Consider the following 56,928-nt stretch of genomic DNA (forward strand, 5'->3'; position numbering starts at 1 on the left):
GCTGATTGCGCCGGGGCAGACGGTGGGCGTCCTGCTGCCGGCGGTGGCCGAGCGCACCGGCCTGCCCGCCGGCACTCCCGTGGTGGCGGTGGGTTCGCACGACACTGCCTCGGCAGTGGCGGCGGTGCCCGCGCTGCAGCCCGGATTCGCGTACATCTCCTCGGGAACCTGGTCACTGGCCGGGATCGAACTGGCGCAGCCGGTCCTCACTGAAGCCAGCCGCAGCGCCAACTTCACCAATGAACGCGGTGTTGATGCCACCATCCGCTATCTGCGCAACGTCGGCGGCCTGTGGCTGCTGAGCGAATCAATGCGCACCTGGGCCGAAGCCGGCGTCGATCCGGAGCTGCCTGACCTGCTGGCCGCTGCCGCCCAGCTGCCGCCCGGCGGGCCGCTGATTGACGTGGACGCCGACGAGTTCATTGCGCCAGGGCAGATGCCCGGCCGGATCCGCGCCGCGGTGACGGCCTCCGGCGGGGTGCTGCCGGAGGATCCGGCGGCGGTGACCCGCTGCATCCTGGATTCCCTGGCGGCCGCCTACGCCCGCACCCTCTCCCGGGCGGCCGAACTGTCCGGCCAGGACATCGACGTCGTGCACATTGTCGGGGGCGGCTCGCAGAACTCGCTGCTGTGCCAGCTGACGGCCGACGCCACCGGGCTGCCGGTGATTGCCGGTCCGGTGGAAGCAACAGCGCTGGGCAACGTGCTGGTGCAGGCGCGGGCCGCCGGAGCCGTGTCAGGCTCCCTGGCCGATCTGCGCCGGCTCGTCGCGGAGAGTTCGCCGACGGTTACCTATCGGCCTGCAGCCCGACCATTGCGGCGCTTTGGTTCCAGAGCCGGGTAGCGAGCGCGGCGTCGTACGCGTCCTTGTTGGCAGTGGAGATCTTGCGCTTGTAGTAGTACTTGCCGGACTGCCAGTCCTCTCCGGGCACCGAGGTGGCCAGCCACACCAGTGTCTGGGCGCCCTGGTCCGGCGAGATCAGGAACCGGTTCAGCGCGGTCCGGTACATCACGCGCATGGTGCTGGTGGATCCTGCGGCGAAGGACGACGCCACGCCGCCCGGATGGAAGGCCGCAGCTGAAATGCCCTGCCCGCGGTATCTGGCGTCCAGCTCTCGGGTGAAGAGGATGTTCGCCAGCTTGGCATTGCCGTAGGCGCGGTTCGGGCTGTACTTGCGGCGGGCTTCCAGATCGTCGACGTCGAAGTGCGCGAAGAGGCTGTTGGCCACGCTCGAGGTGTTGATGACGCTGGCGCCGGATTTCGTCAGGCGGTCCAGCAGCAGGTTGGTGAGCAGGAACGGTGCGAGGTGGTTCACCTGCAGCGTCTTCTCATGGCCGTCGACTGTCTCTTCGCGCTTGCCCATGATGCCTCCGGCGTTGTTCGCCAGGACGTCGATCCGCGGATACCGCTCGAGCAGGGTTTCAGCGAGGGCGCGGACGTCGTCGAGCCGGGCAAAATCCGCCAGCAGGTAATCGCTGTCCAGCTCTCGGGCCACCGCTGCGGTTTTTTCCGGCGACCGGCCGACGACGACGACGCGGTTGCCGAGGCTGCGCAGGCTTCGGGCCGCGGCGGCACCGATGCCGTCACTGGCGCCGGTGATGACAATGGTTCGCTCTGACACGGAGGGCCTTTCGGGCGGTGCGGGACGGGGATGGGGGACCGGAGATGGGGGACGGGGGTGGGGGACGGGGATGGGGGACGGGGAAGCGGGAGGAACCCCGGCTTCCAGTATTGCCCCGCGTGCGCGATTGGCCAACGAAAGGGATGCTCCGGATGCTGGGCGGAGAATTTCCGCCTGCCGGGGCCAATGGCCGGCGTTTCAGCGCCGCGGGCCTTGGCCGCCGTGGAAATCGGCCGGTCCCCAAGGCGGCATAATCAAGGGGTGGCGCGGAGAACAGACGTGAGGGACCGGCTTGAAGCAGCTATCGATGAATCTGCCGCATTGGCGGGATTCACGTTGGACAGTGCACAGACGGTGGTCCGGGACCGGCTCCTGGCCCTCGGCGTCGAGCTGTTTGCACCCCGAATAAGACGTTCCAAGACACGGGGCGATAGTGCCGCGCGCCTGGATGTCCAGGGCCTCTACGTCTGGGGCGAGGCAGGCCGCGGCAAGTCCTGGTTGCTGAACGCCTATTTCCGGGCCCTTCCCACCGAGGCGAAACTCCGTGTCCACTTCCATGGATTCCTGGACCAGCTTCACCGCCGGATCCATGAGCTCAGGGGAGAGCCGAACGCCGTCGAGCGTGCCGTCCGGGAGCTCACCGCCGGACTGAAGCTCCTGTACTTCGATGAGTTCCATGTGCATGACCCGGCCGACGCCACCCTGCTGACGAAACTCCTGCGTGCGCTTTTCGACGCCGGCATCGTCCTGCTGGCCAGTTCCAATTACGCACCCCGGTCGCTGCTGCCGGATCCGCAATGGCATCACATGTTCGAACCGGGCATTGACCTGATTCTGGCCAACATGGAAGTCCTGAGGCTCGAGGGAACGGAAGACTACCGGGAACGGCCACGGAAATCCGTTTCAGGATTCCGGTCCGGACACTGGATTAGCCTGAAGTCGGACCTCCGACAGGACCCCCGGCCGGGCGCCGCCGGTCTTCAATTGCCGCAAGCTTCGGAAGCTTCGGAACTTACGGTCGGCAGCAGGCAGTTTCCGGTTGCTGCCCGGCGCGGCAACGAACTGTGGATCACCTTCGACCAGCTGTGCGGGACCCCAACCTCAACGATCGAGTACCTGAAATGGTCTCGGGAGTTCGACTCCTGGGTGGTTCTGGATCTTCCATCCTTTGCCGACACCGATGCGCAGGCTCAACAGCGGCTGATCAACGTTGTTGATGTCCTCTGCGATGCCGATGTCCGGATGACCATCACCTCGCCGCTGTCGATCGACGACTTCCGCTTGACCGTGGACAGGCGGCCGGACGCCTTCCGGATGGTGAGCCGCCTGCAGCTGCTGCAAAAGCCCTGACCGCGGGGGCCGATGCGCTCCGTTCAGGAAAGGGCTCGGCCGGTTGCCTTTTATCCGGCGTGCGGTTTCGGTTTCAGGATCCTGCAGGCAGCCGCAACGGCTGCGTCGCGCCGGCGCGGGGAGCCGGAAGCCTCCTCCGGCTCGCCGGTGAACAATGACTGGGGTGACTGCGCCCAGGCTGTCGCGAGCGACAGGAGCAGGACGACCAGGTCATCCGGATCCCAGCCCGGGTCGATGATTCCCTGCTCCTGGGCACTGACGATGTCCTCAGTGGTCGGTCCGGGACGGCCGCAGGGGGTTTGGGGAGCCAGCCCGGGTTCGTTTTCCAATCGCGCCCAGTCAAGCATGCGCAGGTGGTCGGGGTTCTCCGTCGCGTGGTCAAACATGGCGCTGACAAAGCCGGGCAGGTCGTGGGCGTCACGGGGAATCCGTTCCGTCGTCTCCTGCATGTTGACCTCCAGCACCGCGGTGAAGAGTGAGCGCTTGTCACCGAAATAGGCGTAGAGGCGCTCCTTGCTCGCCCGGGCCTCAGCGGCAATCCGGTCCACGCGGGCACCGGCCAATCCGTAGCGGGCAAACTCTGTTCGTGCTGCCGCAAGGATTCGGGCCCGGGTAGCTTCGCCGTCGGTTCTCATACCTGTAGTCTAGCTAAGCCAACCAACTAGTTCGTTTGATTGAGGATTTCCCCTACATGGACCGCACGACCACCGCCGGACTGCCTCCGGCCGTTGACCACTCCGCCCATCCGCACCGATGGATGCTTCTTGCCGTCCTGGCGCTGGCCCAGTTGATGGTGGTCCTGGACGGGACCATCGTCAACATCGCCCTGCCGGATGCCCAGCGCGAGCTTGGCATGTCCGACGGTGACCGCACCTGGGTGGTCACCATTTACGCCCTGGCCTTCGGTTCGCTTCTGCTGCTTGGTGGCCGCATCGCCGACTACTGGGGCCGCAAGCGCACCTTCATGGTGGGCATGCTCGGCTTTGCCGTCGCCTCCGCGTTGGGTGGCTTTGCTGAAAGCACCGAAGTCCTCCTGGCCGCCCGCGGCCTGCAGGGCGCCTTCGCTGCGCTTCTGGCTCCGGCCTCCCTGGCCATCCTCACCATCACCTTCCCCTCGGGCAAGGACCGCATCAAGGCGTTTGCCGTCTACGGTGCGATCGGCGGCGGTGGCGCCGCAATCGGCCTGCTGCTCGGCGGCGTCCTGACGCAGTACGCGTCCTGGAACTGGTGCCTGCTCGTGAACGTGCCGATCGCCGTCGTCGCCATTGCCGCCGGCCTGCCGCTGATCCGCGAGAGCAAGGCCCACGGCAATACGCGCTACGACCTGCCCGGTGCCATTCTCGTGGTCGCCGGCCTGGCTTCGCTTGTGTACGGATTCGCCCAGGCTGAAGAAGGCTGGGCCCGCCTGGAGACCATCGGTTTCCTCGTCGCCGGCGTCGTCATCCTCGCCCTCTTTGTGTTCGTGGAATCCAAGGTGGCCAATCCGCTGCTGCCCCTGCGCGTCCTCACCAACCGGGTCCGCGGCGGAGCGTTCCTGGTCTCGACCCTGACCGGCGCCGCGCTGCTGGGCGGCATCCTGTTCCTGGTCTTCTACTTCCAGATTGTCCTGGGCTACTCGCCGCTGAAGTCCGGCCTGGCATCGCTGCCCATGACGCTGGCCATCACGGCCGGCGCCGGCGTGCTGTCCAAGTTCCTGCCCCGCACCGGCGTTCGCCTGCCCATGACGCTGGGTCCGGTGGTCGGCGCCGTCGGCCTCTTCTGGCTGTCCTTCATTACGGTTGAAGGCAACTACGCCCTGGAGGTCCTGCCGGGACTGGTTCTCCTGGGCTTCGGACTCGCGATGATCTTTGTTCCGCTGCAGAACGTTGCGCTGGCGGGCATTGACGAGCACGACGCCGGCGTTGCCAGTGCCGCTGTCTCCGCCACTCAGCAGATCGGCGGTTCCATTGGTACCGCGCTCTTCACTGCGATCTACACCGCTGCTGTTTCGGACTACCTCAGCAACAGCGCCGAACGCCTGCCCGTCACACAGCTGGAAGCCCTGGTCAGCGGCTACTCGTCGGCCTTCATCTGGGCCGGTGCAGCCATCCTTCTGGCCGCTCCGATCAGCTACTTCATGATCCGGCTGTCCAAGAAGGACCTCATGGACGTTCCGGCCGTTCCGCACGTCGGCTAGTCCTGCAACAACTCATGTCCCGGCGTTTGGTCGCGGGCGTGGACCGGCTTCCGCTTTTGCGGGGGAGCCGGTCCACTGCTGGTTAAGTCGCGGGTTGGGGTGGGTTGGCGCGCCGGGCGGCTCGGCTGGCGTCGTCGGCTGTGCCCGTCGTCGGAGGTCGGCCGGCCGTTGTGGGAGGTCAGCCCGGTGCCTGGGCCAGCCAATCGTCGTTGTGGGCCAGCCAGGCGCGTGGGCCAGCCCCCGTCGTCGTCGGCCGTCCCCCGTCGTGGGCCGTCCCCCGTCGCGGGCCAGCCTCCGTCGTCGTCGGCCGTGCCCGCCGCTTAGTCGAGGTGGAAAACCTCGGGGATGGCGACCATTGCCTCATCGGGACGCCGGCCGTCCAGGGGTGCAAACAGGTCTCCCATGGAGGCCTGCCAAGTTGCGTTGATCTCGCGCTTGTCCATGGCGGCTTGGGCGGCGGCAAAGTCCTCGGTTTCCAAGTAGCCGATCAGCATGCCGTCCGGCTTCAGGAAGAGGCTGTAGTTGTGCCAGCCGGTTTCCCGCAGTGCCTGTTGCATCTCGGGCCAGACCTCGGAGTGCCGCTTCCGGTACTCGTCCATGCATTCGGGACGGACCTGAAGTGTAAAGCAAACCCGCTGCATGGGAACCTCCAAAATCATGACGGACGCTGTTTTAGCTTCCGCCGGGGGTGTGGTAATGCGTGTCGAGTCTAACATTGAATCGTTTTTATGAAACGTTCCAAAGACTTCGCCCGGGTCGGAAATACCGGGGGACCGCAAAGATCAGGCGACACAACGGCGTGCGTATAGGCAGCAAGGAAACCAAAGGTTGGAAGGCCACCATTCTCGGTGGCGATGTCCAACTACATCGAAGCGGGATCGATCATTGCGATGCTTCGAGCCTGTCCCTTTGGCAGGAATACCTCGGCATCGACAACTACCTTTGCCCGGAGGCCTTTGTGGTCTCGGAACCCGGCCGTCAGGTCGGGTTCCACTTTCGTTGAGGAGAGTGGCACTTCGGCTTCATCGTGACGTCTGAAGTCGCCTCTCGGCCACGCCGCCACGGTGCTTGACTGCCGGAGCACTCTGCCCGCGGGCACGGGACCTGCCGTTCGCCCTATCCCGCCCTACCGCTGCCCACGAACGGTCGGCTTCCAGATCGATAGACGTGCGCCCCTGTGCAATTTATGCACGAGGCGGCGCTGGCAGTTGACTGGCTGGTGCGGACCAGATCCGCTGGCTAGGTAGTCCGTCGAAAAAGCTGGCTAGGTAGTCCGTCGAAAAAGACGGGTATTTGTGGGCCCCCAAATCGGTCTGTTTGGGGTTGTTTTGGGCCTTTTCCGAGACGGAAATGTCAGTGCCGGGTGAAAGGCTTTAGTCATGGATCAGAACGGATCTTCGACCGGGACTCCCGGCACCGGCGATGAGGCTGCAGCTTGCAGCCGGTTCGTCTTTGTCGCCGAGCCTGGGGTGGCCGGAGGTGAGCCGGGTGATGGGTTTACCGGATCCCTGGTCCTGCAGGGGGTGGAGTCGTTGACTGAGGAGCAAACCGGGACGGTGTTGGCCCGGCTCAATCATTTGTCGCGGTGGGTGCAGGCGCAGCAGGCTCGGGTCCTGTCCCGGCTGCAGACCGTCTACGAGGACGAGACCCTATCCGTTACCGGGTTGCGGGACGCGGAGATGGCGTTCAGTCTCGCCGCGGAGGAAGCCGCGACCATTCTGGGAGTGCCCACCGGTACGGGAAGGCGTTGATGAGTCAGGCCGGTGATCTCTGCACCAGGAACACGGCCACACTGCAGGCGTTGGAGTCCGGGCACATCAGTTACGGGCACGCGGAGACCTTGGTGGAGCAGTGTGCGGGCGTGGTACCGGCGGAGCTGCCCGGGTTCGAAGCCGAGCTGCTGGGGATGGCTGCGGGCCAGACCAGAACCCAGTTCCGGGTGAAGGCGCAGCGGCTGCGGGAGCAGTACTATCCGGAAACCATCGTTCAGCGGCAGTTGACGGCGTTTGAGCAGCGGACGGTGTGGGTGCGTCCGGAGCCGGACGGGATGTCCTGGCTCTCTGCGTTACTGCCGGCCGAGAAAGCCCAAGCGATTTTTACTCAGCTTAGTGTTGCGGCCCGGGGTGAGCAGGCCGCCGGGGATCCCCGGTCGGTGGATCAGTTGCGCACGGACATTCTCACGGACTTACTCGGCGGCCACGACCATGAATGCGGGAACGACTGCAACAGTGGTGGCGGCCGTGGCAAAGGCAGCAAAGGCGGCCGTGGCCGGAAGGGCGGAGACAGCGGCGGCACTGGCGCAGGCGCGGGAGCAAAGAGGGGCAAGGGCCGTCGCAAGGGTTCCGGCTCCGGCAACAAGGCCAGCAGCCAAGGTGAGGGTTCCGGCTCTGACACCGGATCCGATACCGATACCGGGGCCGGATCCGGGAAGGGGTCCGGGTCCTGCCGTATTGGCCATGGTCCCCGGGCTCGGACGGAGATTCTGGTGCTGATCAACGCCGAAACCCTCTTCGGAGCCGATGACCAGCCGGCGGAACTGAACGGATACGGACCGATCAGTCCCGTAACGGCCCGGGGGATGGCTCGGGAAGCGGCGAAATGGACACCGGTGGAACGCGACCCGGACACCGAAGAGATCCTGCGGGTCGGAAAACGACGGAAGGTCCCCGACGGATTGAAGCGGGTTCTGCGGGTGCGGGACGGAACGTGCCGCTTCCCGGGGTGCCGGACCAATGCGGTGATTTCCGAGATCGACCACACCAAACCGTGGGCGCAGGGCGGGCCGACGGATCATGACAATCTGGAGCATTTGTGCCGGCGGCATCACATGTTCAAAACCGAAGGGTTCTGGAAAGCCCGGCAACCCAGCCCCGGGGTGATTGAGTGGACCTCACCCGGTGGCCGAAGGTACCGGACCGAACCGGACCTCACCCTGGCATCGACAACTACAGGCGACGACAGCTTGCGGCCTCAGGACGAGCAGATCAACAGTACGGTGAATCCGGACGACAAAGCTCCGTCCATCCCAGACGATCCGGATGACTACGGAGACAACCCGCCACCCTTCTAGCTGTAAGTCTCGCCGCCCCGCCGCCGTTGCGATCGGTGGAATCTCCTGCCCGCCTCAGGCAGCCCGCCTCAGTCAGCCAGCCGGCTCAGCGGAACCCGCCATCGGTGCTCAGCACCTGTCCGATCATCCAGCGGCCCTCGTCGCTGACGAGCCAGGCGATCAGGCGGGCAGGATCATCGGGCTCTCCGAATCGGCCGCCCGGAAAGCGGGAAAGCACCTCTTGTAGAACTTCAGGCGGACGGTCGGCAGTATCAATGTCCAGATAGCCGGTATTCACCGGACCCGGGTTCACGGTATTCAGGATGATGCCGCGGCGGACAAGATCCGCTGCCACTGACGGCGTGATCCCGGCAAGGGCGGCCTTCGACGTGGCATAGGCAATTTCGTTTTCCATCACCCCGCCGTTGACCTGCCCGGAGGTCATCCAGATGACTCGGCCGCCGATCCGTCCGTCGTGCTGCTCGGCGAAAGCGCGCGTGGCCAGGAGCGTTGAGCGGGCATTGACCTGCCAATGGCCATCCAGCTTCTCCGCGGTCATTTCCTCCAGCGGTCCATCGCTGCCGCTGCGGGCATGGTTGCAGATCAGAATGTCCAGATGCCCCAGCTCGGACACAGCCTTTTCGATCAGCTGCCCGGCGCCGTCGGCCTCCGCCAAATCGATGCTCTCGTGAGCCAGCCGCGCACCGTCCGTCAGCTGGGACCGCAGGGCGCCGACGACGTCGGCAATCGGGTCGGCACCCCAGGGCTGCTCAACATCGTGCGGGGAATAGTGTGCCAGGAACAGGTTTGCACCCATCTGTGCCAGTCGGGAGGCGACGGCAAAGCCGATGCCCTGCCGGCGGCTAACGCCCGTGATGACGGCGGTCCGTCCGGCCAACGGAAACGCGATGTTCATGAGATCCTCAGGGCTGGAACGGAACGGAAAAGTGAAAACGGCGGACCTGCATAGCCGGCGGTTTCTAGAGTTTGACGCACACCGCATCCAGCCATGCTTCAGCGATGGCCGCATGGCCCTGTGCCGTGGGATGGACGCCGTCGTCGGCCAGGGATTCGGGTGCGGCACCCGCTGCAACAAGCGAGTTCAGGACCTCGTCCGTCCGGACGAGGACGGCCCCGAACTCCTTGGCCAGACGCCGGACGGCCGCGATCTTGGGATCCAGATCCTGCCGCCAGGTCTGCTGCTCAGCAGTCACCGGCAGCAGGAACGGCTCCATGAGGACGACGACGGCGTCAGGCGCCAGCCGCTCCAGCAAAGCCCGGTACCTGGCCAGGAAAGTCGCCTCATCTGTCTTCTGGCCGGCATCGTAGCGGCGCCAGGTGTCGTTAATGCCGATCATGACCGACACCACCTGCGGAGTTTCAGCCAGTACCTCGGCATCCCAGCGCCGGGCGAGATCCTCGATGCGGTCTCCTCCGACACCCCGGTTGACGACGGCGGCTCCGGCCAGGGAGGCACTCTCGGCCAGCAGGCGGACATAGCCGTCACCCAGTCCTCCGCCGACACCAGCCAGCCGGTCGCAGTCGGTGACGCTGTCGCCTGCGAACACGATGCGGTGCCCGTCAAATAGCCGTGCTGCGTCTGCCATGGGTTCTCCTAGAGGTAGTGGATGTAATGCAGATCACTTACCTTAGTCGGCAAATCGGCGAGGGCCGACCTGCCCTGCCGCGAGAGTTCACGTACGGGGCGGAGCATCACCGGGGGAAGCGGAAACGGGTGACGTCCGAAAACCGCCGGTTATGTTGGCCCGGGGATGCTGTACTGGAGCTGTGATCACCGACTTGAGGCCGAAGCGTTCCGGACCAGACTCGTTCGGCGGACCAGCATGCACCCCGGGCGATCCGCTCTTCGCCCAGCGTTACCGCGCCATCGATGCGCGCGATACCCGCTTCGACGGCCAGTTCTTCACCGCCGTGTCCTCCACGGGCATCTATTGCAGGCCCTCGTGCCCGGCGCGCACTCCGAAACCGAAAAACGTCACGTTCTATCTGACCTCCGCGGCGGCGCACGGGGCCGGGTTCCGGGCCTGCAAGCGGTGCCTGCCGGACGCGGCTCCGGGTTCTCCGGAGTGGAACCTCCGACGCGACGCGGCCGGCAGGGCCATGCGTCTGATAACAGACGGCGTCGTGGACCGGGAAGGTGTTCCCGGTTTGGCTGCACGCCTTGGCTGCACACCCCGGCACATCCACCGGCTGTTGGTGGCGGAGCTTGGTGCCGGACCGCTGGCGCTGGCCCGTGCAGGGCGGGCCCAAACAGCCCGATCGCTGCTGGTGGACAGCGAACTGCCGATGTCACAGGTGGCGTTCGCAGCGGGCTTCGGTTCGGTGCGGCAGTTTAATGAGACCGTGCAGAACGTGTTTGCTGCACGGCCGGGTGAGCTGCGCACCCGGTTCCGCCGTTCCCGCAGAACGGCGCCGGGCACCCGGCAGGCGCCGGGCACCCAGCAGGCGCCGGGCACCCGGCCGGAGCCGGACGCCGGCCCTCGTGAACGTGTGCACCTCGACCTGGATCTGCCGGTGCGCCAGCCGTTTGACGCGCCGGGGATTTTCCGGTTCCTTGCGGTGCGCGCGGTTCAGGGGGTGGAGACGGCCGACCTCACGGACCCCAGGCAGTTGCGGTATGCCCGGACACTCGCGCTTCCGCAGGGCCCCGGAGCCATTGACCTCATCGCAATAAAGACATCCGCTGCCGGCTGGAGGCTGCGGGTGCGCCTGGAGCTCACATCGCCCGCCGACGTCGTACCCGCGGTGGCCCGGGTGCGCCGTTTGCTGGACCTCGACGCAGACCCGGCCGCCGTCGACGCCGCACTGGCGGGGGACCCCGCGCTTGCCGCGCTGGTTGCCAGCACCCCGGGCATCAGAGTCCCCGGGGCTGTGGATCCGCAGGAGCTCGTCGTGCGGGCGCTCGTCGGCCAGCAAATCTCGGTGGCCGCCGCCCGCACCCACCTCAGCCGGCTTGCGGCATTGGCCGGGTCGCCCTACAGCTCTGCGATTCCGGACCTGATCCGGCTGTTCCCCGCGCCGGCGGAAATTGCGGCAGCGGTGCCCGAGCCTGTTCCCGGAGCGGACCTTGACCCGGACCGTCCGCTGCGGCTTCCCGGGCGGGCCGTTCGCGCCGTCCTCGCAGCGGCGAGTGCCCTGGCCGCCGGAGAGCTGGACGTGCAGGTGGGGGCCGATCCGGAAGTTCTGCGTGCCCAACTGGTGTCCCGTCCGGGAATCGGCCCCTGGACTGCCGCCTACATCGCCATGCGGGTACTCGGAGATCCCGACGCGTGGCTGGTGGGGGACGTTGCTCTCATCGCCGGTGCGAAAGCCACCGGCCTGCTCGATGCGGGCGGATCGAAGGCAGCGGCCCACCGCGCGCTGGCCGCCCGTGCCGCGGACTGGGCTCCGTGGCGTTCCTATGCGGCGATGCACCTGTGGCAGGCAGCCGCTGGCAGGGCCAGCCGGTCGCCGGGGGAGGCGCCGTGAGTGGAGAGCGCCGAGGCAGCTGCGGCGACAGCCTGTTCGAATTCGCCGAAGGTGAGGCGGGTGCCGCCGTCCACTACGGGGGTGCGGTCCGGAAAACGATGTGCGGTGCGCCGCGGCAGGTCATCGAGGGAGGCTGCGGGACTCGCGGGCTGGCGGCGATGGAAATGGAAAAGCTGACACTGGACCCCCGGAGTTGAATGCTTCCCGCTGCGCACACCCGGTGCGGCTGCGGACCTGTTGGCCCACAATCTGCCGCACCGAGGTGGCGCCGGAAAAGATCTGCCGGAGTGCGTTTTGGCGGTCCTTAGGCCTTCTGCACCGTGATGGACCACTCCGCCGGGCCGATCTTGGAGAAGTCGGTGACCGGGTAGCCGCTTTCGGCTGCCCAGCGCGGGATGGCGTCAGTGGCCTGCGTGCAGTCAAAGTGGATGACCAGCTCATCGCCGGTGGCCAGGGTGGTCATTGCGTCCTTGGCTTCGACCAGGGGAAAGGGGCAGACCTGACCGTTGGTTTCGAGGGTTACTTGTGCCATGTTGATGTTCTTCCTTTCAGGAGGAAACGGTGGTTGGAACGGGAGAAGGTGTTCGATTGGCCGCCGGCCGGCGCTTCATGATGGTGAGCCGTGCAGCGAGGCCGGTGCCCAGGATCATGCAGACCAGGGCCGTCCAGCCCTGGAAGCTGAACTGTGCGGTCTCGACCATCGCGTTGCCGATGGTGCAGCCGCCGGCCAGTGCAGCGCCGACACCCATCATTGCGCCGCCGCCCAGGCTCTTGAGCACGGTGTTGGCGTCCGGAACGCGGATCCGGAATTCACCGCTGCCCTTGGCCGCGATGAAGGAGCCCACCAGGATTCCGAGAACCAGGAAGACGCCCCAGTCCACCAGTTCGGGGTCGCCGGTCACGAGGTAATTGACCAGGTTCGAGGACGGGGTGGTGATGCCCAGGCCTGCTTCGCGGCCGGTGGCCCAGCTCAGCGGCCAGGCGGCGATCGCGATCAGCCCGATGACCAGTGCCGTGGCGAAGGCATTCCACGGCTTCTCGAACAGCAGGTGTGCCAGACCGCTCTTCGACGCCGGAGGGGTTGCCATCTTGAACTTCGGCTTTTTCAAGTGATGGCGGACGGCCAGGGCGACGGCGCCCGTGAGAAGGGCCACCAAGACCCAGGGGGAGACATTCAGCACGGAATAGAAGTTGCTCTGCTCCACGGTGACCGACCGCATCGAGGTCGTGAATCCTGCCAGCGGGCCCGTCTTCATCACGGCGGCAAACAGGGCATACGTGATCAGGGCCAGCCAGCTGCCCACCAGGCCTTCGCCGGCACGGTAATACGTACCCGTTGCGCAGCCGCCGGCCAGCACGATGGCGTAACCGAAGATGAAGCCGCCCACAATGGTGGCAAGCCACGGGAAGGGCCCGGAATCCAGTGAGATGACGCCGGCGGCATCGAGGGCGAACACGCCGATGCTCTGCACTGCAACGACCACCATGAAGGCGGTCAGCCAGCGGGTGTTGCGCGTGACCCAGATGTCGCGGAAGGCGCCGGTGACGCAAAAGCGTCCGCGCTGCATCACAAAGCCCAGGGCAATGCCGATGAACAGGCCGGAAATAAGCATGGCAGTATTCCCCTTCCGGGGTGGGAGAAGAAGTGGGGCACGAAAGGTGCGGCGCAGCAGGCGGAAGTGGAAGGCGCCTGCAGTCCATCAACGCTAGTGCCCCGGGCCGGAGCCCGGCAAAGAATGTGGCGCCGCGTGAAGAGCAGTGAAGCCCCGTGACCCGGAGGGAATAAAATCTCTCCGAACATGCCCCTAGTAATTACTAGGTAGTCCAAGTAAATTGGGCGTCCACGGTACCAATGAAGGGCAGGGCATGTTCGAACTCACAGCGGATCAACAGGCAATCAGGGACATGGTGCGGAATTTTGCCGCGGATGCCCTCGCCCCCAACGCCGCCAAATGGGATGAGACCAAGCACTTTCCCGTCGACGTCCTTGCCCAGGCCGGAGAGCTCGGCATGGGTGGAATTTATGCCTCCGAGGAGCACGGCGGATCGGGTCTTTCGCGGACCGATGCGGTGGTGATTTTCGAGGAGCTTTCCAAAGCTGATCCCTCCATTGCCGCCTACATCTCCATCCACAACATGGTGGCCTGGATGATCGACACCTTTGGCAACGATGAACAGCGCGCCCGCTGGGTTCCGGAGCTCGCGTCCATGCAGGCGCTGGGCAGCTACTGCCTGACGGAACCGGGGGCGGGCTCCGATGCAGCGGCCCTGACCACCCGGGCGGAACGCGACGGCGACCACTACGTGCTCAACGGCGTCAAACAGTTCATCTCGGGAGCCGGTGCCTCCAGCTACTACATCGTAATGGCGCGCACCAGCGGCACCGGCCCGCGCGGCATCAGCGCCATAGTTGTTCCGGCCGACACCCCGGGCCTGTCCTTCGGCCCCGCGGAACGCAAAATGGGCTGGAACGCGCAACCCACCGGCCAGGTGATCTTCACCGACCTGCGGGTTCCCGTGGCCAACCGGCTGGGCGAGGAGGGAGCCGGGTTTGGCATCGCGATGAAGGGACTGAACGGCGGGCGCCTGAACATGGGGGCCTGCTCCCTGGGCGGGGCGCAGACAGCCCTGGACAAGACCGTGGCGTACCTGAAGGAACGCAGTGCCTTCGGCAAGCCGCTCATCGAGCAGTCCTCGCTGCTGTTCCGGCTGGCGGACATGGAAATGAAGCTCCAAACCGCACGCACCATGCTGTGGCGCGCCGCTGATGCGCTGGACCGCGGCGCTCCCGACGTCGTTACGCTTTGCGCCATTGCCAAGCGGGTGGCAACCGACAATGCGTTCGCTGTGGCCAATGACGCGCTGCAGCTGCACGGCGGCTACGGCTACCTCTCGGAATACGGCCTGGAAAAGATTGTCCGGGACCTGCGGGTCCATCAAATACTGGAAGGCTCCAACGAAATCATGCAGCTAATTGTTGGCCGGACGCTGGCGGAGGCCTGAAATGACCGAAACCCCCGTACCTGCCCAAACCCCCGTACCCACTGAAATTGCCGAGCCGGAGGTCCGCATCGAACGCAGCGGACACCTGGGCCGGATTATCCTGAACCGGCCCCGGGCCATCAACGCGCTGACCGCCACCATGGTCTCCCTGATCCGCAGCGCCCTGGACGAGTGGGAGCACGACGACGGCGTGGCCACCGTCCTGCTGTCCGGCGCGGGGGAGCGCGGGCTGTGTGCCGGGGGAGACATCGTGGCCATCTACCGGGACGCGGGCAACGGCGGAGCGGAATCGGCCCGGTTCTGGGCCGAGGAGTACGAACTCAACGCGCGGATCAGCAACTATCCCAAACCCTATGTGGCGCTGATGGACGGGATCGTCCTGGGCGGCGGCGTCGGCGTCTCCGCCCACGGCCGTTACCGGGTGGTCACCGAGCGCACCAAGGTGGGCATGCCCGAAACGGGCATCGGCTTTGTTCCCGACGTCGGCGGCACCTATCTGCTGTCCCGTGCGCCCGGTGAGCTGGGCACTCATGCAGCCCTCACCGCAGCGACCATGACCGGCCCGGATGCCCTGCTCCTGGGGCTGGCCGACATCTACATGGACAGCAGCCGGCTGGAGGACCTGACGGCCGCGCTCGCGGAAAAGCCGGCCGAGGAGGTCCTGCAGGATTTCGCACAGCAGGCACCGGAAGCACCGCTCGCCGCCGAGCAGCAGTGGATAGACGCCTGCTACGGGCACGACGACGTCGAGACCATCGTGGATGCCCTGCTCCGTTCGGAGGATGAGGCCGCGAACCGTGCCGCCGCCGTCGTCCTCGCCAAGTCCCCGTCCGCGCTGAAGGTGACGCTGCAGTCGCTGCGCCGGGCACGGGAGCTTCCCGACCTGGCCACCGTACTGGAGCAGGAGTACCGGGTGTCCCTTCATGCGCTTGCCGCGCCTGACTTCGCCGAGGGCGTCCGCGCGCAGGTCATTGACAAGGACCGCGAGCCGCGCTGGCAGCCCGCCACTCTGCAGGAGGTTCGGCAGGCCGACGTGGATGCCTACTTTGAGCCGCTGGCCGGCCAGGGGAGCCTCTTCACTGCCAGTTCGGAGCAGAAATGACCGGAGAACACGAGACCCGGATCGGATTCATCGGGCTGGGCAACATGGGCGGTCCCATGGCCGCCAACCTGGTAACCGCTGGCTACCCGGTCACCGGCTACGACCCGGTGCCTGCCGCAGCGGAACGCGCCGTCGCGAACGGTATCCGAATGGCAGCCACGGCTGATCAGGCAGCGGCCGGAGCCGACGTCGTCATCACGATGCTGCCCACCGGTCAGCATGTGCTCAACGCGCTGTCCGGCGACGGCGACAGCCTGGGCCTGCTCGCAGCGGCCCCCGCCGACGCCCTATTCCTGGAGTGCTCCACGATTTCAGTGGACGATGCCCACACCGCCCACGCCCTGATGTTGGAAATGGGCCACCGCGGCCTCGACGCACCGGTATCCGGCGGAGTGGTCGGCGCCGAGGCGGGAACCCTGACCTTCATGGTCGGCGGAGCGGCAGCCGACTTCGCTGCAGCCCTTCCCCTGCTCAATGTCATGGGCGGCCGCGTCGTGCACTGCGGCGATCCCGGAGCCGGCCAGGCGGCAAAAATCTGCAACAACATGATCCTGGGTGTGTCAATGATTGCCGTCAGCGAGGCCTTTGTCCTCGGGGAGGAACTTGGCCTGACGCATGAGGCGCTGTTCGACGTCGCGTCGGCCGCCTCCGGCCAGTGCTGGGCGCTGACCACCAACTGTCCGGTTCCCGGCCCGGTGCCGGCCAGCCCCGCGAACCGGGATTACCAGCCCGGATTCGCCGCTGCCCTGATGGCCAAGGACCTGGGTCTGGCCGCCGACGCGCTGGATTCCACCGGAGTGCGCGCCGAACTGGGCCGGCGGGCCGGAGAAATCTACCGGGATCTTGCGGCGTCCGGTGGCGGTGGGCAGGACTTTTCCGCCGTCATCAACGTCATCCGTGCCGCTTCATCCGGCGCGGAAAGCAATACTGAAGTGAACCAGCACACACCGGCGGCCGGACAGTCGCCGGCGGAACAGAGCGGAGCAGTATGAGCGAGTACGAGAACATCCTCCTGGAGCGCAACGGGCGGGTTGGCATCATTACCCTGAACCGACCCAAGGCCCTGAACGCCCTGAACTACGGGCTGATGCAGGATGTGGTCTCGGCGGCGACGGAGCTCGACGATGACCCGGGCATCGGCGCCATCATCATCACCGGATCCGAGCGGGCTTTCGCTGCCGGCGCCGACATCAAGGAAATGTCCGAAAAAAGCTACATGGACATGTACCTGGGGAACTGGTTCCGCGGCTGGGACACCCTTGCCGCCGTCCGCACCCCGGTGATTGCCGCCGTCGCCGGCCATGCCCTCGGAGGCGGCTGCGAACTGGCACTGCTGTGCGACTTCATCATCGCCGCTGACACCGCCACGTTTGGCCAGCCCGAAATCAAGCTGGGCGTCATCCCCGGGATTGGCGGCTCGCAGCGCCTGACCCGCGCAGTGGGCAAGGCCAAGGCCATGGAAATGATCCTCACCGGCCGGACCATCGGCGCCGACGAGGCCGAGCGGTCCGGAATGGTGGCCCGTGTGGTGCCCGCCGCCGAGCTGCTCGACGACGCCCGTTCCACCGCCGAGACCATTGCGTCGATGTCGGCTCCCGTCGCCATGCTCGGCAAGGAACTGGTCAACGCTGCGTTTGAGACCACCCTGGATTCGGGCATCCGGCTCGAGCGGCGGGTGTTCCATTCGGTCTTCGGCCTGGAAGACCAGAAGGAAGGCATGGCGGCCTTCATCGAGAAGCGGAAACCGGATTTCCAGCACCGCTGAGGAGCATCCGTTCCAGCACGAGAAGCCCGGCACGACCAGCCCAGCACGACCAGCCCGGCACGACCAGCTCAGCACTACCCGCCCAGCACCACCGGCCCAGCACGACCCGAGAAAACGAGGCATCATGACCCAGCTCAACCTTCCGTCGGACTCCGGACGCAGCACCGCCGGCACCTCGGACAGCTCCGACTACAGCTCGTTCCTGTCCGGCTTCGACCAGCCGATGTGGATCGGCGGCGCACCGGTCGAGGCCGCCTCCGGGCAGTGGCGTGAGGTGCTGAATCCGGCCCGACGGGAAACCGTCATCGCCCGGGTGCCGGCGGCCGGTCCCGAAGACGTGGACCGCGCTGTCGCCGCTGCCCGGGAAGCCTTCCCGGGCTGGCGCAGCGCCCATTTCACCGTCCGTTCCCGGGCACTGTCCCTCATCGCCGATGACATTGAGGCCCGGGCCGAGGACTTTGCGCGGCTCACCGCCCTGGATACCGGCAACGCCCTGCGCACCCAGGCCCGCCCGGAAGTGACCACCCTGGTCGCCTTGTTCCGCTACTTCGCCGGCATCGCCGGTGAAGTCAAGGGTGTGACACTGCCCGCCGGTGAGGGCCAGCTGCAGTACACGCGGCTGGAGCCGCTCGGCGTCGTCGCCTGCATCCTGCCGTGGAATTCCCCGCTGATGATTGCGGGATTCAAGCTCCCGGCAGCCCTGGCGGCGGGCAACACAGTGATTCTGAAGGCGGCCGACGACGCGCCGCTGACCATCCTGCTGCTGGCCGAAATCTGTGCCCGGCACCTGCCTCCGGGCACGGTCAACGCCCTGACCGGGCGGGGGAGCATCATCGGTGCTGCGCTGGCCGAGCACCCCGGCGTCGACAAGGTGTCCTTCACCGGATCCACCGAAGTGGGCCGCGGCGTCGCCCGCACCGCAGGGGAGCGGCTCGCCCATGTCTCCCTGGAGCTGGGCGGCAAAAACCCCTCCATCGTTTTTCCGGATGCCGTGGACGAGGACCTGATCGACGGGCTGCTGCTCGCCTCCCGGTTCACCCGCCAGGGCCAGAGCTGCACCGCCGGATCCCGTCTGTTCCTGCATGAAGACATTTACGACGAGGTCCTGGAACGGCTGTCGGCCAAACTCGGCGCGCTGACCGTGGGGGATCCGCTGGATGAGGCCACCGACATGGGTGCCGTCATCAACAACAGCCAGTTCTCCTCGATCAGCGGCTACCTGGAGGAAGGCCGCGGTTCCATGGCCACCATCCTGGGCGGCTCCGTTCCGGACGAGGGCCCGCTTACCGAGGGCTACTTCCACCTGCCCACGGTCTTCGGCGGCGGACGCAACGATTTCCGCCTGGCCCAGGAGGAAATTTTCGGCCCGGTGCTGGTCGCCATTCCGTGGCGGGACACCGAGGACGTCATCCGCATGGCCAACGAGTCGCACTACGGACTGGCCGCCTACGTCTGGTCGCACAACCTGGACAACGCGCTGAACACCGCGCACCGGGTCGAGGCCGGCTGGGTGCAGGTTAATCAGGGCGGCGGCCAGATGGTGGGCCAGTCCTACGGCGGCTACAAGCAAAGCGGCATTGGCCGCGAGGTGTCGCTGGAAGGCATGCTGGCCGGGTTTACCCAGACGAAGCAAATCAACGTCAAGCTGCGCGGCTGAGGTTCTGATGAGCAAGGGGACCCTGCGGGTCACACGGGACGGCCCGGTGGCGACGGTTTGGCTGGCCAATCCCGCGCGGCGCAACACCCTGACCGCTGACATGTGGCGGGACTTCGCCGTCGTCCTCGCTCCGCTGGAGCACGACGACGGCGTTAGGGTGGTCGTCATCCGCGGAGAGGGCGAGGACTTTTCCGCCGGGGCGGACATCAGCGATTTGCGGGCCATCCTGCACAATCCGGACAACGGACTGCACGACGGCGGCCACGTCACGGCCGGGGAGGAAGCGATTGCCGCCTTCCCCAAGCCGGTGGTTGCCGCCGTCGACGGTTATTGCCTGGGCGGCGCCTGGCAGGTGGCCGGAGCCTGCGATTTCCGGCTCGCCTCCGACCGCGCCGTCTTCGGGATCACTCCGGCCAAGATCGGCATCGTGTATCCGCTGTCCGGCATTGAACGGCTGGTCCGTCTCGCCGGACCCGGGGTCGCGAAGTATCTGCTGTTCAGCGGGGATTTTGTTCCGGCTGAACAGGCGCTGCGCCTGGGGCTGGTTGAACGGGTTATTCCGCAGGCCGACTTCTGGACCGATGTTGCGTCCTTCGCCCACCGTCTGGCCGGCCGTTCCCAGCTCTCGCTGCAGGCCATGAAGGAACTCGTGGACATTATTGCTGCCGGCGGGGCCGGGACGTCAGCCGAGAACGGGGCGTCAGTTGAGGCTGGAACTGCCGGCGAGACTGGTGCTGCCGGCGAGACTGGTGCTGCCGGCGAGGCTGGTGCTGCCGGCGAGCCGGCCTCACGCAGCCGGCGTGCCCTGGAGCAGGCCAGCAACCGCTGGCAGCAGGAAATGGCCGCTTCGCCGGATCCCGCCATCGGGGTTCGTGCGTTTTTGGCGAAGGAAGATCCTGTCTTCAGCTGGACCGGCCCCACCTGGAAAGACTCCGCCCGTAAAGACTCCGCCCGTGCTGACTCCGCCGTTGCTGACTCCGCCCGGGATGAACCCGCCGGTAACGACCGTGTCCCGAAAGAGGAACGATGAATTCGAACAGTGCCACCAATTTGTTCCGCGCCGCTCGCGATGAGCTGCTCACCCTTGCCGGCAGCTACGAAAAGGCTGTCGAGACCTTCGTCTGGCCTCAACTGGACGGTCCTTTTAACTGGGCCATTGACTACTTTGATGCGATGGCACGGGGGAACAGTGCGTGCGCGCTGTGGATCGTCGAAGAGGACGGATCGGAGCAGAAGTACAGCTTCGACGACATGGTGCACCGTTCCGACCAGGTTGCTGCCTGGCTGGCGGCCCAGGGGGTGGGCCGAGGGGATCCGGTGATGCTGATGCTCGGCAACCAGGTGGAGCTCTGGGAAACCATGCTGGCTGCCATGAAGCTGGGGGCTGTCATCATGCCCACCGCTTCTGCCGCCGGAAGCGCCGACCTGGCCGACCGGATCTCCCGCGGCGGTGCTCGGTGGGTGATTGCCAATGCCGCCGACGCCGGAAAGTTTGACGCCGTTCCCGGCGACTACGGAAAGATCCTGGTGGGCGCAGGACTTCAGGAAGAAAGCGACTGGCTGGACTACGGGAAGGCCTATGCGGCTTCACCGGTGCAGCTGCAAACAATCACTGATGCCGATGATCCGCTGCTGTTCTACTTCACGTCAGGTACCACCAGCCGACCCAAGCTGGTGGAGCACACGCAGGTCTCCTATCCGGTGGGGCACCTGTCCACGATGTACTTCCTGGGCCTGCAGCCCGGAGACGTCCACCTGAACATCAGTTCTCCGGGCTGGGCCAAGCACGCGTGGAGCAGCTTCTTCGCTCCGTGGAATGCCGAGGCGACTGTGTTCATCCACAACTACACGCGCTTCCGTCCCGAAGCGTTGCTGGAACAGATGCACCGGGCGGAAGTGACGAGCCTGTGCGCACCGCCGACCGTGTGGCGGATGATGATTCAGGCCAGCCTCGGCGAACGTCCGGCACAGCTGCGGGAGCTGATCGGTGCCGGCGAACCGCTCAATCCGGAAGTGATCTCCCGGGTCCAGTCCGCGTGGGGGCTGTCCATCCGGGACGGTTTCGGCCAGACCGAAACGACGGCGCTCGTGGGCAATACCCCGGGTGCCGACCTGCACCCCGGATCCATGGGCCGTCCGCTGCCCGGAGTTCCGGTGGTCATCATCGATCCGGCGACCGGCCTGCCGGCGGACGAGGGCGAGATCTGCCTTGATCTGGCGCGTCGGCCGCTGAACCTGATGACCGGTTACCACGGTGATCCGGTACGTACCGAGGAAGCCATGGACGGCGGTTACTTTCACACCGGTGATATGGCTGTCCGTGACGCCGGCGGGTACATCACGTACATCGGCCGCACCGACGATGTCTTCAAGGCTTCCGACTACAAGGTCAGTCCGTTCGAACTCGAGAGCGTCCTCATTGAACATCCGGCTGTGGCTGAGGCCGCCGTCGTGCCTGCACCGGATGAGTTGCGACTGGCGGTGCCCAAAGCCTATGTCGCCCTTGCCGAGGGGTGGGAACCGAATCGGGAGACTGCACTGTCGATCCTGTCCTACGCGCGGGAACATCTGGCGCCGTACCTGCGGGTGCGGCGGCTGGAATTCCACGACTTGCCCAAGACCATGTCCGGAAAGATCCGCCGGGTGCAGCTGCGGGCGCTGGAGAACGACGCCGACCCCGCCCGACGTGCCGAACGCGCCGGTGTGGAGTACCGGGATGACGAATTTCCGGAGCTGCGCCGGTGATGTCCGGGCGGGAATCTGCTGCGGACGATTCCCGCAAACCAACCGATCAGAAGCCCCTGCCCCATCCCTTGCCGCGGGATCCCATCGCCGAGGCCCGCAGACACTGGGAAGAACACGGCTGGGAAAAGGCTGCAGAGGGAATGACGGCAGTTACTGCGGTGATGCGGACGCACCAGATCCTGCTGACCCGGGTGGAGAATGTGCTGAAACCCTTTGGTCTGACCTTCGCACGGTTTGAGCTTCTTGCGCTCTTGAGTTTTACGGGCAGCGGCGCTTTGCCCATGGCCAAGGCCGGTGCCCGGCTGCAGGTGCACCCCACATCGGTTACCAACGCGGTGGACCGTTTGGAACAGGCAGGCCTTGCCGGTCGCCGCCGGCATCCATCTGATGGCCGCACCGTTCTTGTCGAGATCACGCCGGCAGGCCGGAAACTGGTTCCCCTTGCCGCTGCGGCTCTCAACAGCGAGGTGTTCGTCCATCCCGGCTTTGCTGCCGACGATCTGGCAACGCTCATCGACATCCTGACCCGCTTTCGCCGGGATGCCGGCGACTTTCAGGATCCTGCTGAGAATTTCCAGGAACCTGCCGAGTAGACGTGCAGCGTCCCGGCTAGAAGGGCGGCGGGTTGTCTCCGTAGTCGCCCGGTTCGGCATCAGACAAAGGAACCAGTTCGATGTCCCGTCGCAAGTGGACCGAGTCATCTTCACAGGTTTCCGGTGACGTTTCCGGTGACAGGGTGAGATCCGGTTCCGTGCGGTAACACCTGCCGCCCGGCGAGGTCCACTCGATCACGCCGGGACGAGGCTGCCGGGCCTTCCAGAACCCTTCGGATTTGAACATGTGATGCCGCCGGCACAAATGCTCCAAATTGTCATGATCCGTGAGCCCGCCCTGAGCCCAGGGCTTGGTGTGGTCGATCTCGGAAATCACCGCATTGGTCCGGCACCCCGGGAACCGGCACGTCCCGTCCCGCACCCGCAGAACCCGCTTTAATCCGTCGGGAACCTTCCGCCGTTTTCCGACCCGCAGGATCTCCTCGGTTTCGGGGTCGCGTTCCACCGGTGTCCATTTCGCCGCTTCCCGAGCCATCCGCCGGGCCGTTACGGGACTGATGGGCCCGTACCCGTTCAGTTCCGCCGGCTGATCATCGGCCCCGAAGAGGGTTTCAGCGTTGATCACCACCAGAATCTCCGTCCGCGCCCGGGGACCATGGCCAATCCGGCAGGACCCGGCCCCCTTGCCGGAACCGGAACCCTTAGCTCCGCTGCTGGCTTCTCTGCCGGAGCCGGAACCCTTGCGACGGCCCTTGCCCCTCTTTGCTCCCGCGCCTGCGCCACCTGCGTTGCGTCCACCACGGCTACCTTTGCTGCCTTTGCCACGGCCGCCACCACCGTTGCTGCACTCGTCCCGGCATTCATGGTCGTGGCCGCCGAGTAAGTCCGTCAGAATGTCCGTGCGCAACTGATCCACCGTGCGCGTGTCCCCGGCGGCCTGCTCACCCCGGGCCGCAACACTGAGCTGAGTGAAGATGGCTTGGGCTTTCTCGGCCGGCAGTAACGCCGAGAGCCAGGACATCCCGTCCGGCTCCGGACGCACCCACACCGTCCGCTGCTCAAACGCCGTCAACTGCCGCTGAACGATGGTTTCCGGATAGTACTGCTCCCGCAGCCGCTGCGCCTTCACCCGGAACTGGGTTCTGGTCTGGCCCGCAGCCATCCCCAGCAGCTCGGCTTCGAACCCGGGCAGCTCCGCCGGTACCACGCCCGCACACTGCTCCACCAAGGTCTCCGCGTGCCCGTAACTGATCTGCCCGGACTCCAACGCCTGCAGTGTGGCCGTGTTCCTGGTGCAGAGATCACCGGCCTGACTCATCAACGCCTTTCCCGTACCGGTGGGCACTCCCAGAATGGTCGCGGCTTCCTCCGCGGCGAGGCTGAACGCCAGGCCGGGGTCGAGCTTGCCGGTGACAACGAAGGCCCCGTCCTGATAGATGTCCTGCAGCCGGGCCAGGAGCCTGGCCTGCTGGGCCTGAGCCCACCGGATCAGCTGATCCACCCGGACGAGTGTGTCACCGGTTTGCTCCTCGGTAAGGGACTGCACATTCTGCAGGACCAAAGACCCGGTAAACCCATCCGGGCAGCCGCCCCGATCCGCGAAGCCAGAAACTCTCCCGCCTTCCACGCCGGAAACTTCCCCGGCCTCCATGCCGGGCCCCACCCCCGCTTCGGCAACACCCGGGTCGGCTATATAGACGAACCGGGTGCGCGCCGCAGCCTCAACGCCGGTGCCGTCGGCACCGGGAGTCCCGGTCGAAGATCCGTTCTGATCCATGTCTCAAGACTTTCACCCACCTCTGACATTTCCGGCTCGCAAAGAGTCCAAAACAGGCCTTAAAGGGCCCAAATATCGCTGGCCGGATACCCGTCTTTTTGAAGCCGCTACCTATGGAATTCACAGCCCTGCACGGCACCGCGAGAAGCATGGAAACGCAGGAGACATTCGAAGCTTCATGCCTTACTCCTGAGCGGGCCGGAAGGAAGGGACGGTCCGCAGATCCTTGAAATAACGCACCACCGGCCACCGCTCGAACCCGGCTGCCTCATAGGTGGCACGGGAAGCTGCGTGCCCCGGATCATCTCCGGTTTCAACCATGACCATATCCATGCCTGCGGTCCGAATCTCCTGAAACGCGTGGTCCATGAGTGCCCGGGCGACACCTTGTCGTTGGTGGGAAGGATCGACAGCCAGGACGTAGATTTCACCCATCCGATCCTCGGGGTGCAGCCTCACGCACACCCACCCAATTGCCTCGTCTCCATCGACGGCGACCCGGACATTCCCGGGCTCATTGTCAAGGATCAGTGAAAGGTCGGCAAGCTGCCGCTCCAGCCACCCATTGGGGTAGAAGGAGTCGTACACAAAGCCGGGAACAGTCTTCCGCAGCTGCGAGAAGACCGGCTCCCAGGACCGGACCGACAGTGAGAGGATTTCTGCTTTCCGCTCCGGCTCGAAGGGTGAGATTTCCATGTCGAACTCCTCAGCTCTGCCCGCCCAGCCAGCCGGCCCAGCCTGGCCCGCTCGGACCAGGCCCGCCCAGCCAGGCCCGCCAGGCACGCCCAGCCAGGCCCGCCCAGCCAGGCCCGCTCGGACCGGACAGGTCTTAGATATGCCTGTCCGGACCAGTCAGCCTAGATCTGCCCCTGCTCAGCCGTTCCGGCAGGATGCGGCTGCAGGATCTGCACGTCCATGTCGGCTGCCATCTTGCCCTCGAGGGCGGCAGTGAGGGCTTGGAACGCCGGGCTGGCCGAGTGTGCCTGCAGATCGTCCTGGCTGGCCCACTTCTCGATCATGACCAGACGGTCCGGGCCTTCGGCGAGGCTGTACTTCAGGCAGCCCGCATCTTCGGCATGCACCCGGCCAATTACTTCTTCCAGCGACTGGAGAACCTCATCGCGGAATTCCGGCTTGGGAAACATGGTGGCGACGACAACGAGGCTCATGCTTTTTCGCCCTTCAATCCGTCGAGGGCAGCATCCACAGGCACCGAACCGTTGTTGAACTCAATTGTCTGACCGATCGTTTCCGGGCGGTCCAGTACGGCTGCGGCCACGGTTGCCACATCCTCGCGGGAAACCTGGGTGCCTTCGATGCCGGGACCGGTTTCGATCTTTCCCGTGCCCGGATCCAGAGTCAGCGCACTGGGGCCCAGAATGGTCCAGTCCAGACCGCTGTTGCGCAGGTACTCGTCAGCCGTAGCCTTCGCATCCGCATAGGCAAAGAAGCCGTTGTCTTCGGGAACGCCGTGATCGGGTCCGGCGCCAAAGTACGACACCATGACGTACCGGCTCACACCCGCATCCTTGGCTGCGTCCATGGAGCGGATGGCGGCGTCGCGGTCCACCGCATAGGTGCGCTCGGGTGCACCGCCGCCGGCTCCCGCTGACCAGACGACGGCGTCCTGCCCGGCCAGTTTCTGCGCGATTTCAGCGGTGGAAAGATTCTCGACATCGGCGACGACGGCGGTTGCTCCCGTGGCCTCGACATCGGCAGTGTGCGCCGGGTTGCGGAACAGTGACGTCACCTGGTGGCCGTTGGCCGTAAGGTCCTTGGCCAGGTACAGGGCAACTTTGCCGTGGCCGCCGATAATGGCAATGCGTGACATGGTGAGTCCTTTCAAAAAGCGAGCTCGAGGGGATCAGTGTCCTGCCCACCCTAAGCACGCTGATGGTTGGTGTGCCTACTCGTTCCGCCAGGTTCCGCTGATGGCAGAGTCCGGCAATTTCCTTGCGTTCACGGGAATAAGTCAGCGGAACTAAGCCTGCGGGAAACAGGCAGGCCGCAAAAATAAACAGTCCGATCAAACAGCCCAACTCAGACCGGAAGACCCCGCAGCATTCCGGAAAGCCGCATGAGTTCCACCGGAGCGTGTTCGGTCAGGCTCAGGCCCACGACTTCCGCAACGGTGGAGACGTCACCCACCAGACGGACCAGATCGGACATCCGCATCCCGTCCGTCTGCCGGCCCATGGAGCTCGTGAAATCGCGCGGATCCAGAACATCCAGATCGATGTGGACGGCCAGTTTCGTCGCACCCGCGGCGGCGATCCAGTCCAGCACCCGCCGGCCGTCTTCGGTCGTGTCAGTGATGCCCACACTCTGGATGCCCAGGCGTTCCTTCACGGCAATGCCCTCATCATCCCAGTGGCGCAGCCCGACCTGCAGGATCTTCAGCGGGGGCACGAGCGCGGGCAGCTCCGAAATGATGCCGGCGTCGCCCTCTCCGGCGAGCGTGGCCAGGGCCATGGAACGGAAACCCGTATAGGACTGCCCCGGCACCCCGGTGTCGGGGTGGGCGTCAATCCAGAGGACGGCAAGATCATCCGCGTAGATGGAGGCCAGGTAGCTGAAGGGGGCAACGCTGACCGAGCACTCCCCGCCGAAGGTGACCACCGACGACGGCGCAGCCTCGCGCAGGAGCCTCAGCGCGTCCGTCAGCTGCCGGACCACGGCGTCGCGGGCGTAAATCCCGTTCACTGTGGCGAGCGCCTCGTCGCTGGTATCGGTGCTGACCGGAACGTAAGCCGTGGGGCCGTCGTGGTCCGGGGACATCAGTTCCAGCAGCGCAGGCCCCATGGAATAGGACAACTGGCTGTCGTGCGCGTCCACCCCCGGCAGCAGCTGGTGGGTCCGGGGGCCGGAAGCCCCCTGCCACTGCGGAAAGATGAGGCGCAGGGCGCCGGGACCGGAGGGGGAAATCTGGCTCATGAGCCCAACTTACGCCGCGGCGCCGGCACGGATAAGGGTCCGGGACCGATGGCGGCGGCTGGACCGGACAAAAGCCGTGACGGCACAAAATAGGATGGAAGCATGACTGCAACACTCGTCGCCCGGGATCTTTCCGGCGGTTACGCCCACCGCACCCTTTTCTCCCACCTGAACCTGACCGTCGCCCCCGGTGACGTGGTGGGGGTCGTGGGCTCCAACGGCGCAGGAAAGTCCACCCTGCTGCGGCTGCTGGCCGGCGCTGACGAGCCGCTGGCCGGCAGCGTGTCCACGGCACCGTCCGATGCGTTCATCGGCTGGCTGCCCCAGGAGCACGAACGGGTGGCCGGAGAAACGATCGCCGCTTACATTGCCCGCCGCACCGGTGCCGCGGAGGCCACCGAAACGATGGAAGCCACGGCCGAGGCCCTCGGCTCCGGTGCGAAGGGCGCCGACGACGCGTACGCCGTCGCACTGGATCGCTGGCTGGCCTGCGGCGCGGCGGACCTGGAGGACCGCATTCCGGCCGTGCTCGCTGAGCTGGGACTGGAAGTGGGCGCCGATGCGCTGATGACGTCGCTCTCCGGCGGCCAGGCGGCTCGGGTGGCGCTGGCGGCCCTGCTGCTGAGCCGCTTCGACATCGTGCTGCTGGACGAGCCCACGAATGATTTGGATCTGGCCGGCCTGGCCCGGCTGGAGGACTTTGTCCAGGGGCTGCGCGGCGGCGTCGTCCTGGTCTCGCACGACCGCGAGTTCCTGGCCCGCTGCGTGACCACAGTGGTGGAACTGGACCTGGCGCAGAACAAGGTTGCGGTGTATGACGGCGGCTATGACGCCTTCCTGGAGGAGCGCGACGTCGCCCGCCGGCACGCCCGCGAAGCCTACGAGGAGTTTTCCGACAAGAAAGCGGACCTGGTGTCCCGGGCCCGGACCACACGGGAGTGGAGCTCGCAGGGGGTCCGGAACGCGATGAAAAAGGCGCCGGACAACGACAAAATCCGCCGCCGGGCGTCCATGGAATCCTCCGAAAAGCAGGCGCAGAAGGTGCGGCAGATGGAATCGCGGATCGCGCGCTTGGATGAGGTGGAGGAGCCGCGCAAGGAATGGCAGCTGCAGTTCACCATCGGCGCCGCTCCGCGCTCCAGCTCGGTTGTCGCCACACTGAATGCGGCCGTGGCCCGGCGCGGTTCGTTTGCGCTCGGACCCGTTTCGGTCCAGGTCAACGCCGGTGAGCGGATCGGCATCACCGGCCCTAACGGCGCCGGAAAGTCCACACTGCTTGCCCTCCTGCTGGGCCGCCTCGAACCCAGCGAGGGAACAGCCTCCCTGGGCTCGTCGGTGGCTGTGGGGGAGATCGACCAGGCCCGCGGCCAGCTGGACCATGCCCTGCCGCTGGGCGATGCCTTCGAAGTGGCGGTTCCGGAAATGAACAGCGCCGAGATCCGCACTCTGCTCGCCAAGTTCGGCTTGAAAGCGGACCAGGTGAACAGCTTGGTATCGGCGCTTTCCCCCGGCGAGCGGACCCGGGCGTCGCTGGCGCTGCTCCAGGCCCGCGGCGTGAACCTGCTGGTGCTTGATGAGCCCACCAACCACTTGGACCTGCCGGCGATCGAACAGCTCGAGGAGGCCCTGGAAAGCTACGACGGCGCCCTGCTGCTGGTCTCGCACGATCGCCGGATGCTGGAAAATGTCCATCTGGATGCCCGCTGGGATGTCACCGAAGGAAACGTCACCATTTCCTGAAGTCCACCGGATTTCTGGTGCGGCGCTGAGTGTGATAAAGCTTACGCACGGCCTGCGTTGGAACAGCCTGCGCAACCCTACGGTCTCGGTCTCTCGGGGGGGAGTAGTTCCTATGTTTTCACTGCAGCTGCCTGCAAGGATTCGGTTATGAAGGCCCTGCGCATCATGGACGTGCCGGTCTTGATGTTTGTCTGGATCCTCTGCGTGACGACCGACTGGTCCAGCGGAACGAAAATGGCCCTGAACCTAGCCGCCGTGGCAGGGCTGTGCGTGAAGGAATTCCTGGTCCATCGCCACCTGCAGCGCGTCGCCGGTGGGACCCCGCACGCGGTAAGGCCCGCCGGCGTGCGGTCCTTCGCTGCAGCCACCGCCGCCGCCTGAGCCGTGCCGCCGTCCGCCGCCGCTGCGGGGGAGTAGTCTCGGTATCCCCGGCGCACCGCCGGGGCTGACATGGGGGTATGCATGAGCGGCACGGCTACGGACGACACTCTGATGACGCTTGGCGTGATCGGAACTTCGCGGAAGACTGACGAACGGCGCCTGCCTCTGCACCCGCGCCATCTGGAGCGGATCGACGCCGATGTCCGGGAGCGGATGATCCTGGAGCAGGGCTACGGCGAACGTTTCGGTTTCGCCGATGCGCAGCTTGCCCCGCTGGTGGCACGCCTGGCTCCGCGGAGCGAGGTGATGGCCGCTTCCGACGTCGTGCTGCTGCCCAAGCCGCAGGCCGCTGACCTGCAGGACCTCTCCGACGGGCAGATCCTTTGGGGCTGGCCGCACTGCGTGCAGGATCCGCTCATTACCCAGCTGGCCGTGGACAAGTCTCTGACGCTGATTGCCTTTGAAGCCATGAATCACTGGACGCCGGACGGCGGATTCGGACTGCACGTCTTCCATAAGAACAATGAGCTCGCCGGTTACAGCTCGGTGTTGCATGCCCTGGAGCTCGCCGGCTCCACCGGCGACTACGGCCGGCGGCTCACCGCCGTCGTCATTGGCTTTGGCGCCACTGCCCGCGGCGCGGTCACGGCACTGAAGGCGCTGGGCATCCACGATGTGCAGGTGCTCACGAACCGGGAGACCGCCGCCGTCGGATCCCCCATCCACTCCGCACGGATCCTGCGGTTGGAGCGCGACGACGACCAGCCGCACCTCAGCCACGTAGTCACCGACGACGGGCCGGAGCCGCTGGCGCAATTCCTGGCAGGCTACGACCTGGTGGTGAACTGCACCCTTCAGGATCCCAACGCCCCGCTGACCTATCTCCAGGAATCGGACTTGGCCGCCTTTGCTCCGGGCAGCCTCATCATTGACGTGTCCTGTGACGAAGGGATGGGTTTTTCCTGGGCGAAACCCACCTCCTTCGCCGAGCCGGTATTCGCCGTCGGTGCGGGCATCCTCTACTACGCGGTGGATCACAGCCCCTCGCATCTGTGGGACTCGGCGACGTGGGAAATCAGCGAAGCCGTCCTGCCGTTCCTGCGGACGGTGATGTCCGGTCCCGCGGCCTGGGACGCCGAAGCCAGCGTGGCGCGGGCCATTGAAATCCGCAACGGCCGCATCCTGAATCCCGCGATTCTGGCCTTCCAGGGCCGCTCCGCCGACTATCCGCACACCGTGACCGGCGGCTGACGGCAGCGCGGGCAGGCGGAAGGACCACTTCCCGGGCGGGAGGGATCGGAACCGCCCCGAGCCTAGGTGGCAGGAGCCTGCGGGGTCTATGGTTTTAGGGCCGCACCGTGTTTATGGCCGTACCTTGGCCACTGACAGGAATCGAGCAGCTCATGACCACCGACGTCGCCTCCCTGCTGGTTCCCACCGCCACCGGCCTGGTCCGGGGAATCGTCGCCGACGGCGTCCGCACCTGGCGGGGCATTCCCTATGCCGCGCCTCCGGTGGGCGATCTGCGGCTGCGGGCGCCGCGCCCGCCGGAGCGCTGGAATGGAGTCCTGAACGGAAGCAGCTTCGGAGCCGCCCCGCCCCAGTCCCGGAATCCCTCGCTGACCGGATTCCGGCGCCGGGCCCCCATGGATGAGGACTGCCTGACACTGAACGTCTCGGCGCCGCTGGAACCTGCCGCCGAACGGCTCCCCGTGCTGGTGTACTTTTACGGCGGTGCGTTCAGCTCCGGTTCGTCCACAGTCAAGACCTACCGCGGCTCCCATCTGGTCCGGACGGGTGAGGCCGTTTACGTCTCCCTGAACTACCGGATCGGGGCGCTGGGGTTCATGGACTTCAGCTCCTTCTCGACTGCCGGGCGGACCTTCGACTCCAACCTGGGCCTGCGCGACCAGGTGGCAGCCCTGGAATGGGTGCGGGACAACATTGCGGGCTTCGGCGGGGATCCGGACAATGTGACCATTTTTGGTGAATCCGCCGGGGGCATCTCCGTCACGTCGCTGATGTGCATCCCCGCCGCGCGGGGGCTCTTCCATCAGGCCTACGCCCAGAGCGCCGCTCCGTCCAGCGCTTACTCGCTCGAGCTGCACGCCGCCTGGGCCCGGGATTTGCTGGAGATCCTGAACGTGCCCCTGGCGGATGCCGCGGAGGCCCTGTCAGTGCTTCCGGCGGAAGCACTGGTCCGGGCCACCAACCGGCTGACGTCGAAGATCGGTCCGGCCGACAAGCCCGGATCCCTGAGCGTGTCTCCGGTGGTTGACGGCGACTTCCTGCCGGAGCACCCCATTGACACCTTCAAGAAGGGCCAGGCTGCGCCGGTGCCGCTGGTGCTGGGAACGATGGCCCGGGAAGGAGCGCTGTTCGCCAAAATCGTGGACATCCTGCCCTCCACGCCGGACCGCATCGAGAAGATGTTCGCCGGCACCGATCCGGACGCCCAGGCCCGTGTGCTGGCCGCCTATCCCGGCTACCCGTCGAAGGAGCGGTCGGTGGAAATCAGCGGTGACCTGGTGTTCTGGTATCCGTCAACGATGGTGGCCGAGTCCCATTCGCTGGTGGCCCCCACCTGGTCCTACCGGTATGACTTCGCCACCCCCATGATGAACCTCCTGGGGTTCGGAGCCACACACGCGATGGACGTGCCGGTGATGTTCGGCGAAACCCGGGAACCGATTACCCGGGCGTTGTCCCTGCTGGGCGGGGGCGGAACGCTGAGGGAACTTTCCGCCCGATTTCAGGGCACCCTCCTGAGCCTGGCCAAAACCGGCAGCCCCGGAGACGACTGGCCCCGGTACGAGCCGGTGCAGCGCCGCACCCGGATTTTCGACCGGGAGGACCGGATCGAGCTGGACCCGTTTCCCGAGCGGCGTGAGGCCTGGTCGGGCTATCGCGGATACCTGTGATGCTGTTCACTTAATCCAAACCGCAGCGCGCAAAAGGAGAGTTGGCCAGCATGAGTGAACATTACGACGTCGTGGTCCTGGGAGCCGGTCCGGGCGGCTACGTAGCTGCCATCCGCGCAGCCCAGCTGGGGCTTAGCGTGGCAGTGGTGGAGGAAAAGTACTGGGGCGGAGTCTGCCTGAACGTCGGGTGCATTCCTTCCAAGGCCCTGCTGCGCAATGCCGAGCTGGCCCAGATTTTCTCCAACCAGGCCAAGACCTTCGGGATCAGCGGAGACGTCAGCTTCGATTTCGGTGCTGCTTTCGACCGCAGCCGCCAGGTGGCTGACGGCCGCGTCAAGGGTGTGCACTTCCTCATGAAGAAGAATAAGATCACCGAGTATGACGGCCACGGAGTGTTTACCGACGACCACAGCCTTGAGGTCAGCCTCTCCAAGGGCGGCACCGAGACGGTTACCTTCGACAACGCCATCATTGCCACCGGAACCTACGTGCGGCTGCTGCCCGGGGTGGAGCTTTCGGACAACGTGGTGACCTATGAGGCGCAGATCCTGGACCGGGAGCTGCCGAAGAAGATGGTGATCGTCGGAGCAGGCGCCATTGGAATGGAGTTCGGCTACGTCCTGCGCAGCTACGGCGTGGACGTGACCATCATCGAGTTCCTGGATCGGGCGCTGCCCAATGAGGACGCGGACGTTTCCAAGGAAATCACCAAGGCCTACAAGAAGCTGGGGATACCGATCCTGGCATCGACCAAGGTCGAGACGGTCACCGACAACGGATCGTCCGTGACCGTGACGTATAAGGACAAGGACGGCAAGGACGGGTCCATCGACGCGGACCGGGTCATGCTTTCCATCGGGTTTGCCCCGCGCACCGAAGGCTACGGGCTGGAAAAGACCGGCGTTGCGCTCACCGACCGGGGTGCCATCGGCATTGACGACTACATGCGGACCAACGTCCCGCACATCTACGCGATCGGTGACATCACGGCCAAGCTGCAGCTCGCCCATGTGGCGGAGGCGATGGGCGTGGTGGCGGCCGAAACCATCGGCAAGGCCGAAACCCTGCCGCTGGGTGACTACCGCATGATGCCGCGGGCCACGTTCTGCCAGCCGCAGGTCGCCAGCTTCGGGCTGACCGAACAGCAGGCCCGCGACGAGGGCCATGACGTGGTGGTCAGTACCTTCCCCTTCACAGCAAACGGAAAGGCCCACGGCCTGGGCGAGCCGGTGGGATTCGTGAAGCTGGTGGCGGACAAGGAACATCTGGAACTGCTCGGCGGGCATCTGATCGGACCGGATGTCTCCGAACTGCTGCCCGAGTTGACCCTGGCCCAGAAGTGGGATCTGACCGCCCATGAACTTGCCCGGAACGTGCACACGCACCCGACACTCAGTGAGGCCCTGCAGGAGGCATTCCACGGCCTGACTGGCCACATGATCAACTTCTGACCCACTGTGCCCTTGACACCCCTTGACACCCCTTAACGCCCCGGAGAACCCTGTGAAGGACGGGGATAAGGGAAATCTCGGCCGGCCGGAAAGGCTGCACCATGAGAACTGGCAAAATCTTCATGCTTGTCATCGGGAGCCTGCTGATCCTCATCGGGTTGGGCTTGGCGGCCGGTGCTGCCGTGGTTGGAACGCTGAACGCCCAGCAGGGTGATGACCAATACTTCTCCGCTCCGCAAGAGGTGTACGAGGTGGATTCCTACGCGCTCACCGCACCGGAAATCGAGGTGAGCGAGGGCGTGAGTTCCCAGGACAACTTGGGAACGCTCCAGGTGGTGGGGGAATCCACCACCCCCGGGCAGGAACTGTTCATCGGAGTCGGGCCCCGCGCCGACGTCGACCGGTATCTTGCGGACGTGCAGCACAGCGAATTGGAGGAGGTAACCTTCCGCCCGTTCCGTCCCTATTACGAGGAGCGGCAGGGGACCGCGGCTCCCGCACCTCCCGGCGAGCAGGATTTCTGGACCGCCACGGCCAGCGGCAGCGGTGAACAAACGCTGGACTGGAACCTGGCCGAAGGCAACTGGACCGCCGTGGTGATGAATGCCGACGGCAGCCGCCCGGTGTCGGCCGAGCTGCAGATCGGTGTCCGCTCGGATCTGCTTGGTCCGCTGACCTGGACCCTGCTGATCAGCAGCATCGTGTTCCTCGCAGCGGGAATCGGCCTGGCCGTGGCCGGTGCCAGGGGGTTGAACCGGCAGCGCGGCGCCGGGGGCCCGGGCGGGCCCTACGACAGCTACGCGTCGGCAGGCGTGCCGGGGCCGGGGCAGCCGGGTCAGGTGGGACAGCAAGGGCGGCCCGGACAGCCGGGACAGCCGGGAGGGCCGCCGCAAACGTATGGGCAGATGCAGGACCGCTACGGGCGGGAACAGGAGCTGCCCCCGCCCGGGTCGGGCACCGGCGAATCCGCCGGCGCAATCGGGGCCGCCGGCGCCACTGCGGCTGGCATGGCCCGCGCACGTTCCTCGGCGGCAGCGAGCGGAACCGCATCGGGTGGAGCTCAAAGAAGCGCGACGGTAGCACCGGGTGCCGCCGGAGGAGGAGCGGCCGGGATGGCCGTCGGCGTTCGGGACCCGGGGCTCATGGGACCCCGGTATCCGGTGCGGCTGTACGGTGAGCTTGACCCGAACCTGTCCCGCTGGATGTGGCTGGTGAAATGGTTCCTCGCCATCCCGCACTACATCGTGCTGTTTTTCCTGTGGATCGCCTTTTTCGTCTCCACGGTCATTGCCGGCCTGGTGATCCTGTTCACCGGTCGTTATCCGCGGGGACTCTTTGACTTCAACGTGGGCGTGGTCCGCTGGAGCTGGCGGGTTACCTTCTACGCCACCCGGGTGCTCGGCACCGACCGCTATCCGCCCTTCACCCTGCAGCGCACCGACTATCCGGCCGATTTCAGTGTCGACTATCCGCGCGAGCTCTCCCGCTGGCTGGTCCTGGTGAAGTGGTGGCTGCTCGTCCTCCCGCAGGCCCTGATTGTCAGTGCCATCACCGAAGCCACGATGGTGGTGAATCGGTTCTGGGTAACAGGCAGCGACCAGGAATTCTGGAACGGAGAGTGGACGCGGTTGGGCCCCGGGGGAATGTGGCAGGGCGGCTGGAATGAAGACTGGAACGACACCGTTTTTACCACCGTCAGCTGGCAGGGCCTTTCCCTGCTGAGCCTTCTGGTCCTGATTGCCGCAGTCATTCTGCTGTTCACCGGCCGCTACCCGCGCCAGCTGTTTGATCTGCTGATGGGACTGAACCGCTGGACCTACCGTGTTCTCGCCTACACAGCCCTCATGCGCGACGAGTATCCTCCGTTCCGGCTGGACCAGGGCCCGGCGGACCGCCGGGACGAGGCCGCCGGACTGGGCCGGCCGGGCCCCGGCTGAGGCTAGGAGGCCGCCTCGGACGAGGAAGCGAGGATGCAGAACTCATTGCCTTCCGGATCGGCCAGAACCGTCCAGGAGACTTCCGGATCCTGCCCGACGTCCGCCAGCACGGCACCGAGTTCCAGCAGCCGGTCAACTTCCTCCTGCTGGGTGCAGCCGACGGCGCGCAGGTCCAGGTGCAGCCGGTTCTTCACGGTCTTTCCCTCCGGAACCGGCAGGATGTCGATCGGCGGGCCGGCGCCGTTTGAGGATGCAAGGCTAATGACGCCGTCCTCCTCCTCGGCGATGCGGTAGTCGAGGGCGCGGGTCCAGAAGTCCGCCATCCGGTGGACGTCCACCGCGTCGAGGGCGAGGGAAGAGAATGCACTGGTCATGACGCGGCTCCTGGCTTGGGTGTGGTTGGGCTGTGGGCCAATTTACTCGAAAACCGGCACCCCGTTGCGGACCAGGCGCCAATTGTTTTCAGCGAACGCGGCGGGGTCGACGGTTCCCTGGGCAACCACGAAGTCGATGAGCAGCTGGCGGATCTCCGTCTGCTGGTTCAGGAGTACCGGCGCGGTGGCGATGTGCGGGAAGTTCCCGCCGCCGGACTGGCGGTAGTTGTTGGTGGCGACAGCAAACCGCTGGCCGGGTTCGACCGGTGCGCCGTTGTAGCTCAGGTTGAGGATCCGCTCTCCCACGGGCCTGCTGATATCGATGTCGTAGGAAACCCCGGACATCATGTCGTAGTTGTAGTCAGGTGTTCCGCCCGCGTTCGTGAGCGTTTCCGGATCCACCGGCGAGTCCGGCGCAGTCTGCGCGAAGTACTTCGCTGAGTACTCGAGGTATTCCTTCACCTCAGCGCCCGTCATCTCGACAGCAAAGAGGGTGTTGGGAAAGACATAGAGGCCGGCCAAGTCGCGGATGGTGACGGGGCCGGCGGGGATTTCGGCCGTGCGGCTGAAGGGCGCGGCAATGGAGAGCACCGGAAGGTCGGCATCGGGTCCGCCGCTGAGGCCGGCGCCCACAGCCTGTGCCTGCACATGGTTCACGAAGTCCATGACTGCGGTGTCACGGTAACGTGATTCCACGGCCGACATCGTTTCGGTGGCGGTACCCACCGGTGTGTTGACGTAATTGATGACGCGCTGGTGCTGCTCGGCAACCAGCGCCGAGATTTCCGGGTCCGCTTCAGCCGTGTTGGCGTTCAGCAGGGTCGACGACGCCGAAGTCACGTCCCACTGGCCGCGCACCTTGGTCAGTTCAAAGTCCATCACGGAAAGCCGCATGCCCCAGTTCAGCGGCTCGGTCAAAAGCACCTGGTCTCCGGTCACTTTGTTGGTGATGAAGTGCTCCGGTATTTCCTGGTGCGCGTGGCCCACCAAAATGGCGTCGATCCCGGGCACGGTCTCGGCCAACTGCGTGGAGGCGTTCTCCAGCGGCAGGTCAGACCCGTAGGAGGAGGTCCCGGAAGTTCCTGAATGGGAACTGACAACGACGACGTCGGCTCCCCGGGCCTTCATCTCCGGTACGAACTTTTGCGCCTGTTCCACAATGCCGGGGAACTCCAACTTTCCCTCGACATTGTTCTTGTCCCAGATGGCAACACCGGGGTTGGTGAGGCCCAGGATGCCGATCCGAACCGGTTTGTTGCCCTTGGTTTTCACGGTCTTGATGACGTAGGGAGTAAAGGCCGGATTTCCCGTTGCCTGCTCCACGGCGTTCGCGCCGAGCAGCGGGAAGTCGAGCTGGCTTTCAAAAGTGCGCAGCAGATCCAAACCGTAATTGAATTCGTGATTCCCCAGCGCTGCGGCATCGTATTCCATCGCGTTCATCGCGGCGGCCATGGGATGGATTTCCCCGGTCTCCGTAATTGGTTCAGTGTTCGCGTAATAATCAGTCAGCGACGTGCCCTGGATCGTGTCGCCCGCATCGATGAGCAGGGTCGAGGCCGGTCCCCGGTCGGTGCGCACGGAATCCACCAGCGTGGAGATTTTTGCCAATCCGACGTCGTTGTGCGCGGCGTCGTCGTATTCACCGTCCTTGAAATAATCCCAGTTTTCGATGTACCCGTGCAGATCAGACGTACCCAGAACCGTGACCCTGGTGGTTTTTTCCTTGCCCTTGCCGGCAGGCTCCGGCGGTGCTGCGGCGGACGGGGTCACCCAGACGAGGCAGAGGGCCGCGGCGGCGGTCACGGCGACCGCTCCCCGTCGTCCGTGGGCAGATGTGAACGGCAATGAAACCAGCTCCTCAAAGGTGTTTGGAAATTTCTCCTTCAGAACGTCTACAGGTATCGGGCCCCTTCCGGAAGAGGCAAGGCGCCATTCCTGCAGCTTTTTCTTCCAGATGACAAAATGTGCCGAAGAATGAGGAAGGAAACGGTTGGCAGGGAAAGGAATCGACGGTGGTCTCAACCGGTCGACGCACCGCGGTCAAACCAATTCTATTGACGGCGCTGCGGCATGGCCGCGATTGCTCGTCGCTGCGCTCCAACCTGCTCGTACTCCACTCGTCGCTGCTGACGCGAAACTGCAGTTGGTGATGATAGTCGGGAATCTGGTCGTGGGACTGTTTGGGAGCTGGGGAATTACCTATCTCTCGCGGGGTTTGATCCTGAGTGCAGCGTTCCTTGGTTTCCTTTTGTACGTTCGTCATCATGACGGCCATTTCTGGCAAGAGGAAGAGGAGAGGAAGAGGAAGAGGAAGAGGAAGAGGAAGAGCAAGAGGAAGAGGCCAAGAGGGCCGATTGGGACCGGCGGGCGCGGGCACTCTGACCCCGGTGAAACCGCAGCGATCGACTGACCCTCGATCGCCGGCATCTCGTTGATATCTCTTCGTCGAGGTAGCCGAACGTCTTGCGAGACCTGAACATAGAGATAGCTCGGGTGTCGTGTGAAGCCGCCCCCAGAGGTGACTCGGAACAAGGGAGCAATACCATGAATCTCACGATCTCGATCCAGGTCAGCGTCGACGGCGTCATGCAGGCAAATGGCGGCAACAATGACGAGCTCGACCCCGGTTTTGCGCGCGGCGGCTGGGCCATCCCGACCGGCGACAAGGAGTCGGCCGCGTACATCGCTTCGACGTGGCAGCGCGCGGACGCGTTCCTGCTCGGCCGCAAGACGTTCGGACTGTTCGCGAGCTACTGGGGTGGTCAGGCCGACGACTCGAACCCGTTTTCGGGCGCGATGAATCCTCGGCCGAAGTACGTCGTGTCCAACACCCTGACCGACCCGGCGTGGAAGAACACGACGGTGATCTCGGGGGATATCGCCGCGGGCATCAGGGAACTGAAGGCACAGCCGGGAGGCGAGCTGGTGGTCGTGGGCAGCGGCGTGCTGGCGCGCTGGCTGCTCGAGAACGAACTCGTCGACGAGATCAACCTCATCGTGTGCCCGGTCATCGTGGGAGACGGCCTTCGGCTGTTCCCGCAGCAAGGCAAAGACTTCGGTCTCGAACTGGTCGAGACGCGGGCGTTCCCGACCGGTGTCCTCGCTCACACCTACCGGCTCACCGGCCGCCCCAGCTACGCCTGAGAGGACCAAGCCATGCAATACCTGGTCAATGTCATCGACTACCGCAGCGAATCGGGCACCGTCCAAGAGGCTGTCGCGATCGACGCCTTCAACGAGAAGCTGGTCACCGGCGGCCACTGGGTGTTCGCCGCCGGCCTCGCCGACCCGACGGTCTCGACCGTGATCGACGGGCGCGGCGACGGGCCGGTCTTCACCGACGGACCGTTCATCGAAGCCACGGAGTGGGCCGCCGGATTCTGGATCATCGACGCGCCTGACCTGGACGTCGCCCTCAAGCTGGTGTGCGAGGGCTCGAAAGCCTGCAACCGTCGGCTCGAGGTGCGGCCCCTCCTGTCGGATCCCTGATCGACGCGCAGGACGCCTTGACCCGCGCCCACCGAGACGAGTGGGCACGGGTCGTGGCGACAACCGCCAGGCGGTTCGGGAATCTCGACACTGCCGAGGACGCGGCCGCGGAAGCCTTCGCGATCGCCACGGAGCGCTGGCCGGTGGACGGCATACCGCCCAACCCTGGCGCCTGGCTCACCACGACAGCGAGCCGCAAGGCGATTGACCGGATCCGGCGCGAGAGCAGGCGCGACGCGAGACACACGGAGGCGAAGCTCCTGTACGACGCAGAGCCCGACCCAGTCGGCGTGATCGACGACGACCGGCTTCGGCTGCTCTTCATCTGCTGCCATCCGGCGCTTTCGATGGAGGCACGTGTGGCACTGACGCTGCGGATGATCGGCAGACTGAGCGTGCCCGAGATCGCCCGCGCGTTCCTGGTGCAGGACACCACGATGGGCGCCCGCATCACTCGAGCCAAGGCCAAGATCGCAGCCGCCCACATCCCGTACCGCGTGCCGGCGGCCGAGGATCTGCCCGGCCGAGTGTCGGGGGTGCTCGCAGTACTCTTCCTGATCTTCAACGAGGGCTATCTCGCGTCCGGCCCTGACACCGTCATGAACGAGACGGTCTGACGGTTTGGGCAAGTTCGGCGATTTTCAGCGCGTGCACCTGTGCGCAGTCGAATACACGGAAGCTCGGATTATCTCCCCTGAATGCCAGTACGAGGTCAGTCCCAGCGAGTAGAACAGCCTCAATGTTCTCGACACTGCCGAGGGAGCTCCATGCCAGATGCTCTGTGGGACCGGATGAAGTCAATGTCGGCGGTGATCACGCTGACAAATCAGGCCAGTGACTGCGACTCCTGATATCTATGGACTCGACTTCTGACGCACCCGCCCAGCTACGATTGCCGGGTGGGCGAGGAGAGCTGGGGTCTGGAAGAGTCAGGATGGGTCACTCAGGCGCGCGATTTCATCCCGGCAACGCATCGTGGACTATCGATACTGCGCCTTTACCTTCCATTTCGAGACCCCACTCTCGATGACGGCAAAGACATTGTGCGATGGTCCCGGTACGTCTCGGTAGAAGATCATTCTGCCTCGCTGGATTGGTTTGAAGCGACCGCAGGCATCGCCGAGGAACAGCCTTCCGTTCGCGGTCTCGTCTCCTGCATGGGTGTGTTGGATGAAGAAACCGCGAACGCCCTTCGTGATGCGATTGGTGTTGTCGAGCTTCAATGTCTCCGTTGGATGGGCTACGGAGAAGCCCCACACACCAGCTCGCCTAGGCGCGTGTTCGGGGAGGAATACTTCGAGGCACGCCTCAGTCCTGACGATGTCAAGGCCGGACGAAGGGTCCCGGAGTTTGCGTGGGATGCCGAACGGCGTCTCGCATGGGGTGGTCGGCTATACCCGGACTCGTTGATCGTTGCCGCCGAGCTACCCATCTTTCGGCAACTGATAAACGATCCCCGACTCGACACTGTGTCGGTGAGAGCCGATCGAGATTATCTGCCGCCGAGCGCGGGCGATTGACGAGTTGCCCGCTGACGGGTCCACTGGATACCGCTGTTCCGGTGAAGGACCCCTTTGCAGGACGCCTAGATGCCCCTTCGGTCATGGTCTTTGGCCACCAGCCATTGACCACCATCGATGCAGACCCGGTCATGTCCGCGATGGCACGTCGGGCACTCTGCAGTTGCTGACGGTTTTGAGTTTCTAGCTAATGTCGCCTGTGGCAGACAGGCTCCGAGCTGTTGGCTGAGGGAGCGAAACGAACCTATGTCTGTTCTGGCTAAGCAAAGCCGCCAAATTTAGCATCCGGCCTGGCTATGGAAGGCACGGGCGTCGGAGAAGAACTCATTGGCACTTGATGATCCGCAATTGCTGGAAATTAAGTAGCTGTAGCTGACGGCCGCTACCGCGAGACCGACGATGGTAATGGCGAGCAGGATCCAACGGGCATGCCTACGGTTGATGTGGTCGGTCATTGGTCTCCTTGGTCGGTGATTCTGTCCGTTCGGAGTGCTACACCGTAGCAGCACCGTGCATTGTGGCCCGCGATATTAGTCGCGCATCCAGCCGTGTCAGGAGGATGCGTATCGTTCTTATGTCCGTAAGCCGATCCTTTCTAAGGTCACCACGCGGGGTTAGCAGGGGGCCGGCCGCGTACTACTTACCTAAATGCGTCCAGCCTGACGGTAAAGGCCCCCAGACGGTCCCCCGGGGAGGAACCCGTTCCGTCCTGAACGGGTGTTTTCGCTCACCGGCTGGAGTGTCGACGCGCGCCACCGCCCGGCGGCAGCCGGCGCCTTCCCCACCCGGTGTGACCTCGGTCCATCTGCTCCGTCACACCCGGCCAAACCCGGCCCGGCCGCCTCGATAGTCTTGAAATATGGACCTCGAAAACATTAATTTCAACACCCGGAAGTGGGTCCGTCCCGAAGACCTCAACGCGAACGGCACACTGTTCGGCGGCAGCCTTCTGCGATGGATCGATGAAGAAGCAACAATTTACGCCATCCTCCAAATGGGCAACGGCCGCGTGGTCACCAAGTTCATGTCGGAGATCAACTTCGTCAGCTCCGCCCAGCAGGGCGACATGATCGAGATGGGCCTGCGTGCCACGAAGTTCGGCCGGACGTCACTGACGATGCGGGCCGAAGTGCGCAACATGGTCACGCGTCGAAGCATCCTGACGATTGACCGCATCGTGTTCGTAAGCCTTGACGCGGAAGGCGCACCCGCCCCGCACGGCTTCACCGAGATCACTTACGACCGGGACCGGCTGCCCAGCGGCAACCTTCCCCCGCTTGAAGGCGGACGCCTAGAAAGCGCCAGGTAAGACCCGGGGAACGCCTGAGGAGGAGACCTAAGAAACGCCGGGTTGCGGCGTCGTTTCCCCTGCCTTTTTGGCCCGGTGGACCCCTGAACGGACCCGCAGGGCAGGCAGGGAAAGGCCCCCTGTGAAATACTCGACGGAGCAGCAACGCCACTCAAAGCAAGTCCGGCAGCGCCGGGCAAAGCTCGCGCCGGGCAAGCTGGCACCGCACCACTGCAGCCCGCTCCGCGGCCGGTACGGAACGGAGCCTGCATGCCGAACCCCCGTCACCTCGGTACCGAATCCCTGATCGGCGAGTGGCTGGACGATCCGGCCGGCCGCACCGTCCTTATCGACCTGCTCGCCCGCCGCAGCCCTGACGCCCGTGCCCTCTACGCGATCCGGAAGCTTCCGCTTTCCTCCCTGATGTCGCTGAGCCACGGCGCGGTGACGCCTGAGTACCTGGACCTGATGGTGCATGCGGCCAACCGGCTCAGGGATGAACCAACCGTGCCGCCGGCTACCTCGCACCTGTTTCCATCCGCGGCGCCGCAGGCACCCAACGATTGGGAAGAGCCCATCATCGAGGGCCGGTTCGACGGCAAAACCGTGGTGGTGACCGGTGCTTCCTCCGGGATCGGCCGTGCGACTGCCCTGCGGGTGGCCCGTGAGGGGGGACAGGTACTGGCGATTGATCTCAGCACGCTGCGGATGGAGGCCCTCCTGGAGGAGAACCCGGAGCTGGGCATCACCGGCATCGTCGCTGACATCTCCAGCCAGTCAGATGTCAACAAGATAGCGGTTCAGGCAAGGGGGCGGGTGGACTGCCTCGCCGTGGTGGCCGGGATCGCCGACAACATGGTGGCCCTGCACGAGGTGGAGGACGAACTCTGGGAGAGCGTCTTCCGCATCAACGTTGACGGCCCGTTTCGTGTGTCCCGGGCGATCATCCCGCTGATGCTCTCCCGCGGCGCCGGCTCGATTGTGAACGTTTCCTCCCAGGCGGGGTTGCGCGGCTCCATCGCCGGTGCGGCCTACACGGCGTCCAAGCACGCTGTCATCGGCATGACCCGCAGCGCGGCCTTCATCTACAGTCCGCGCGGCATCCGCGTGAACGCAGTGATTCCACGGCCAACCAAGACCGCATTGGAGTCCAACTATGGCTCACTCGGCGGCGCCGGGCCGCTGCCGACCGCTTCGCTCACCTCACCCGAGGTGGAGGCAGCGCAGATCGCCTCACCCATGACCTACCTGCTCAGCGACGACGCCGCCAACGTCACCGGCGCCATCCTGCCGGCTGACGAAGGCTGGGGCGTCGCCTGACGTCACCCGCCGCGGCGCGCCCGGAGTTCAGCTTCGAGCCGTTGGAGCAGGGCCGGCGTGATCGGGCTGCCGGGGAACCGGGCCAGCCGGTTCAGCGGCATGCTTCCCACCAGGGCCAGGGACGCGGGGAGTCCTGCGGCGCCGGACTCCGGTGCGGAATCCGACACAGACGCCGACGCCGGAGCGCTGAGCGCGTCCACCAGAACTGCCGCCGCATCCGGATCGGCCAGCCACTCGGCGATCGGGGAGCCGGTGGTCAGTTCGGACACCGGCACCGTGCCGTCCAGGGCGGCGGCTCCGGACAATCGGATGTCCCTGGAGGAAGCACCCACTTCAAGCCGGTATTCACCGGCATCCGCCACCCAGGTCCCGGTGCCGGGATCCCACCGGGAGAGCGTCCGGACGTCAAGGCGAAATGACACGCGGCGCGATTCGCCGGGCTCCAGCTGCACCTTCTCGAAACCGCGCAGTTCCCGCAGCGGACGTTGCCGGCCGTCGTCGTCGGGCGCTCCGGCATACAGCTGCACCACTTCGCTGCCGCTGCGGCTGCCGGCATTGGTGAGGGTCAGATCGGCATGGACCAGCTGGCTGGCGCCGGCGCCGACAGTGCTGACCTCCAGCTCCGAGTACTCGAAGGTGGTGTAGGAGAGCCCGTGGCCGAAGGGAAAGGCCACTGCGAAACCGCGGGTGTCGTACCAGCGGTAGCCCACCAGCAGGCCCTCGCCGTACCGGACCGCCCCGTCCTCGCCGGGGTAGTTGCCGTAAGCCGCGGTGTCAGCCAGCCGGTGCGGAATCGTTTCGGCCAGCCGCCCGCCCGGCTCCGCCCGTCCCAGCAGCACATCGGCCACGGCGCTTCCGCCGGCCTCGCCCGGCAGCCAGGCCTCGAGGACGGCCGGCACGGCAGCCGCCCATTCCGTGGTCACCGCGCCGCCGTTCGAAAGCACCACAATGGTCCGCGGATTCGCTGTGACAACAGCGTCCAGCAGCTCCAGCTGGGGACCGGGCAGCTCCAGCGTCGTGCGGTCAAACCCCTCGGACTCGGCGGTTTCGGGCAGGCCCAGGAAGACGACGGCGGTGTCAGCCGCCGCTGCGGCCGCCGCGGCCATGTCCGCCAAATCCTCCTCGGCGCAGGGCGAGTCCGCGGAGAGGACATAGCCGGGCTCGAAGAGCAGATCCGGCACCTGGTCCGCCAGCGCGGCCAGGGGCGTCACCAGATGCACCGGATGGACCCGCGAGGACCCGCTGCCCTGGTACCGCGGTGTGCGGGCCAGCTCGCCGATCACCGCCAGGCTGCCCCCGGGGGAGAGCGGAAGGATCCCGCCGTCGTTCTGCAGCAGGACCATGGAAGCGGCAGCTGCCCGGCGGGCCAGCTCGTGGTGGGCGGCATAGTCAGCAGCTGCGCTGCCTGGCTGCCCTGAATCTGGCTGCCCTGAATCGTGCTGCGCCGGACCGGGTTGGACCGACGCGCGGCGCACCAGCGCCAGGATCCGCTCCACCGCCGTATCAACCTGCTGCTCAGTGACGGTGCCGGCATCGAGGCCGGTGGATAGTTCCTGAGCGCCCAGGCCACCGCTGGCCGGCATCTCCAGATCCAGTCCGGCGGCGAGCGCGGCCGCACGGTCGGTCACCGCACCCCAGTCCGATATCACTGCCCCCTCGTAGCCCCAGGTGTCGCGCAGCACGGTTCCGAGCAGCCACGGATTCTCGGCGGCATGCAGCCCGTTGACCTTGTTGTACGCCGCCATGACAGTCCACGGTCCGGCCGTGCGGACCACGATCTCGAAGGCGCGCAAATAGATTTCGTGCAGGGTCCGCTGGTCAACCACGGCGTCCACCCGCATCCGATCCGCTTCCTGGTTGTTCGCAGCGAAGTGCTTGGGGCTGGCGCCCACCCCGGCCGCCTGAACGGCAGCCGTCCAGGCTGCACCGAGTTCACCGGCGAGCAGCGGGTCTTCTGAGAAGTACTCGAAATTCCGTCCGCACAGCGGGGTTCGCTTGATGTTCAGGCCCGGTCCGAGCAGGACATCCACGCCCTGGGCGCGGGCCTCGCGTGCGACGGCGGTGCCCAGTTCCGCGAGCAGGCTGCGGTCCCAGGAGCACGCCGTCGCGCATTCCGCCGGAAAGCAGGTGGCGGGATGGGAGTCGCCCGGTTCCAGGCCGTCGGCGGTGCCGGCCGGCCGCCGAATGCCGTGCGGGCCGTCGGACAGAACCAGGGACCGGATGCCGTGCCCGGGAAGCGCAGCGGTTTCCCAAAACCCGGCCCCGGACAGCAGTCCGATCTTTTCCTTCAGCGTCAGGTCCGGCATGGCTGGAGTTTCCATGTGCCTCCCTCATCGGCGGGCTTCGAGTCTAAGCCGCCGCCCGGACCGGCGAAAGGGTCGGCAAACCCTGTTCCATCCACCCGGGCGGCCGTAGGGTTTCAGTACGGCCGCAGTGCTCACGGCACGCCGCCGGGAGGGAGCCAACGTGTGAAGACCCACCTCGACCGCTACAAGCAGATTGCCGAAATCCTGTACCGCAACGGACTGGGGTACCTGGTCTCCGCTTCCGGTTTGGAAGCCCGTCTTCCGTTCCGGCGCAAGGCTCAGCCGGGGGACCGGCCCGAGCAGCCGGCCAGCAGCCCCGAGTACCTGCGCCGGGCGTTGGAGGAGCTGGGGCCCACCTTCATCAAGCTGGGCCAACTGCTTTCCACCCGTCAGGATCTGCTGCCCCCGCGCTACCAGAAGGAGCTGGCCAAACTGCAGGACAGCGCCGAGCCCGTGCCCTGGGAGCAGATTCACCCGGTGCTGCAGGGAGCGCTGGGCGAGGACGTGCTGGCACGGTTCGCGTCCTTCGACACCATCCCGCTGGCCAGCGCCTCCATCGGCCAGGTCTACGCTGCCCGGCTGCCCGGAGACATCGGCGTCGTGGTGAAGATCCGCCGGCCCGGCGTCGATGAAGAGGTGAACGAGGACCTGGATATTCTGCAGAGCCTGGCCGGGTATGCGGGAAAGCACTGGGAAGCGGCCCGCGACTATGACGTCCAGGGCCTGATGGATGAGTTTGCCGATACGCTGCGCTCGGAACTGGACTACGCCCAGGAGGGCCGCAACGCCAGGCGGTTCGCCCTGAACTTCGAAGACAACCCCGCCGTGACAATTCCGGCTGTTTATGAGGAGTTCAGCACCTCGACCGTCCTCACGCAGCAGCGGCTCCACGGGCTGAAGGTCACCGACACCGCGGCCCTGGATGCGGCCGGGATCGACCGCAGGGCGCTCGCCGTAACGGCCGCCGACGCGGAAATGAAAATGGTTTTCGACGACGGTTTCTTCCATGCCGATCCGCATCCGGGAAACATTTTCGTGCAGGACGGCGGCCGGATCGGGCTCATCGACTTCGGCATGGTGGGGGAGGTCGATGACAAGTTTCGCGCGCAGCTCTCCGCCCTCTTCATCGCCGTTATCCGGAAGGATCCGGACCGGATGGCCTCAGCGCTGATCCGGATGTGCGTCAGGACCCGCCGGGTGGACCGCCTGCGGCTGCGCCTTGACCTGCAGCAGCTGATCCGTCTGTATGCGGGGCGGACGCTGGGAAACGCGCCCGTGGGCCGCATCATCAACGGGGCCCTGGGCGTCGTCCGGAGCCATCACCTGCAGCTGCCGCGGGAGATGGCGCTGCTGCTGCGCATGCTGATCATGACCGAGGGCATGGGGGAGGTGCTGGATCCGGACTTCAGCATGGGCCAAACCCTCGGCCCCTATGCCCGGCGGATGACGCTGCAGCAGCTGAATCCGGTGGCCTTCGCCCGGCGCCTGGGCCAGGCAGGCGCCGAAACCCTGGAGCTGGGCGCCGAGTTGCCGGACCAGCTGCGCCGGCTGATGAACACCCTCGATTTTGAAGGACTGGAGGTGCACTTGCGGGCGGAGGAACTCTCTCCGCTGGTGGGCCGGCTGGAGCGGGTCGGCAACCGGATGGTGGCTGCCGTTTTTGCGGCGGCCTTCATCCGGGGCGTGGGCGAGCTGACGCTGGGCGACACCGAACGCTGGAAATCCTGGCAGGCCCCGCTGATGACCGCAGGACTTGCCTCCACCGGCGCCCTGGGCGGATATCTGGCCTGGACCGCGCGCAAGCAGCGGATCAGGGGCTACTGATGGATCTGTCGCTGGCCGGCCTGACGGTCCTGGTGGCGGGCGGTACCAGGGGAATCGGCCGTGCCGTGGTGGAGGAATTCGCGAGGGAAGGCGCCAACGTCGCGTTTTGCGCCCGCACGGGCTATCAAGTGGGGGTGCTTGAAGAACAGCTGTCGGAATCGGCCGGGGGTGTTGAAGGCTCCGTCGTGGACGTGATTCATCCCGGGGCCGTGGCCAAGTGGGTCAGCGAATCGGCGGTGATTTTCGGCGGCATCGACATAGTGGTCTCCGCCGTGAGCGCCACGGCCCTGGATGACACGGATGAAAACTGGGGGCTGTCCCTGACCGTTGACCTGATGGGCACGGTTCGGCTGGTCAAGGCGGCACTGCCGCACCTGGAACTCAGCACCGCGCCGTCGATCGTTGCCCTTTCCAACGTCTCGGGGCGGGAGGTCGATTTTGCGGCCGGCCCGTATGCCACGGCCAAGACGGCGGTGGCCGGGTACATTGCGGGCCTCGCCGTCAGGCTCGCGGGACTGGGCATCCGGGCCAACACCGTGAGCGCCGGCAACACGTACTATTCGGGCAGCTACTGGGCTGCCATGGAGGAACGGGACCCCGCCACCTTCGAGGCCGCGCTTGCCCGGAACCCCAGCGGGCGGATGGGCACCCCCGCGGAGGTGGCCGACGTCGTCGCCTTCGTCGCCAGCCCCCGCGCCTCACGGGTCACGGGGGCTAACATCCTGGTGGACGGCGGACTGTCCCGGGGCATCCAGCTTTAGCGCTTGCCCAGCTCCGCCGTCGGCGTCTTATAGGTCTCCTTGGCCGTGAGGGCGGAGATCGAGGCGATCAGGCTGATCGCGGCGGTGAACATGCTGATGACAACCCAGCCGCCGGGTTCCAGTCCGCCCAGCGCAGCCACGATGGACGGGGCGAAGCCCGCCATCAGGAAGCCGAGCTGGGTGCCGATGGCCAGGCCTGAGAAGCGGACCTTGGCGCTGAACATCTCAGCGTAGAAGGACGGCCAGACGGCGTTGGCCGCAGCGTAACCGCCGGAGAAGACAGCCACGGAGAGCGCGAACTGCAGGAGGGTGTTGCCTGACTCCATCGACAGCAGGTAGAACGGCATGATCGCCGCGGAGGACAGCGCGCCGTAGATGAACACCGGTTTGCGGCCGATCCGGTCCGACAGGTTGCCGAAGAGCGGCTGCGTGCCCAGGGCGACGACGTTGCCGGCCACCACGAGCCAGAGCGTGATGCTGGCGTCGACGTTGCCCACTTCCGTGCCGTATTTGATCGCCAGCGTTCCGTAGACCGTGGACACCGCAGCGATGAACGCGCAGCAGATCACGCGGAGCACGTCGCGCCAGTGGTGCGCCAGCAGGTCCTTGACGGGGAGCTTGGAGATCTCGTTGTTGGCCTTGGCTGCGGCGAAGGTGGGGGTCTCGTGCAGCGAACGGCGGATGAAGTACGTGACGACGACAACGACGGCGCTGAGCCAGAACGGAATGCGCCAGCCGATGCCGTACTTGATCTCGTCCGGCAGCGTCAGCACGGGGATGAAGACCAGGGCGGCAAGGATCTGTCCGCCCTGCGTGCCGGTGAGGGTCCAGGAGGTGAAGAAGGAGCGGCGGTTGTCCGGTGCGTGCTCAAGCGTGAGGGAGCTGGCTCCGGCCTGCTCGCCCGCTGCGGACAGGCCCTGCATCAGCCGGCACAGCACCAGCAGGACGGGGGCCCACCAGCCGATGACGTCGAAGCTGGGGAGGCAGCCGATCAGGAAGGTGGAGGCGCCCATCAGGACCAGCGTGAACATCAGCACCTTCTGGCGCCCCACCCGGTCCCCGAAGTGGCCCAGCACCACGGCGCCCACCGGGCGGGCAATGTAGGCAAAGCCGAAGGTTGCCAGCGACATGACGGAGGCCTGCGCGCTGGAGTCCGGAAAGAAGACCTGCGGAAAGATCAGCGCGGCCGCTGTTCCGAAAATAAAGAAGTCGTAGTATTCGACGGCGCTGCCCATGAAACTGGCGGCCGCTGCCTTTTTGGGTGTCTTGGCCTGCGTCTTGCCGGCCGGGACGGTCTCGGTCATGGGGTCTCCTGTAGATGGGATGCGCTGTCGGGTGACGGTGCTGTGCGCAGGTTCGTTCAGTTGCTGATGTGCGCTAGGCGCACAGGTGTGCAGAATTCGAACATCTCCAGTAATGTAGCTCACAACGGCAGGGTGCGGCAACGTGGTTACTCTGCAACATGACGAACAGCAACACGACGAACAGCAACATGACGAATAGTCACACGACGAACAGCGCGGGCAGGTGCCCGTCCCGCAGCGCGGAAGGATGCAACCTGTGAGCAGCCCCTCGGAATCCTATTTGGTCGGCCTCATCGGCGAAGGGGTTACTCCGTCCCTCTCACCGCCCATGCATGAGCAGGAGGCTGACCACCTGGGCCTGCGCTATCTTTACCGGCCCGTTGACCTCTCCGCGCTGGCGCCGGACCCGGCGAACCCGGAGATCGACCCGGGCGTCCAACTGCAGGAGCTGCTGCTCCGCGGCCGGGACCTGGGCTTCAACGCCTTTAATATCACCCACCCCTGCAAGCAGCTGGTCCTGCAGTACCTCGACGAGGTGTCCGACGACGCCCGGAGCCTTGGCGCCGTGAACACCGTCCTGATCCGGGACGGCAAATTCGTCGGCCACAACACCGACTTTTCCGGCTTCGCAACGGCACTGGCCTCGGGACTGCCCGATGCGGTCCTGGACCGCGTGGTGCAGCTGGGAGTCGGCGGTGCCGGCGCCGCCGTCGCCTATGCGCTGCTGAAGGCCGGGACAACTCACCTGACCCTGATCGACCTGGACTACGGGCGGGCAAGTGAACGCGCCGCCGCGCTGGGCCGGCTTTTCCCCGATCAAACCGTAACCGCCGCGGAGAGCTCCAACCTCCCGGAGGTCCTGGCCGAAGCTGACGGGCTGGTCCATGCCACGCCGGTGGGCATGCACTCCCACCCCGGGCTGCCGCTGGATCTGGACCTGCTGGCGCCGCGGCAGTGGGTGGCCGACGTCGTGTACCGGCCGCTCGAAACTGAACTGGTTCTCGGCGCCCGGGCCAAGGGCTGCGCGGTGCTCGACGGCGGTTACATGGCGGTGGGCCAGGCCGTGGATGCCTTCGAGCTGATCACCGGCATCCGCCCCGATGCGGACCGGATGCGGACCCATTTCCTGGATCTCATCGAGCGCGGACTGTAGGGGAGAGGCAAACATGCGGACATCCATTGCCACGGTGTGCCTGAGCGGCACGCTCGAAGAAAAGATGCGGGCCTGCGCGGAGGCGGGGTTCGACGGCATCGAGATTTTTGAACAGGACCTGATTGTCTCGCCGGCCAGTCCCGAGGAGATCCGCGACCTGGCCGCCAGGCTGGGCCTGAGCCTGGACCTGTTCCAACCGTTCCGCGACTTTGAAGGCGTCAGCGAGGACCTCCTCGAAGACAACCTGTACCGGGCCGAGGCCAAGTTTGAGCTGATGAACCGCCTGGGCATCGACACCATGCTGGTCTGCAGCAATGTCGCCACGGCCACTGTGGACGACGACGACGTCGCTGCCTCCCAGCTGCGCCGCATGGGGGAGTTGGCGGCCCGCTACGGCGTCCGGCTCGCCTACGAAGCGCTCGCCTGGGGCCGGTTCGTGAACGACTTCGAGCACGCCCAGCGGATCGTGGACCTGGCCGACCATCCCAATGTCGGCACCTGCCTGGACAGCTTCCACATTCTCTCCCGCCGCTGGGATCCCGCCGGCATCGAGAAGATCCCGGCTGAGAAGATCTTTTTCGTTCAGCTGGCGGACGCCCCGGAGCTGTCCATGGACGTGCTCTCCTGGAGCCGCCACTACCGGGTGTTCCCCGGCGAAGGCGCCTTCGACCTCACCGGCTTCATGGCGCATCTGGTCCGCAGCGGCTATGACGGTCCGGTGTCCCTGGAGATTTTCAACGACGTGTTCCGGCAGACGGCCGAGCAGCGCACCGCCGTCGATGCCATGCGGTCCCTCATTTGGCTGGGCGAACGGACGTCAGTCCATCTGGCGGAGCATGATGCGGCGGAGCACAACCCGGCCTCCCGCAGCTATCCCATGGACCTCGCCACGCTGCCCGCCGTTGCCGAGCCGACAGGCTTCAACTTCGCCGAGGTCAAAGCGGAGAATACCGGCGCCGTGGAAGAGCTGCTGCACCAGCTGGGCTTCCGCTGCGAAGGGCGGCACCGCACCAAGCCGGTCCAGCTGTGGAGTGCCGGAGCGGCACGCGTGATCATCAACCAGCAGCAGGCCAAGGGCATGGCGCCGGGGATCTCCGCCCTGGGGCTTGATGTGCAGGATCCGCTGGCGGCGGCCTCGCGGGCGGTGCAGCTGAAGGCCGTGCCGGTCAGCCGGCGCAGCCAGGCCGACGAAGCGGTGCTCCAGGCAGTTTCAGCGCCGGATTCCACCGAGATTTTCCTCTGCGAGAGCACCCCGGACGGAACCGTCGCCTGGGCGGAGGAATTCGGTGTTCCGCAGGATGCGCGGGAGTCGGCTGCCTGGGGCGCAGGACCCGCTGCCGACGGACTGATCACCCATGTTGACCACATCAACCTCTCCCAGCCCTGGCAGCACTTCGACGAAGCGGTGCTCTTCTACGAGTCCACGCTCTCCCTGGTGCCCCGCGCGTCGCAGGAGGTGCCCAGCCCGATGGGACTGGTGCGCAGCCAGGTGATGTGCAGCAGTGACGGCAGGGTTCGCCTGGCCCTGAACATCGCCCCGCTGGCGCTGGAGGGCGGCGGGCCCGACGGCGGCGCCGACTATCCGCAGCACGTCGCCTTCGCCTGCAGCGATGTGGTGTCCCTGGCCCGGATGGCCCGGCAGCGGGGGCTGAAGTTCCTGCCCATTCCGGCCAACTACTACGAGGACCTGCGGGCCCGGTTCCGGCTGGACCCGGACCTGCTGCGGACCCTGCAGTCCCTGAACCTGCTGTACGACCGCGACGGCGACGGCGAGTTCCTGCACTTCTACACGGCGACTGTTGGGAACGTGTTCTTCGAGGTGGTGGAACGCCGCCGTTCCTACGACGGGTACGGCGCGCCCAACGCCCCCGTGCGCCTGGCCGCCCAGTACCAGCGAGCCCGCAGGGGCGGCGCATAGGAGCGTATAAGATGGGCGGCATGGGGGCGGAAGACGGATACTACGTAAAGTCGGTGGAGAAAACCCTTGCCGTGCTGCAGTCGTTCACCCCGGAACATCCGCAGCTGAGCGTGAGCGCGGTGGCTGCGGCTGCCGACCTGAGCCGGGCCTCGGCCCGCCGGTTCCTGATGACCCTGTGCGATCTCGGGTATCTCAGCTGCGAGGGGCCGCTCTTTGCGCTGGCTCCGCGGTCCCTGGACATTGGATCGGCTTTCCTGGCCACTCTCTCGCTGCCCTCGCTGGCTGAACCCCACCTCAAGACGCTGGCGGCCGAGCTGGGCGAAACCACCTCCCTGTGCATTTTGGACGGCATGCATGTGGTGTACGTGGCCCGGGTGGCGCCGCCGCGCCTGGTGCATGTTTCGGTGCATGTCGGGACGCGCTTTCCTGCCTGGGCCACGTCCATGGGCCGGGTGCTGATCGCCGCCCTGGAACCCGAGGCACGCGAAGCCCATCTGAACGCCGTGGAATTCCAGGCCTTCACTCCGCACTCAGTGTCGACCCTGGACGAACTCCGGGCCGAAGTGGAGCTGGCCGGCCGGCGCGGCTGGGCCCGGGTCGCCGACGAACTCGAGGGCGGGCTGCGCGGCGTCGCCGTGCCCGTCTCGCGTGCCGGGACCGTCGTGGCAGCCGCCAACGTGTCCCTGCAGATGCACCGGGACCCGCACCTGTCGGTGGAGGAGAGCGTGGTGCCCCGGCTGAAGGCGGCGGCGGAACGGATCACCGCCGACCTCAGCATCCGCTAGGAAGCTGCTGTGCGAAACACGCTATGGCGCAAAATCCGTCGCGTTGTAAATGTTCAGCTTCAGCGCCGCCGCCACTGAGGCCACCGCTTTCTGCGCCCGGACGCTGTTGCCCGCCGGGTCCAGCGGCGGAGAGAAGGCCGCGATGGCGAGGGTGCCGGGCATGATCGCCAGGACGCCGCCGCCCACGCCGCTCTTGCCCGGCAGTCCTACCCGATAGGCCCAGTCTCCCGAAGAGGTGTACAGGCCCTCCATGGTCATTTCCGCCAGGATCGGCGGAACCAGGGACGGGTCGAACACCTGCTTCCCCGTGACCGGGTTGCGTCCGCGGGCGGCTACCGTCGCGCCCATGACGGCCAGGTCCCTGGTGGTCACCAAGGTGGAGCACTGCCGGGTGTAGACCTCACACGCTTCCATTGGATCCGAGTACATGGAACCGCTCGAGTAGAGCAGCCACGCGATCGCCCGGTTGTGGAAATTGGTGGACTGCTCGGAGTCGTTGACGGCGTCGCTGAGCAGGATGTCCCGGCCGGCAAAGGCACTTTGCATGGCCAGGATCTTCTGCCACCGCTCATCTGCGGAGGCCGCCGGGATGAGCGACACTGTGGACATGGCACCGGCGTTAACCAGCGGCGAGAGCGGTTTGCCTCCATGCAGGGCTAACGCAATAACGGAGTTGAACGGTTCACCGGTGGGATCCGCCCCCACCTTGTCATGGAACTCGGGCAGCCCGGTGTGCTCCATGGCCAGAGCCATGGAGCACACCTTGGAAATCGATTCCAGGGCAAACTCGAATCCGGCGTCCCCCGCCTCGAACACGTCGCCGTCCGCCGTTGCCACGCACACGCCGAACAGCGAGGGATCCACCGAGGCCAGGTACGGAATGTAACTGGCGTTGGCACCGCCGGTGTCGCCGGCGTGGTCCGCATGGGCCGTCCGGACGGCGGACGCGATGGCTGACTTTTCCGGCATCATGGTGCTCCGCTCCCTCCAAGGGCGGGTCCCGGCCGGGGCCGAAGGTTTGGTTTGTCTCCGGCGGCGGCTCCCGGCCGCGGCTCGGTCTCTCCCGCGGGGGCACCGGTCTCCGGAATGGCGCCGGAGGCCAGCGCCTGCTCCGTCAGGACCGAAGTCGCCACCGAGGACTGGGTTTGGACGCCGGGGTGACTGTGCTCCAGCTGCCAGGTAAACGGCACAAAGGTGCTGTTCGGATCCCGCCAATGCGGCTTGCGCACGGCGTAGATCACCAGCGGCAGAATGAAGAACAGGGCCGCTCCGCCCGCCAGGATGCCCACGTACAGGACGGGCGACCCGACGGAAATCTGGTCCGGGGGAATGAAGCTGAAGACAAACGCCATCAGCGAACCGAGGAAACCAAGGCCGCCCACCACCCACATGCCCGCTTCACCGCCGGGTACCCGGTAGGGCCGGGGCCGGTTGGGCTGGGTGTACCGCAGGTACATGGCGGCGCCGAACATCAGCATGTACATGATCAGGTACAGGATGACGGTGAGCTGGCTCAGGATCTGGTAGGCGGCCTGCACTGACGGCAGCACCACGTAGACCAGTCCCAGAGCCGTGACCACAAAGGCCTGGAAGAGCATGATGTGCGTTCCCATGCCGTGCTTGTTGGTGCGCTGCCAGAACCGGGGCAGATAGCCTGCCTTGGCCACGGCCAGCAGACCGCTGGACGGACCGGCCACCCAGGTCACCACGCCGGCGAGGACCCCGATCAGCAGCATGGCCGCAATAATCGGGCCAGCCCAGCCGATGCCCGCCCACTCGAACATGTCGTTGTAGGACGTCAGCAGGGACTGGGTGAGGTTGATGTCCGCCTGCGGCACCACAAAGGCAATGGCCAGGGTGCCCAGGACAAAGATCACCACCGTTCCCAGGGCAGCGATCAGCACTGCGATGGGATAATCGCGGGTCGGATTCTTTACTTCCTTGACGTGGATGGCGTTCATTTCCATGCCGGCGTAAAACAGGAAGATGCTCGCGGCCAGCACCACGTTGGAGAAGTTGGAGAAGTCCGGAACGAGTTCGCCCCAGCCCATCTGGATCTGCGGGGTGTTGCCGGCGAAGTAGTAGGAGAACCCCAGCACGATCAGGACGGCGGCCGGAATGATGGTGCCGATGATGCCGCCCCACTGGGCAACCTTGGAAAATGCGGCGGCGCCCCGGAAGGCAATGAAGGTGGCCAGCCAGTAGACCACCAGCACCACTGCCAGGACAAAGGCCTTGTTGCCCGAGAGCTGGGCGTCCAGGTTTTGGTCGGTCCCGGTGTACGCCAGAGACACCGCCCCGAAGGTAAGGACCGTCGGGAACCAGATGCTGACCTCGATGAAGAGCATGAACATGGCAACGAAGGCCCAGCGCGGGCCGAACGCTTCACCCACCCAACGGAACACGCCGCCCTGCTCCGGCCAGCCGGTGGCCAGCTCCGCGGCAACGAGGGACACGGGAATCAAGAAAACCACGGCGGCCAGCACGTAATAGAAAATGGAACTGAGTCCGTACTCGGCCTCGGCCGGCAGGCCGCGGAGGCTCACCACGGCCACGATGTTCATGACGGCCAGGGCCCCGATGGTGATCTTGGCGGTCTGCTTCGCTTTGGCGTTCGAGGATCGACCTGGTGGAGTTGCTGAACCGTTTGCTGCGGAAGAACCAGATGCTGCGGAAGAACCGTTTGATGCTGTGGAATCACTCATCCCACTCACCTCCTCGGATTAGTGGTGGAAGCCGGGATGTGAGGCTTCCTGCGGCATTGGCGCCTCAAGCCGGTCGAGGTATTCGGTTTCCGTCCTGATGTCCTCCAGAAGGCTGTGGGCAAGATCCATGCTGAGGCCATTGCGGACCACGATCCGCTCCACCGTCAGGTGTTCCAGATTGGCGGGCATGGGGTAGGCGGGCACCAGCCAGCCCTTGGCACGCAGCCGGTCGGCCAAGTCGTACAGGGTCCATTTGTCGGTGTGGCCCTCCTTGAGCTGCCACGCGAAGACCGGAATGTCGGAGCCGTCATTCCAAAGATTGAAGGCTCCGATGTCGTTAATGCCCGAGGACAGGTACAGCGCCACGTTCTGGCTTGCCTGCTGGACCTGCGCGTAGCCTTCCCGGCCAAGCCGGAGGAACAGGTAAAACTGCAGGACAACCTGCGCACCGGGACGCGAAAAGTTCAACGCGAAGGTGGGCATGTCGCCGCCAAGGTAGCTCACGTAGAAAATCAGGTCCTCCGGCAG

Annotated in this window: 53 protein-coding genes (2 of these 53 only partly in view); 32 read left to right on the top strand and 21 right to left on the bottom strand. The window is 65.7% G+C overall.

Annotated features, from left to right (window positions below):
• Window positions 1-844 carry the 3' portion of a rhamnulokinase gene (locus QNN99_RS06550; protein WP_229965631.1) on the top strand. The gene continues 641 nt to the left of window position 1, outside the view, so only the last 844 of its 1,485 coding nucleotides appear in the window; its start codon lies beyond the left edge, outside the window; its stop codon occupies window positions 842-844.
• On the opposite strand, the gene QNN99_RS06555 is transcribed toward QNN99_RS06550, so the two are convergent.
• On the bottom strand, window positions 789-1,622 hold the full coding sequence (locus QNN99_RS06555) for an SDR family NAD(P)-dependent oxidoreductase (protein WP_229965632.1): 834 nt from the start codon (window positions 1,620-1,622) through the stop codon (window positions 789-791). The genes QNN99_RS06550 and QNN99_RS06555 overlap by 56 nt on opposite strands.
• 279 nt (window positions 1,623-1,901) lie before the next feature.
• Between QNN99_RS06555 and zapE the strand changes: the two genes are divergently transcribed.
• Entirely contained in the window at window positions 1,902-2,972 is a 1,071-nt protein-coding gene (gene zapE / locus QNN99_RS06560; RefSeq protein WP_284015816.1) for a cell division protein ZapE, read from the top strand.
• A gap of 50 nt (window positions 2,973-3,022) precedes the next feature.
• Here the strand turns inward: zapE and QNN99_RS06565 are convergent, their stop codons facing one another.
• On the bottom strand, window positions 3,023-3,607 hold the full coding sequence (locus QNN99_RS06565; protein WP_229965634.1) for a TetR/AcrR family transcriptional regulator: 585 nt from the start codon (window positions 3,605-3,607) through the stop codon (window positions 3,023-3,025).
• Between the two features lie 56 nt (window positions 3,608-3,663).
• Between QNN99_RS06565 and QNN99_RS06570 the strand changes: the two genes are divergently transcribed.
• Window positions 3,664-5,148 (top strand): MFS transporter, encoded by a 1,485-nt coding sequence (locus tag QNN99_RS06570; RefSeq protein ID WP_229965635.1) that lies wholly within the window; start codon window positions 3,664-3,666, stop codon window positions 5,146-5,148.
• Between the two features lie 320 nt (window positions 5,149-5,468).
• On the opposite strand, the gene QNN99_RS06575 is transcribed toward QNN99_RS06570, so the two are convergent.
• Complete coding sequence (locus QNN99_RS06575) at window positions 5,469-5,807, bottom strand: L-rhamnose mutarotase (protein WP_331461761.1); 339 nt, start codon at window positions 5,805-5,807, stop codon at window positions 5,469-5,471.
• Between the two features lie 720 nt (window positions 5,808-6,527).
• On the opposite strand from QNN99_RS06575, the gene QNN99_RS06580 reads away from it, so the two are divergent.
• Window positions 6,528-6,899, top strand: a complete 372-nt coding sequence (locus QNN99_RS06580; RefSeq protein ID WP_229965636.1) for a hypothetical protein — start codon at window positions 6,528-6,530, stop codon at window positions 6,897-6,899.
• Complete coding sequence (locus tag QNN99_RS06585; protein WP_229965637.1) at window positions 6,899-8,218, top strand: HNH endonuclease signature motif containing protein; 1,320 nt, start codon at window positions 6,899-6,901, stop codon at window positions 8,216-8,218. Before QNN99_RS06580 ends, QNN99_RS06585 begins: the two co-directional genes overlap by 1 nt.
• A gap of 85 nt (window positions 8,219-8,303) precedes the next feature.
• On the opposite strand, the gene QNN99_RS06590 is transcribed toward QNN99_RS06585, so the two are convergent.
• Both QNN99_RS06590 and QNN99_RS06595 read right to left on the bottom strand, forming a co-directional pair.
• Window positions 8,304-9,113, bottom strand: a complete 810-nt coding sequence (locus tag QNN99_RS06590) for an SDR family oxidoreductase (RefSeq protein ID WP_229965638.1) — start codon at window positions 9,111-9,113, stop codon at window positions 8,304-8,306.
• 64 nt (window positions 9,114-9,177) lie between these two features.
• Window positions 9,178-9,804 (bottom strand): SGNH/GDSL hydrolase family protein, encoded by a 627-nt coding sequence (locus QNN99_RS06595; RefSeq protein ID WP_229965639.1) that lies wholly within the window; start codon window positions 9,802-9,804, stop codon window positions 9,178-9,180.
• 181 nt (window positions 9,805-9,985) lie between these two features.
• Between QNN99_RS06595 and QNN99_RS06600 the strand changes: the two genes are divergently transcribed.
• Entirely contained in the window at window positions 9,986-11,686 is a 1,701-nt protein-coding gene (locus tag QNN99_RS06600; RefSeq protein WP_442860488.1) for an AlkA N-terminal domain-containing protein, read from the top strand.
• Here QNN99_RS06600 and QNN99_RS17475 read toward each other — a convergent pair.
• The 3 genes from QNN99_RS17475 to QNN99_RS06615 are packed head-to-tail and all read right to left on the bottom strand — an operon-like array spanning window position 11,617 to window position 13,299.
• Window positions 11,617-12,018 carry an AMP-binding protein gene (locus tag QNN99_RS17475; protein ID WP_442860489.1) on the bottom strand — a complete coding sequence of 134 codons (402 nt, stop codon included), beginning with the start codon at window positions 12,016-12,018 and terminating at the stop codon, window positions 11,617-11,619. The genes QNN99_RS06600 and QNN99_RS17475 overlap by 70 nt on opposite strands.
• Complete coding sequence (locus tag QNN99_RS06610) at window positions 11,991-12,218, bottom strand: sulfurtransferase TusA family protein (protein WP_229965641.1); 228 nt, start codon at window positions 12,216-12,218, stop codon at window positions 11,991-11,993. The genes QNN99_RS17475 and QNN99_RS06610 overlap by 28 nt, the downstream gene beginning before the upstream one ends.
• Before the next feature lie 16 nt (window positions 12,219-12,234).
• A complete protein-coding gene (locus QNN99_RS06615) occupies window positions 12,235-13,299 on the bottom strand; it encodes a YeeE/YedE family protein (RefSeq protein ID WP_229965642.1) in 1,065 nt (354 codons plus the stop codon).
• Window positions 13,300-13,552: 253 nt separating this feature from the next.
• Between QNN99_RS06615 and QNN99_RS06620 the strand changes: the two genes are divergently transcribed.
• The 8 genes from QNN99_RS06620 to QNN99_RS06655 all read left to right on the top strand — a co-directional run bounded on the left by QNN99_RS06620 (window position 13,553) and on the right by QNN99_RS06655 (window position 22,551).
• Window positions 13,553-14,689, top strand: a complete 1,137-nt coding sequence (locus QNN99_RS06620; RefSeq protein WP_229965643.1) for an acyl-CoA dehydrogenase family protein — start codon at window positions 13,553-13,555, stop codon at window positions 14,687-14,689.
• 1 nt (window position 14,690) lies between these two features.
• Window positions 14,691-15,791, top strand: a complete 1,101-nt coding sequence (locus QNN99_RS06625) for an enoyl-CoA hydratase/isomerase family protein (protein ID WP_229965644.1) — start codon at window positions 14,691-14,693, stop codon at window positions 15,789-15,791.
• On the top strand, window positions 15,788-16,783 hold the full coding sequence (gene mmsB, locus QNN99_RS06630; RefSeq protein ID WP_229965645.1) for a 3-hydroxyisobutyrate dehydrogenase: 996 nt from the start codon (window positions 15,788-15,790) through the stop codon (window positions 16,781-16,783). The genes QNN99_RS06625 and mmsB overlap by 4 nt, the downstream gene beginning before the upstream one ends.
• Window positions 16,780-17,556 (top strand): enoyl-CoA hydratase, encoded by a 777-nt coding sequence (locus tag QNN99_RS06635; protein ID WP_229965646.1) that lies wholly within the window; start codon window positions 16,780-16,782, stop codon window positions 17,554-17,556. The genes mmsB and QNN99_RS06635 overlap by 4 nt, the downstream gene beginning before the upstream one ends.
• Before the next feature lie 124 nt (window positions 17,557-17,680).
• Window positions 17,681-19,213, top strand: a complete 1,533-nt coding sequence (locus tag QNN99_RS06640) for an aldehyde dehydrogenase family protein (RefSeq protein ID WP_331461762.1) — start codon at window positions 17,681-17,683, stop codon at window positions 19,211-19,213.
• Between the two features lie 7 nt (window positions 19,214-19,220).
• Window positions 19,221-20,243, top strand: a complete 1,023-nt coding sequence (locus tag QNN99_RS06645; protein ID WP_229965647.1) for an enoyl-CoA hydratase/isomerase family protein — start codon at window positions 19,221-19,223, stop codon at window positions 20,241-20,243.
• Complete coding sequence (locus tag QNN99_RS06650) at window positions 20,240-21,958, top strand: AMP-binding protein (protein WP_229965648.1); 1,719 nt, start codon at window positions 20,240-20,242, stop codon at window positions 21,956-21,958. Before QNN99_RS06645 ends, QNN99_RS06650 begins: the two co-directional genes overlap by 4 nt.
• A gap of 56 nt (window positions 21,959-22,014) precedes the next feature.
• Entirely contained in the window at window positions 22,015-22,551 is a 537-nt protein-coding gene (locus QNN99_RS06655) for a MarR family winged helix-turn-helix transcriptional regulator (RefSeq protein WP_229965793.1), read from the top strand.
• A gap of 16 nt (window positions 22,552-22,567) precedes the next feature.
• On the opposite strand, the gene QNN99_RS06660 is transcribed toward QNN99_RS06655, so the two are convergent.
• From QNN99_RS06660 to QNN99_RS06680, 5 genes are all read right to left on the bottom strand, one after another.
• Window positions 22,568-24,289, bottom strand: a complete 1,722-nt coding sequence (locus QNN99_RS06660; protein ID WP_229965649.1) for an HNH endonuclease signature motif containing protein — start codon at window positions 24,287-24,289, stop codon at window positions 22,568-22,570.
• A gap of 183 nt (window positions 24,290-24,472) precedes the next feature.
• Window positions 24,473-24,985 (bottom strand): GNAT family N-acetyltransferase, encoded by a 513-nt coding sequence (locus QNN99_RS06665; RefSeq protein ID WP_229965650.1) that lies wholly within the window; start codon window positions 24,983-24,985, stop codon window positions 24,473-24,475.
• A 161-nt stretch (window positions 24,986-25,146) separates the two neighbouring features.
• On the bottom strand, window positions 25,147-25,458 hold the full coding sequence (locus QNN99_RS06670; RefSeq protein WP_229965651.1) for a putative quinol monooxygenase: 312 nt from the start codon (window positions 25,456-25,458) through the stop codon (window positions 25,147-25,149).
• A complete protein-coding gene (locus tag QNN99_RS06675) occupies window positions 25,455-26,120 on the bottom strand; it encodes an SDR family oxidoreductase (RefSeq protein WP_229965652.1) in 666 nt (221 codons plus the stop codon). Before QNN99_RS06675 ends, QNN99_RS06670 begins: the two co-directional genes overlap by 4 nt.
• 209 nt (window positions 26,121-26,329) lie before the next feature.
• Window positions 26,330-27,223 (bottom strand): arginase family protein, encoded by an 894-nt coding sequence (locus tag QNN99_RS06680; protein WP_229965653.1) that lies wholly within the window; start codon window positions 27,221-27,223, stop codon window positions 26,330-26,332.
• A 102-nt stretch (window positions 27,224-27,325) separates the two neighbouring features.
• On the opposite strand from QNN99_RS06680, the gene QNN99_RS06685 reads away from it, so the two are divergent.
• From QNN99_RS06685 to QNN99_RS06710, 6 genes are all read left to right on the top strand, one after another.
• Entirely contained in the window at window positions 27,326-28,963 is a 1,638-nt protein-coding gene (locus tag QNN99_RS06685; protein WP_229965654.1) for an ABC-F family ATP-binding cassette domain-containing protein, read from the top strand.
• Window positions 28,964-29,110: 147 nt separating this feature from the next.
• Entirely contained in the window at window positions 29,111-29,344 is a 234-nt protein-coding gene (locus QNN99_RS06690; protein WP_229965655.1) for a hypothetical protein, read from the top strand.
• Between the two features lie 81 nt (window positions 29,345-29,425).
• A complete protein-coding gene (locus QNN99_RS06695; protein ID WP_229965656.1) occupies window positions 29,426-30,595 on the top strand; it encodes a N(5)-(carboxyethyl)ornithine synthase in 1,170 nt (389 codons plus the stop codon).
• Window positions 30,596-30,747: 152 nt separating this feature from the next.
• Entirely contained in the window at window positions 30,748-32,265 is a 1,518-nt protein-coding gene (locus tag QNN99_RS06700) for a carboxylesterase/lipase family protein (RefSeq protein ID WP_229965657.1), read from the top strand.
• 50 nt (window positions 32,266-32,315) lie between these two features.
• A complete protein-coding gene (gene lpdA, locus QNN99_RS06705; protein ID WP_229965658.1) occupies window positions 32,316-33,716 on the top strand; it encodes a dihydrolipoyl dehydrogenase in 1,401 nt (466 codons plus the stop codon).
• A 101-nt stretch (window positions 33,717-33,817) separates the two neighbouring features.
• Window positions 33,818-35,653, top strand: a complete 1,836-nt coding sequence (locus tag QNN99_RS06710) for a DUF4389 domain-containing protein (protein WP_229965659.1) — start codon at window positions 33,818-33,820, stop codon at window positions 35,651-35,653.
• Window positions 35,654-35,655: 2 nt separating this feature from the next.
• On the opposite strand, the gene QNN99_RS06715 is transcribed toward QNN99_RS06710, so the two are convergent.
• Both QNN99_RS06715 and QNN99_RS06720 read right to left on the bottom strand, forming a co-directional pair.
• Window positions 35,656-36,027: a VOC family protein gene (locus QNN99_RS06715; protein ID WP_229965660.1), complete on the bottom strand. Its 372-nt coding sequence runs from the start codon at window positions 36,025-36,027 to the stop codon at window positions 35,656-35,658.
• A 42-nt stretch (window positions 36,028-36,069) separates the two neighbouring features.
• Complete coding sequence (locus QNN99_RS06720; protein WP_229965661.1) at window positions 36,070-37,872, bottom strand: bifunctional metallophosphatase/5'-nucleotidase; 1,803 nt, start codon at window positions 37,870-37,872, stop codon at window positions 36,070-36,072.
• Between the two features lie 301 nt (window positions 37,873-38,173).
• Here QNN99_RS06720 and QNN99_RS06725 point away from each other — a divergent pair, with 301 nt between their 5' ends.
• The 5 genes from QNN99_RS06725 to QNN99_RS06745 all read left to right on the top strand — a co-directional run bounded on the left by QNN99_RS06725 (window position 38,174) and on the right by QNN99_RS06745 (window position 41,036).
• Entirely contained in the window at window positions 38,174-38,437 is a 264-nt protein-coding gene (locus QNN99_RS06725) for a hypothetical protein (RefSeq protein WP_229965662.1), read from the top strand.
• A 134-nt stretch (window positions 38,438-38,571) separates the two neighbouring features.
• Complete coding sequence (locus tag QNN99_RS06730; protein WP_229965663.1) at window positions 38,572-39,171, top strand: dihydrofolate reductase family protein; 600 nt, start codon at window positions 38,572-38,574, stop codon at window positions 39,169-39,171.
• Window positions 39,172-39,183: 12 nt separating this feature from the next.
• Window positions 39,184-39,516, top strand: coding sequence for a YciI family protein (locus QNN99_RS06735; protein ID WP_229965664.1), 333 nt, complete (start codon window positions 39,184-39,186; stop codon window positions 39,514-39,516).
• Window positions 39,517-39,569: 53 nt separating this feature from the next.
• Window positions 39,570-40,133, top strand: a complete 564-nt coding sequence (locus QNN99_RS06740; protein ID WP_229965665.1) for a sigma factor — start codon at window positions 39,570-39,572, stop codon at window positions 40,131-40,133.
• 282 nt (window positions 40,134-40,415) lie between these two features.
• A complete protein-coding gene (locus QNN99_RS06745; RefSeq protein WP_229965666.1) occupies window positions 40,416-41,036 on the top strand; it encodes a hypothetical protein in 621 nt (206 codons plus the stop codon).
• Window positions 41,037-41,314: 278 nt separating this feature from the next.
• Here QNN99_RS06745 and QNN99_RS06750 read toward each other — a convergent pair whose 3' ends face one another.
• Entirely contained in the window at window positions 41,315-41,491 is a 177-nt protein-coding gene (locus QNN99_RS06750; protein ID WP_229965667.1) for a hypothetical protein, read from the bottom strand.
• A 404-nt stretch (window positions 41,492-41,895) separates the two neighbouring features.
• Here QNN99_RS06750 and QNN99_RS06755 point away from each other — a divergent pair, with 404 nt between their 5' ends.
• Both QNN99_RS06755 and QNN99_RS06760 read left to right on the top strand, forming a co-directional pair.
• Entirely contained in the window at window positions 41,896-42,345 is a 450-nt protein-coding gene (locus tag QNN99_RS06755; protein ID WP_229965668.1) for an acyl-CoA thioesterase, read from the top strand.
• 249 nt (window positions 42,346-42,594) lie between these two features.
• The gene (locus QNN99_RS06760) at window positions 42,595-43,644 is read left to right on the top strand and encodes an SDR family NAD(P)-dependent oxidoreductase (protein ID WP_229965669.1); all 1,050 of its coding nucleotides are present in this window, start codon (window positions 42,595-42,597) and stop codon (window positions 43,642-43,644) included.
• A 2-nt stretch (window positions 43,645-43,646) separates the two neighbouring features.
• Here QNN99_RS06760 and QNN99_RS06765 read toward each other — a convergent pair whose 3' ends face one another.
• Entirely contained in the window at window positions 43,647-45,965 is a 2,319-nt protein-coding gene (locus QNN99_RS06765) for a glycoside hydrolase family 3 C-terminal domain-containing protein (protein WP_229965670.1), read from the bottom strand.
• A gap of 147 nt (window positions 45,966-46,112) precedes the next feature.
• Here QNN99_RS06765 and QNN99_RS06770 point away from each other — a divergent pair, with 147 nt between their 5' ends.
• The gene (locus QNN99_RS06770; protein WP_229965671.1) at window positions 46,113-47,774 is read left to right on the top strand and encodes an ABC1 kinase family protein; all 1,662 of its coding nucleotides are present in this window, start codon (window positions 46,113-46,115) and stop codon (window positions 47,772-47,774) included.
• Window positions 47,774-48,535, top strand: coding sequence for an SDR family NAD(P)-dependent oxidoreductase (locus QNN99_RS06775; protein WP_229965672.1), 762 nt, complete (start codon window positions 47,774-47,776; stop codon window positions 48,533-48,535). Before QNN99_RS06770 ends, QNN99_RS06775 begins: the two co-directional genes overlap by 1 nt.
• On the opposite strand, the gene QNN99_RS06780 is transcribed toward QNN99_RS06775, so the two are convergent.
• On the bottom strand, window positions 48,532-49,839 hold the full coding sequence (locus QNN99_RS06780) for an MFS transporter (protein WP_229965673.1): 1,308 nt from the start codon (window positions 49,837-49,839) through the stop codon (window positions 48,532-48,534). The genes QNN99_RS06775 and QNN99_RS06780 overlap by 4 nt on opposite strands.
• A gap of 256 nt (window positions 49,840-50,095) precedes the next feature.
• On the opposite strand from QNN99_RS06780, the gene QNN99_RS06785 reads away from it, so the two are divergent.
• Genes QNN99_RS06785 through QNN99_RS06795 form a run of 3 tightly spaced genes read left to right on the top strand, consistent with a single transcriptional unit; the run spans window position 50,096 to window position 53,695 of the window.
• On the top strand, window positions 50,096-50,992 hold the full coding sequence (locus QNN99_RS06785; RefSeq protein WP_229965674.1) for a shikimate dehydrogenase: 897 nt from the start codon (window positions 50,096-50,098) through the stop codon (window positions 50,990-50,992).
• A 13-nt stretch (window positions 50,993-51,005) separates the two neighbouring features.
• A complete protein-coding gene (locus tag QNN99_RS06790; RefSeq protein ID WP_229965675.1) occupies window positions 51,006-52,910 on the top strand; it encodes a bifunctional sugar phosphate isomerase/epimerase/4-hydroxyphenylpyruvate dioxygenase family protein in 1,905 nt (634 codons plus the stop codon).
• 20 nt (window positions 52,911-52,930) lie between these two features.
• Complete coding sequence (locus QNN99_RS06795; protein ID WP_229965676.1) at window positions 52,931-53,695, top strand: IclR family transcriptional regulator domain-containing protein; 765 nt, start codon at window positions 52,931-52,933, stop codon at window positions 53,693-53,695.
• 21 nt (window positions 53,696-53,716) lie between these two features.
• Here the strand turns inward: QNN99_RS06795 and glsA are convergent, their stop codons facing one another.
• The 3 genes in view from glsA to gad are tightly spaced (at most 18 nt apart) and all read right to left on the bottom strand, a layout consistent with a single transcriptional unit that may run on beyond the window.
• On the bottom strand, window positions 53,717-54,667 hold the full coding sequence (gene glsA, locus QNN99_RS06800) for a glutaminase A (RefSeq protein WP_229965677.1): 951 nt from the start codon (window positions 54,665-54,667) through the stop codon (window positions 53,717-53,719).
• Window positions 54,664-56,400 (bottom strand): glutamine/gamma-aminobutyrate antiporter GadC, encoded by a 1,737-nt coding sequence (gene gadC / locus QNN99_RS06805; RefSeq protein WP_229965678.1) that lies wholly within the window; start codon window positions 56,398-56,400, stop codon window positions 54,664-54,666. The genes glsA and gadC overlap by 4 nt, the downstream gene beginning before the upstream one ends.
• Window positions 56,401-56,418: 18 nt before the next feature.
• A protein-coding gene (gad, locus tag QNN99_RS06810) for a glutamate decarboxylase (RefSeq protein WP_442860492.1) crosses the window boundary here: on the bottom strand, window positions 56,419-56,928 show its final stretch. It continues 891 nt past the right edge of the window; 510 of the gene's 1,401 nt are visible here — the last part of the coding sequence; the start codon falls outside the window, past its right edge; it ends in the stop codon at window positions 56,419-56,421.

This window comes from Arthrobacter sp. zg.Y820 (genome assembly GCF_030125555.1).
In the GTDB taxonomy this organism is placed as follows: Bacteria; Actinomycetota; Actinomycetes; order Actinomycetales; family Micrococcaceae; genus Arthrobacter_B.

Coding starts and splice junctions, on each gene's coding strand:
- QNN99_RS06565 (WP_229965634.1), bottom strand. CDS start 3,607: ATGAGAACCGACGGCGAAGCTACCCGGGCCCGAATCCTTGCGGCAGCA.
- QNN99_RS06570 (WP_229965635.1), top strand. CDS start 3,664: ATGGACCGCACGACCACCGCCGGACTGCCTCCGGCCGTTGACCACTCC.
- QNN99_RS06575 (WP_331461761.1), bottom strand. CDS start 5,807: ATGATTTTGGAGGTTCCCATGCAGCGGGTTTGCTTTACACTTCAGGTC.
- QNN99_RS06580 (WP_229965636.1), top strand. CDS start 6,528: ATGGATCAGAACGGATCTTCGACCGGGACTCCCGGCACCGGCGATGAG.
- QNN99_RS06585 (WP_229965637.1), top strand. CDS start 6,899: ATGAGTCAGGCCGGTGATCTCTGCACCAGGAACACGGCCACACTGCAG.
- QNN99_RS06590 (WP_229965638.1), bottom strand. CDS start 9,113: ATGAACATCGCGTTTCCGTTGGCCGGACGGACCGCCGTCATCACGGGC.
- QNN99_RS06595 (WP_229965639.1), bottom strand. CDS start 9,804: ATGGCAGACGCAGCACGGCTATTTGACGGGCACCGCATCGTGTTCGCA.
- QNN99_RS06610 (WP_229965641.1), bottom strand. CDS start 12,218: ATGGCACAAGTAACCCTCGAAACCAACGGTCAGGTCTGCCCCTTTCCC.
- QNN99_RS06615 (WP_229965642.1), bottom strand. CDS start 13,299: ATGCTTATTTCCGGCCTGTTCATCGGCATTGCCCTGGGCTTTGTGATG.
- QNN99_RS06620 (WP_229965643.1), top strand. CDS start 13,553: ATGTTCGAACTCACAGCGGATCAACAGGCAATCAGGGACATGGTGCGG.
- QNN99_RS06625 (WP_229965644.1), top strand. CDS start 14,691: ATGACCGAAACCCCCGTACCTGCCCAAACCCCCGTACCCACTGAAATT.
- mmsB (WP_229965645.1), top strand. CDS start 15,788: ATGACCGGAGAACACGAGACCCGGATCGGATTCATCGGGCTGGGCAAC.
- QNN99_RS06635 (WP_229965646.1), top strand. CDS start 16,780: ATGAGCGAGTACGAGAACATCCTCCTGGAGCGCAACGGGCGGGTTGGC.
- QNN99_RS06640 (WP_331461762.1), top strand. CDS start 17,681: ATGACCCAGCTCAACCTTCCGTCGGACTCCGGACGCAGCACCGCCGGC.
- QNN99_RS06645 (WP_229965647.1), top strand. CDS start 19,221: ATGAGCAAGGGGACCCTGCGGGTCACACGGGACGGCCCGGTGGCGACG.
- QNN99_RS06650 (WP_229965648.1), top strand. CDS start 20,240: ATGAATTCGAACAGTGCCACCAATTTGTTCCGCGCCGCTCGCGATGAG.
- QNN99_RS06660 (WP_229965649.1), bottom strand. CDS start 24,289: ATGGATCAGAACGGATCTTCGACCGGGACTCCCGGTGCCGACGGCACC.
- QNN99_RS06665 (WP_229965650.1), bottom strand. CDS start 24,985: ATGGAAATCTCACCCTTCGAGCCGGAGCGGAAAGCAGAAATCCTCTCA.
- QNN99_RS06670 (WP_229965651.1), bottom strand. CDS start 25,458: ATGAGCCTCGTTGTCGTCGCCACCATGTTTCCCAAGCCGGAATTCCGC.
- QNN99_RS06675 (WP_229965652.1), bottom strand. CDS start 26,120: ATGTCACGCATTGCCATTATCGGCGGCCACGGCAAAGTTGCCCTGTAC.
- QNN99_RS06680 (WP_229965653.1), bottom strand. CDS start 27,223: ATGAGCCAGATTTCCCCCTCCGGTCCCGGCGCCCTGCGCCTCATCTTT.
- QNN99_RS06685 (WP_229965654.1), top strand. CDS start 27,326: ATGACTGCAACACTCGTCGCCCGGGATCTTTCCGGCGGTTACGCCCAC.
- QNN99_RS06690 (WP_229965655.1), top strand. CDS start 29,111: ATGAAGGCCCTGCGCATCATGGACGTGCCGGTCTTGATGTTTGTCTGG.
- QNN99_RS06695 (WP_229965656.1), top strand. CDS start 29,426: ATGAGCGGCACGGCTACGGACGACACTCTGATGACGCTTGGCGTGATC.
- QNN99_RS06700 (WP_229965657.1), top strand. CDS start 30,748: ATGACCACCGACGTCGCCTCCCTGCTGGTTCCCACCGCCACCGGCCTG.
- lpdA (WP_229965658.1), top strand. CDS start 32,316: ATGAGTGAACATTACGACGTCGTGGTCCTGGGAGCCGGTCCGGGCGGC.
- QNN99_RS06710 (WP_229965659.1), top strand. CDS start 33,818: ATGAGAACTGGCAAAATCTTCATGCTTGTCATCGGGAGCCTGCTGATC.
- QNN99_RS06715 (WP_229965660.1), bottom strand. CDS start 36,027: ATGACCAGTGCATTCTCTTCCCTCGCCCTCGACGCGGTGGACGTCCAC.
- QNN99_RS06730 (WP_229965663.1), top strand. CDS start 38,572: ATGAATCTCACGATCTCGATCCAGGTCAGCGTCGACGGCGTCATGCAG.
- QNN99_RS06735 (WP_229965664.1), top strand. CDS start 39,184: ATGCAATACCTGGTCAATGTCATCGACTACCGCAGCGAATCGGGCACC.
- QNN99_RS06750 (WP_229965667.1), bottom strand. CDS start 41,491: ATGACCGACCACATCAACCGTAGGCATGCCCGTTGGATCCTGCTCGCC.
- QNN99_RS06755 (WP_229965668.1), top strand. CDS start 41,896: ATGGACCTCGAAAACATTAATTTCAACACCCGGAAGTGGGTCCGTCCC.
- QNN99_RS06760 (WP_229965669.1), top strand. CDS start 42,595: ATGCCGAACCCCCGTCACCTCGGTACCGAATCCCTGATCGGCGAGTGG.
- QNN99_RS06765 (WP_229965670.1), bottom strand. CDS start 45,965: ATGGAAACTCCAGCCATGCCGGACCTGACGCTGAAGGAAAAGATCGGA.
- QNN99_RS06775 (WP_229965672.1), top strand. CDS start 47,774: ATGGATCTGTCGCTGGCCGGCCTGACGGTCCTGGTGGCGGGCGGTACC.
- QNN99_RS06780 (WP_229965673.1), bottom strand. CDS start 49,839: ATGACCGAGACCGTCCCGGCCGGCAAGACGCAGGCCAAGACACCCAAA.
- QNN99_RS06790 (WP_229965675.1), top strand. CDS start 51,006: ATGCGGACATCCATTGCCACGGTGTGCCTGAGCGGCACGCTCGAAGAA.
- QNN99_RS06795 (WP_229965676.1), top strand. CDS start 52,931: ATGGGGGCGGAAGACGGATACTACGTAAAGTCGGTGGAGAAAACCCTT.
- glsA (WP_229965677.1), bottom strand. CDS start 54,667: ATGATGCCGGAAAAGTCAGCCATCGCGTCCGCCGTCCGGACGGCCCAT.
- gadC (WP_229965678.1), bottom strand. CDS start 56,400: ATGAGTGATTCCACAGCATCAAACGGTTCTTCCGCAGCATCTGGTTCT.